Annotated in this window: 45 protein-coding genes and 1 other RNA gene (1 of these 46 running past the window's edge); 16 read left to right on the plus strand and 30 right to left on the minus strand. The window is 63.3% G+C overall.

The annotated features are described in order from the left end of the window. The 3 genes from AC1AUD_RS10575 to AC1AUD_RS10585 form a co-directional block, all read left to right on the plus strand. Positions 1–266: DUF433 domain-containing protein (locus tag AC1AUD_RS10575; protein ID WP_476574349.1), on the plus strand; the 266-nt coding region annotated here is incomplete at its 5' end. Then, positions 263–697 (plus strand): PIN-like domain-containing protein, encoded by a 435-nt coding sequence (locus AC1AUD_RS10580; RefSeq protein ID WP_476574350.1) that lies wholly within the window; start codon positions 263–265, stop codon positions 695–697. The genes AC1AUD_RS10575 and AC1AUD_RS10580, both read left to right, overlap by 4 nt. Positions 698–877: 180 nt before the next feature. Continuing rightward, positions 878–1,927, plus strand: a complete 1,050-nt coding sequence (locus tag AC1AUD_RS10585; RefSeq protein ID WP_476574351.1) for a GNAT family N-acetyltransferase — start codon at positions 878–880, stop codon at positions 1,925–1,927. A 360-nt stretch (positions 1,928–2,287) separates the two neighbouring features. On the opposite strand, the gene AC1AUD_RS10590 is transcribed toward AC1AUD_RS10585, so the two are convergent. Next, positions 2,288–3,901 (minus strand): amidase, encoded by a 1,614-nt coding sequence (locus AC1AUD_RS10590; protein ID WP_476574352.1) that lies wholly within the window; start codon positions 3,899–3,901, stop codon positions 2,288–2,290. Between the two features lie 250 nt (positions 3,902–4,151). Between AC1AUD_RS10590 and AC1AUD_RS10595 the strand changes: the two genes are divergently transcribed. Further along, positions 4,152–4,949 carry a MazG nucleotide pyrophosphohydrolase domain-containing protein gene (locus AC1AUD_RS10595; protein ID WP_476574353.1) on the plus strand — a complete coding sequence of 266 codons (798 nt, stop codon included), beginning with the start codon at positions 4,152–4,154 and terminating at the stop codon, positions 4,947–4,949. Next, positions 4,946–5,140: a hypothetical protein gene (locus AC1AUD_RS10600; protein WP_476574354.1), complete on the plus strand. Its 195-nt coding sequence runs from the start codon at positions 4,946–4,948 to the stop codon at positions 5,138–5,140. Before AC1AUD_RS10595 ends, AC1AUD_RS10600 begins: the two co-directional genes overlap by 4 nt. Before the next feature lie 138 nt (positions 5,141–5,278). Here AC1AUD_RS10600 and AC1AUD_RS10605 read toward each other — a convergent pair whose 3' ends face one another. Beyond that, on the minus strand, positions 5,279–5,929 hold the full coding sequence (locus AC1AUD_RS10605) for a hypothetical protein (protein WP_476574355.1): 651 nt from the start codon (positions 5,927–5,929) through the stop codon (positions 5,279–5,281). 30 nt (positions 5,930–5,959) lie between these two features. Here AC1AUD_RS10605 and AC1AUD_RS10610 point away from each other — a divergent pair, with 30 nt between their 5' ends. Together AC1AUD_RS10610 and AC1AUD_RS10615 are read left to right on the plus strand one after the other, a co-directional pair. Further along, complete coding sequence (locus AC1AUD_RS10610) at positions 5,960–6,352, plus strand: hypothetical protein (RefSeq protein ID WP_476574356.1); 393 nt, start codon at positions 5,960–5,962, stop codon at positions 6,350–6,352. 410 nt (positions 6,353–6,762) lie between these two features. Beyond that, positions 6,763–7,131 (plus strand): metallopeptidase family protein, encoded by a 369-nt coding sequence (locus AC1AUD_RS10615; protein ID WP_476574357.1) that lies wholly within the window; start codon positions 6,763–6,765, stop codon positions 7,129–7,131. Between the two features lie 96 nt (positions 7,132–7,227). On the opposite strand, the gene AC1AUD_RS10620 is transcribed toward AC1AUD_RS10615, so the two are convergent. After that, positions 7,228–8,043 carry a TM2 domain-containing protein gene (locus AC1AUD_RS10620; protein WP_476574358.1) on the minus strand — a complete coding sequence of 272 codons (816 nt, stop codon included), beginning with the start codon at positions 8,041–8,043 and terminating at the stop codon, positions 7,228–7,230. A 211-nt stretch (positions 8,044–8,254) separates the two neighbouring features. On the opposite strand from AC1AUD_RS10620, the gene AC1AUD_RS10625 reads away from it, so the two are divergent. Continuing rightward, on the plus strand, positions 8,255–8,788 hold the full coding sequence (locus AC1AUD_RS10625) for a peroxiredoxin (protein ID WP_476574359.1): 534 nt from the start codon (positions 8,255–8,257) through the stop codon (positions 8,786–8,788). An 85-nt stretch (positions 8,789–8,873) separates the two neighbouring features. On the opposite strand, the gene AC1AUD_RS10630 is transcribed toward AC1AUD_RS10625, so the two are convergent. The 5 genes from AC1AUD_RS10630 to fruE form a co-directional block, all read right to left on the minus strand. Further along, on the minus strand, positions 8,874–10,346 hold the full coding sequence (locus tag AC1AUD_RS10630) for an MFS transporter (RefSeq protein ID WP_476574360.1): 1,473 nt from the start codon (positions 10,344–10,346) through the stop codon (positions 8,874–8,876). A 665-nt stretch (positions 10,347–11,011) separates the two neighbouring features. After that, on the minus strand, positions 11,012–12,037 hold the full coding sequence (locus AC1AUD_RS10635; protein WP_476574361.1) for an ABC transporter permease: 1,026 nt from the start codon (positions 12,035–12,037) through the stop codon (positions 11,012–11,014). Next, on the minus strand, positions 12,034–13,107 hold the full coding sequence (gene fruF / locus AC1AUD_RS10640; protein WP_476574362.1) for a fructose ABC transporter permease FruF: 1,074 nt from the start codon (positions 13,105–13,107) through the stop codon (positions 12,034–12,036). The genes AC1AUD_RS10635 and fruF overlap by 4 nt, the downstream gene beginning before the upstream one ends. Further along, positions 13,104–14,648 (minus strand): fructose ABC transporter ATP-binding protein FruK, encoded by a 1,545-nt coding sequence (gene fruK, locus AC1AUD_RS10645; protein ID WP_476574363.1) that lies wholly within the window; start codon positions 14,646–14,648, stop codon positions 13,104–13,106. Before fruK ends, fruF begins: the two co-directional genes overlap by 4 nt. 131 nt (positions 14,649–14,779) lie before the next feature. Beyond that, complete coding sequence (gene fruE / locus AC1AUD_RS10650; RefSeq protein ID WP_476574364.1) at positions 14,780–15,778, minus strand: fructose ABC transporter ATP-binding protein FruE; 999 nt, start codon at positions 15,776–15,778, stop codon at positions 14,780–14,782. Positions 15,779–16,077: 299 nt separating this feature from the next. Between fruE and AC1AUD_RS10655 the strand changes: the two genes are divergently transcribed. Continuing rightward, positions 16,078–16,347 (plus strand): hypothetical protein, encoded by a 270-nt coding sequence (locus tag AC1AUD_RS10655; protein ID WP_476574365.1) that lies wholly within the window; start codon positions 16,078–16,080, stop codon positions 16,345–16,347. A 99-nt stretch (positions 16,348–16,446) separates the two neighbouring features. Here AC1AUD_RS10655 and AC1AUD_RS10660 read toward each other — a convergent pair whose 3' ends face one another. The 4 genes from AC1AUD_RS10660 to AC1AUD_RS10675 all read right to left on the minus strand — a co-directional run bounded on the left by AC1AUD_RS10660 (position 16,447) and on the right by AC1AUD_RS10675 (position 22,143). Beyond that, the gene (locus AC1AUD_RS10660) at positions 16,447–18,129 is read right to left on the minus strand and encodes an LpqB family beta-propeller domain-containing protein (protein ID WP_476574366.1); all 1,683 of its coding nucleotides are present in this window, start codon (positions 18,127–18,129) and stop codon (positions 16,447–16,449) included. Positions 18,130–18,221: 92 nt separating this feature from the next. Continuing rightward, positions 18,222–19,895 (minus strand): MtrAB system histidine kinase MtrB, encoded by a 1,674-nt coding sequence (gene mtrB / locus AC1AUD_RS10665; protein WP_476574367.1) that lies wholly within the window; start codon positions 19,893–19,895, stop codon positions 18,222–18,224. 10 nt (positions 19,896–19,905) lie between these two features. After that, positions 19,906–20,646 carry an MtrAB system response regulator MtrA gene (gene mtrA / locus AC1AUD_RS10670; protein ID WP_476574368.1) on the minus strand — a complete coding sequence of 247 codons (741 nt, stop codon included), beginning with the start codon at positions 20,644–20,646 and terminating at the stop codon, positions 19,906–19,908. Positions 20,647–20,778: 132 nt separating this feature from the next. Then, positions 20,779–22,143, minus strand: a complete 1,365-nt coding sequence (locus AC1AUD_RS10675; RefSeq protein ID WP_476574369.1) for a replication-associated recombination protein A — start codon at positions 22,141–22,143, stop codon at positions 20,779–20,781. Between the two features lie 138 nt (positions 22,144–22,281). On the opposite strand from AC1AUD_RS10675, the gene AC1AUD_RS10680 reads away from it, so the two are divergent. Further along, positions 22,282–23,739, plus strand: coding sequence for an ATP-binding protein (locus AC1AUD_RS10680; RefSeq protein WP_476574370.1), 1,458 nt, complete (start codon positions 22,282–22,284; stop codon positions 23,737–23,739). On the opposite strand, the gene AC1AUD_RS10685 is transcribed toward AC1AUD_RS10680, so the two are convergent. The 5 genes from AC1AUD_RS10685 to AC1AUD_RS10705 form a co-directional block, all read right to left on the minus strand. Continuing rightward, on the minus strand, positions 23,721–26,285 hold the full coding sequence (locus AC1AUD_RS10685) for a DEAD/DEAH box helicase (protein WP_476574371.1): 2,565 nt from the start codon (positions 26,283–26,285) through the stop codon (positions 23,721–23,723). The genes AC1AUD_RS10680 and AC1AUD_RS10685 overlap by 19 nt on opposite strands. 22 nt (positions 26,286–26,307) lie before the next feature. Then, on the minus strand, positions 26,308–27,369 hold the full coding sequence (locus tag AC1AUD_RS10690) for a PPK2 family polyphosphate kinase (RefSeq protein WP_476574372.1): 1,062 nt from the start codon (positions 27,367–27,369) through the stop codon (positions 26,308–26,310). A 206-nt stretch (positions 27,370–27,575) separates the two neighbouring features. After that, entirely contained in the window at positions 27,576–28,298 is a 723-nt protein-coding gene (locus AC1AUD_RS10695) for an amino acid ABC transporter ATP-binding protein (protein WP_476574430.1), read from the minus strand. A gap of 143 nt (positions 28,299–28,441) precedes the next feature. Next, the gene (locus tag AC1AUD_RS10700; RefSeq protein ID WP_476574373.1) at positions 28,442–30,736 is read right to left on the minus strand and encodes an ABC transporter substrate-binding protein/permease; all 2,295 of its coding nucleotides are present in this window, start codon (positions 30,734–30,736) and stop codon (positions 28,442–28,444) included. Positions 30,737–30,899: 163 nt separating this feature from the next. Then, entirely contained in the window at positions 30,900–31,043 is a 144-nt protein-coding gene (locus AC1AUD_RS10705) for a hypothetical protein (RefSeq protein ID WP_476574374.1), read from the minus strand. 261 nt (positions 31,044–31,304) lie between these two features. Between AC1AUD_RS10705 and AC1AUD_RS10710 the strand changes: the two genes are divergently transcribed. Beyond that, positions 31,305–32,234 carry an endonuclease domain-containing protein gene (locus tag AC1AUD_RS10710; RefSeq protein ID WP_476574375.1) on the plus strand — a complete coding sequence of 310 codons (930 nt, stop codon included), beginning with the start codon at positions 31,305–31,307 and terminating at the stop codon, positions 32,232–32,234. 360 nt (positions 32,235–32,594) lie between these two features. Here the strand turns inward: AC1AUD_RS10710 and aspS are convergent, their stop codons facing one another. Next, the gene (aspS, locus tag AC1AUD_RS10715) at positions 32,595–34,397 is read right to left on the minus strand and encodes an aspartate--tRNA ligase (RefSeq protein ID WP_476574376.1); all 1,803 of its coding nucleotides are present in this window, start codon (positions 34,395–34,397) and stop codon (positions 32,595–32,597) included. A gap of 41 nt (positions 34,398–34,438) precedes the next feature. After that, positions 34,439–35,761 carry a histidine--tRNA ligase gene (gene hisS, locus AC1AUD_RS10720; protein WP_476574431.1) on the minus strand — a complete coding sequence of 441 codons (1,323 nt, stop codon included), beginning with the start codon at positions 35,759–35,761 and terminating at the stop codon, positions 34,439–34,441. 153 nt (positions 35,762–35,914) lie between these two features. Here hisS and AC1AUD_RS10725 point away from each other — a divergent pair, with 153 nt between their 5' ends. Further along, the gene (locus AC1AUD_RS10725) at positions 35,915–37,369 is read left to right on the plus strand and encodes a DUF349 domain-containing protein (protein WP_476574377.1); all 1,455 of its coding nucleotides are present in this window, start codon (positions 35,915–35,917) and stop codon (positions 37,367–37,369) included. 191 nt (positions 37,370–37,560) lie between these two features. On the opposite strand, the gene codA is transcribed toward AC1AUD_RS10725, so the two are convergent. From codA to AC1AUD_RS10740, 3 genes are all read right to left on the minus strand, one after another. Continuing rightward, entirely contained in the window at positions 37,561–38,799 is a 1,239-nt protein-coding gene (gene codA / locus AC1AUD_RS10730; protein WP_476574378.1) for a cytosine deaminase, read from the minus strand. A gap of 134 nt (positions 38,800–38,933) precedes the next feature. Further along, positions 38,934–40,409 carry a purine-cytosine permease family protein gene (locus tag AC1AUD_RS10735; RefSeq protein WP_476574379.1) on the minus strand — a complete coding sequence of 492 codons (1,476 nt, stop codon included), beginning with the start codon at positions 40,407–40,409 and terminating at the stop codon, positions 38,934–38,936. Between the two features lie 155 nt (positions 40,410–40,564). Then, on the minus strand, positions 40,565–42,118 hold the full coding sequence (locus AC1AUD_RS10740) for a PucR family transcriptional regulator ligand-binding domain-containing protein (protein ID WP_476574380.1): 1,554 nt from the start codon (positions 42,116–42,118) through the stop codon (positions 40,565–40,567). Positions 42,119–42,235: 117 nt separating this feature from the next. Here AC1AUD_RS10740 and AC1AUD_RS10745 point away from each other — a divergent pair, with 117 nt between their 5' ends. Continuing rightward, positions 42,236–43,558, plus strand: coding sequence for an amidohydrolase family protein (locus AC1AUD_RS10745; protein WP_476574381.1), 1,323 nt, complete (start codon positions 42,236–42,238; stop codon positions 43,556–43,558). A 126-nt stretch (positions 43,559–43,684) separates the two neighbouring features. Here AC1AUD_RS10745 and AC1AUD_RS10750 read toward each other — a convergent pair whose 3' ends face one another. Then, positions 43,685–46,300 (minus strand): ATP-dependent Clp protease ATP-binding subunit, encoded by a 2,616-nt coding sequence (locus tag AC1AUD_RS10750; RefSeq protein WP_476574382.1) that lies wholly within the window; start codon positions 46,298–46,300, stop codon positions 43,685–43,687. A 142-nt stretch (positions 46,301–46,442) separates the two neighbouring features. On the opposite strand from AC1AUD_RS10750, the gene AC1AUD_RS10755 reads away from it, so the two are divergent. Continuing rightward, positions 46,443–47,411: a universal stress protein gene (locus AC1AUD_RS10755; RefSeq protein ID WP_476574383.1), complete on the plus strand. Its 969-nt coding sequence runs from the start codon at positions 46,443–46,445 to the stop codon at positions 47,409–47,411. Between the two features lie 85 nt (positions 47,412–47,496). On the opposite strand, the gene AC1AUD_RS10760 is transcribed toward AC1AUD_RS10755, so the two are convergent. The 5 genes from AC1AUD_RS10760 to AC1AUD_RS10780 all read right to left on the minus strand — a co-directional run bounded on the left by AC1AUD_RS10760 (position 47,497) and on the right by AC1AUD_RS10780 (position 52,716). Continuing rightward, a complete protein-coding gene (locus AC1AUD_RS10760; RefSeq protein ID WP_476574384.1) occupies positions 47,497–48,594 on the minus strand; it encodes a DUF3027 domain-containing protein in 1,098 nt (365 codons plus the stop codon). A gap of 22 nt (positions 48,595–48,616) precedes the next feature. After that, entirely contained in the window at positions 48,617–49,006 is a 390-nt protein-coding gene (locus tag AC1AUD_RS10765; protein ID WP_476574385.1) for a cold-shock protein, read from the minus strand. An 84-nt stretch (positions 49,007–49,090) separates the two neighbouring features. After that, on the minus strand, positions 49,091–50,818 hold the full coding sequence (locus AC1AUD_RS10770; protein ID WP_476574432.1) for a sensor histidine kinase: 1,728 nt from the start codon (positions 50,816–50,818) through the stop codon (positions 49,091–49,093). Between the two features lie 232 nt (positions 50,819–51,050). Continuing rightward, the gene (locus AC1AUD_RS10775) at positions 51,051–51,782 is read right to left on the minus strand and encodes a response regulator transcription factor (RefSeq protein WP_476574386.1); all 732 of its coding nucleotides are present in this window, start codon (positions 51,780–51,782) and stop codon (positions 51,051–51,053) included. A 4-nt stretch (positions 51,783–51,786) separates the two neighbouring features. Further along, positions 51,787–52,716 (minus strand): TPM domain-containing protein, encoded by a 930-nt coding sequence (locus AC1AUD_RS10780; protein ID WP_476574387.1) that lies wholly within the window; start codon positions 52,714–52,716, stop codon positions 51,787–51,789. Positions 52,717–52,789: 73 nt separating this feature from the next. On the opposite strand from AC1AUD_RS10780, the gene AC1AUD_RS10785 reads away from it, so the two are divergent. Beyond that, complete coding sequence (locus tag AC1AUD_RS10785; RefSeq protein ID WP_476574388.1) at positions 52,790–53,083, plus strand: WXG100 family type VII secretion target; 294 nt, start codon at positions 52,790–52,792, stop codon at positions 53,081–53,083. Between the two features lie 182 nt (positions 53,084–53,265). Here the strand turns inward: AC1AUD_RS10785 and AC1AUD_RS10790 are convergent, their stop codons facing one another. Further along, positions 53,266–56,427: a hypothetical protein gene (locus tag AC1AUD_RS10790; RefSeq protein ID WP_476574389.1), complete on the minus strand. Its 3,162-nt coding sequence runs from the start codon at positions 56,425–56,427 to the stop codon at positions 53,266–53,268. A gap of 231 nt (positions 56,428–56,658) precedes the next feature. On the opposite strand from AC1AUD_RS10790, the gene rnpB reads away from it, so the two are divergent. Continuing rightward, positions 56,659–57,043, plus strand: an RNA gene (rnpB, locus tag AC1AUD_RS10795) — RNase P RNA component class A. Positions 57,044–57,061: 18 nt separating this feature from the next. On the opposite strand, the gene AC1AUD_RS10800 is transcribed toward rnpB, so the two are convergent. Further along, on the minus strand, positions 57,062–57,671 hold the 3' portion of the coding sequence (locus AC1AUD_RS10800; protein WP_476574390.1) for a regulatory protein RecX. Its footprint extends 29 nt past the window's final position; the window shows 610 of its 639 coding nt (coding positions 30–639); its start codon lies beyond the right edge, outside the window — the gene reads right to left on this strand; its stop codon occupies positions 57,062–57,064.

The raw sequence follows: 57,671 nt of genomic DNA on the forward strand, positions 1-57,671 counted from the left end.
ACGTTTCCTTCGATCCTCTCGCATACGAAAGAACCACACCTCCAATCATCGAATCTGAATTTCTTCAGTCCAACAATCGGGGTGCGGTTCAAGGCGGCTGGCCCACATTATCTGGCACGCGAATTCCATTCGATACCATCGCCGCATTGGCCCGTGACGAAGATATGACCGCCGAGGACATCCGCTACTACTATCCGACAGCCAGCGAAAGCGCCATCAACGATGCCGTTGACTTCGACCGGGCAGTTCGAAGGATTGCCGCATGAGCAATGGGACAAAGCCTAAGTTCTATGTGGACGAAAACCTTCCACAGCCGGTTGCAGGTTGTTTGCAAACGCTATTACGCGGAGCTGAATTCCATAATTCCCATGATGTCACTGGCGGCGACGGCACCAAGGACGTTGATTTGATGAAGCGGCTCAGGGAAGAGCATTATGACTTCTTCATCACCCAGGATCTCAAGCAAATGACGATTCCGCAAGAGCGCGATGCCGTGCGAGAAGCAGGACTTTCATGGATCGGAGTCCCCCATATGGAACGTCGCGTGAAGGGGAGAGAGTTGGCTGCCGCTCAGATCGCAGTATTATCGCCAGTTGCAGCCCATTTGCTTCAGCAACCTCCAGAACATCCAATGGCATATTTCCTAACCGAAGCGCGAAGCTTCGAAGATGTCATCCGGCATTCCGAAGGAATCTGAGATGTTCCTCCTATAGAACGCATTCCCCGGAGAGTGCGGATAATATGTGGCGAATTGCGGCGACATCACTCGTCCTGCCATTGCTTTCTCTCGTTCTTGCGTTACCTTCGCTGTATCACAAACAAAACATTCGGAAATGTAGATCGCACACTAGAACGTTGCTGCAATACAATGGCCGGTATGCTGATTCGTCCCATTGCCGCCGCGGATGATGCGTCGATGGCGGCCATTGTGCGCGAAAGTTTGACTGCGCATGGTCTTGATATTCCCGGTACCGCGTATTTTGATCCGGAGCTTGATCATTTGAGTTCCTTTTACAACATCGGAGACGGCTTTGACGAGGCTATCAACGGCACCGGCACGGACACGGACAATGCCCGCGCTTACTTCGTCGCCGTCAACGATGACGGCACATTGGTCGGCGGCGCGGGGTTCGCCGCGTTTCCGGACCATCCCGGCGTCGCCGAGCTGCAGAAGCTGTATGTCTCCCCTGCCGCGCAACGCCAAGGATTGGGTCATCGGCTCGCTGCGCTCGTGGAACAGCGCGCCGCCGAAGCTGGCTACGCCACGCTGTATCTAGAGACCCACCATAACCTCGCTGACGCGATACGGCTTTACCGGCGGCTCGGCTACACACAACTTGATGCACCGTTGCCCGGCACGGCGCACACCACTATGGACCGGTTCTTCGCCAAACGGCTGCCAAACGCAACCGCCGACAAGACACCATCCGAATGCCAGAGACCAAGCACGGATCAAGACGAACAACTTCTCGTCCTCGCCGAGCGACTGGCGCGCGAACGGCATGCCGGTCAGGTCGACAAGGGCGGCGAGGACTACTGGCGTCACCCGCAGCGCGTATCCGCCGGCTGCGCCACTGTTCAAGGCAAGATCGCCGGCTGGCTGCACGACCTGTTGGAGGACACCGACACCACCGCCGACGAACTCCTCGCCCTCGGCTTCCCTCCGACGATTGTGCGCGCCGTGGAACTGGACACACGTCGCAGCGGCGAACCGTATATGGATTACATCCGCCGCATCCGCTCCGCCTGCGACTCAGCCGACCCGGCGACGTCCGAGGCCGGACGCATCGCGCGCGAAGTCAAACTCAGCGACCTCGCCGACAATATGAACCTCGACCGCCTGCCCACCGTCACCGACCGGGACCTGCGCCGCGTGGAGAAATACCGCGAAGCGCAACGCATACTCGAGGACGACGAGGACGAGTAGCCGGGCTACCATACCAAGCCAAATTCCAGATCGCCGTCCAAGCAATGCCGGCCACGTTCAAAACCACGTCAAAATTCCACTTAAGCCCTGCTCTGCAATACAGCCGTCGATAATAAGCTCAGAGCAACCGAAACATTGTTCCGCAGGGGCAAAACCGTCGATAAGGGAATGATCGAATACAGGGAATCCAGAGGCTTAGTCCAGCTGCCGAATCCAGCGATCAAGCCCAAGAACAACCGAGAACGCCAAGAACAACAACAGAACACAGACCAGCTATGGCACTCTCGCCCTGGACAATGGTCGCAACGGACAAAACAGCCGGAAGGACATACCGCGAGCCGTCATTCCGGCCATCCCATGTCACTCGAGTTTCAACCCCTCGCCGTTCCTATACGGACTGATCCGCTCATACGCGGCGCCAAGGTCCAGCAACGTGGATTCCTGGTTTTTGCCGGCCACAAAACTCAGGCCGAGAGGCATGTTCTGCATGTCACGTCCCATGGGAACGGTGAGCTCCGGCAGGTGAGCCGCACTGGCAAGGTAGCTTGCGGCATAGGTGTCGGCTGCCTCGCACTGGTACGTGGGGTCTTTGGCATCGTATCGGACGCTGGCAGGGCAGCTCAGGGTCGGGTAGATGAGCGCGGACACGGCGTTGTCCGCCATGGTCCGTTCCACGGACGCGGTGAGCTGGGGCATCTTCTCGTTCAGGATCGACTGGACCGCGTCGCCGTGGAGTTTGTCCGCGGCCTTGAGATTTGTTTCGTAGCCTTCGATGCGCGCAGGATTCACTTCGTGGTCCGTGCCCTTGAGTTCCTTGCTTTTATCGACGAGCTGTCGCACGGTCTTCGCGTTGCTTCGCGCACCGTGATGACGCATGTACCATTCGTAGTCACGGACAAATTCCGCGTCACCAACCGGCCCCATAACATCGGACCAGAGATTGAGATAGGACTCGTCGAGATCGATGGTGACCAGTTTCGCGCCCGCCCGCTCAAGCTGTTTCTGCGCCTGTCTGAACGCTTCGTCTACCTCCTCGTTGCCACCGTTGAACAGGTTCACCACCCCCAGGGTCGCACCATTCAAGCCACTTTGGTGAAGCCTCTCGAAATACTGCGGATTCCGCTCCGCGTGTTCGGTGACCGGATCTTCCTCATCGGGACCGACGATCGCATCCAATACGATGGCTTGGTCCTCGACGGTATTGGTGATGGCGCCGGTCACATCGAAGTCACTGCTCAGCGGCACCACACTGGTACGGCTCGTGTTGCCGAATGTCGGGCGCATGCCCACCAATCCCGTCACGGAGGCCGGACCGCGCACGCTGCCGGAGGTATCCGAGCCAAGACCAAACGGGGCGAAGCCCGCGGCCACCGCCGCGGCGGTGCCGGAACTGGAGCCCGACGGATCCCGCCTCAGGTTATAGGGGTTCTTCGTCTGTCCTCCCTGCGAGGAATATCCGAGCCGTCCGAACGAGGCCGCCAGTTCGCTCATGTTGGTCTTCGCCAGCACGAAGGCACCCTCGTCAATGAGATCCTGCACCACGGGAGCGTTCACACGGGACACATTGTCCTTGAGAACCTCGCTTCCCGCGGTGGTGGCCATCCATTCCACATCGTAGTTCTCCTTGACCACGAATGGCAGGCCGTAGAGCGGGGAATGCTGGGGATGATCCTTACGATACCGGTCGGCCAGCCTGGCCTGACGTATCGCATGTGGATTGATCTCGGTAATCGCATGGATCCTCGCGCCCTTGTCATCATTGCGCTCGATCGCTTGCAGATAGTATTCGACGAGTTCCACGCTCGTGGTGGCGCCAGAATCCAGATCGGCGGCAAGTTGCAGAATGCTCTTGCCCGTCGGATCATATGTCCCCGTGTATTCGATGCTGGCCGTCGCCGAGCCGCAGCCGGATAACAGCATGGTTGCGGCGAGAGCGCCAGCAGCCGCTTTGAATGGAATATGCCGATTCCTCATTTGAAACCACCTTTGAAAGCGCAAGATCCTACGAGAAGAGACTCCGTCCGGCAGGTAACGGTCGCATCACGAAAAACGCGACAGCGTCATTCCTTGTGACAAATATGGCGGTTTCGTTTTACGAACATACGGTATCGGGCGCATGCGTCGTCATCGTCACCACAGCGAGATATCTCAAAAACGAAAGGTCTGCTGGTTGGATTATCGGGCCCGTTGCAGCATCGATCGCCGATTCCCCGCCCCAGCTAGGATGGGGCGCATGGTTGATGACGAGAACATGCGTATGGATGCGGACTACCGTCTGCCCGAGGGCTTCGAGAATTGCTCGAAGCTGAAGCCGGTGTCCGAGGCACCGACGGCGTTGGAGCGGGTGCGGGCGCTGGTCACCATCCTCGTCTCGCCGGGCGGGTGCGCATGGGATGCGGCGCAAACGAACCGCTCATTGCTCAAGAACCTGCTCGAGGAGACCTACGAATACGTCGACACTGTCGAGGAGGGCGACCGCACTGGCATGCGCGAGGAACTGGGCGACATGCTCATGCAGTCGATCTACCAGGCGGCGGTGTGCGAGCGCGACCCGGAGGACCCGTTCACGCTCGACGAAGTGTGCGACAGGCTCGTCGACAAGCTCATCACACGCCACCCGCATGTGTTCCGCCCCGATGGCGAGGCTGCCGCGGAGCCCGAGGCGCAGGAGGACAGTCCGGAACAGGTGCTCGCGCTGTGGAACAAGATGAAGCAGAAGGAGAAGCACCGCAAGTCCGTCATCGAGGGCATCTCGCACGCGCAGGGCGCCTTCCCCCGCGCCGCGAAGATCATCCACCGCGCCGCCAAGGCCTCGGATCCGACGCTGCTCGAACGAGCGTTGGGATCGTCTGGCGAGGCGAACACGATGCAAGAGGCTGAGCCAAAGGCTGATGCGAACGCATACGCCGATCAAGTCCTCGCCGTCATCCGCCGGGCCGACGCCGCCGGCATCGATATGGAATCCGCGCTGCGCAACCGCCTGCGCGAAGTGGAAAACCGCATCACGGAGCTAGAATCATGACACAGCGCAATCAGACCGGCATCCCGAACCGACTTGGCAACGCGTTCCCAGTCAAAACCGCCAAATCCTCATCATGGCAACGCCTTGAATCAAACAATCGCACGGCCAAGGGATTCACCGGCTCCGCCAAACCGTTCAAGGCCACCGGCCACAAGGGCGGCGTCAGCCGCCAAGGCTCCAAGCGCGGCTAGACGGCGCGCAACAGAAGCGTGACGTTCACCGCCATCATTGCCGAGGAACAAAGAAACGCCCGTCCATCAAAAAGACAGAACCGCCTTAACCCTCCGCAGCGCAAGCCGCGCGCACGCACTGCCAGCCCAATCCGCGGCTCAACGCGTATCACGCGAAAGCACATTCCATGCATTCATAAATATGGATGTCGCCTCCCGCATATCCGCGAAGTCCTCGAAACCGCCATCATGCTCCTCATCGAGGCTGAAGGCACGCGTAAGCGCGTCCACCACTCCGCCATCACGGGCAAGCTCGCGGCGGATCCCCGCGCATATACCCTCCCATGCAGGCAGCCCCTTGCAGCGCACGGCAAGCGCACGATAGCGCGTTTCCAAATCTCCAAGCACCTCGGCACGTTCCGCGACGTCCATGCCCGAAAGATCGATGGGCATCTCAAACTCGGAATCATCCATGCCATCGTCCGGATTTTCCCCGGAGAACGTATCCAAATCGAATTCCATGGCCACCAGCTGCGTGAAATCGATTCCGGACGGCCCAAAAGCCTCGGCGAGCATCCGCTTGAACCGCTCCGTGGGTTTGACCGGACGGTAGAAGGTCACCGAACCCGGCACCCGCCACTGTCCATCCAACCGGGCGATGCGAAGCCCAAAGAGTCCGGCGTCTCCCCGCTGCAAGCCGTCTGCCAAATGGCGCAATACCTGAGTCTTGAAGACCTGGTCGTGGTCATGGACTGGATGACCTGCGCCAACGAAACCCTGCGGATCTGCACCCATGAGGAACTCGAGCATTACATTCAGTCCGCCGGTAGATTCATCGGCGTGTCCAGATGTCGCAACGCGCTCAGCCGCAGCAAACCAGGCACCGATTCGCCACAGGAGACGCTGCTACGCTTGGCTGGCGAGGATTACGGGCTGCCTCCCGCCGAACCGAACTATCGAATCTTCGACCACATCTCCGGCACAGGCGAACTCACCGTGGACATCGCCTATCCGAATGACCGCGTCGTGGTCGAGTATGACGGCCGTTACCACTACACGATGGATCGATGGGAGCATGACCTCGCCAAACGCAATAGGCTCAGAGCACTGGGATACGAGCCATTCGTGGCGACCCACGCCACGTTGGCCAGCGAAGCGAATCTCGCCGACTTCCTGCGCATGGTTGCCTCGGCCATCATGGAACATCGCCTGCACGGCGATTTCCAGCACTGAAGGAGTGGATTTTGCTCATCCCTGCCAAACTGTTGGTTGTTTTGGGCTTCTGTTGGTAATCAGCCGCGGAACCCTCGTTCCGGCGCAAGCAGAAAATGGCTTAAAACAGCCTTTTCTCTTTCAGTCAATCTGTCGAAGCCCCAGAACAATTACCAACAGAAGCCCAAAACAACCAACAGTTTGGTCGAATGCCATCGCAACCGGCTCGTTTGGTCCCATGCATGGCCAAGAATCAGCGGCCCGCGACCGCCGACCAAGCGATCAAGCGCGATTCGTGGAATAACCATATAGACAACGTTCCAACCGCGACATGTGTCGCACTCCATATGGCCCCCGGTCCGCCCCAAACCCGATTCGGGCTTAACCAACGCAAATCAAGAAGCCCCATCCGCCCGCTACACTTGGACCACATGAGGATGACGGACGACGAGTTCGCGACGACGATCGAGGAAGCCCTCGCGGGCATACCCGAGCGGTTCCGCCGCGTGCTCGACAACGTGGGGCTGGCGATGGCCGACGAGCCGACCGAACGCGAGCGCGCCACGATGGAGGACCAATGCGACGAGCTGCTGGGCCTCTACGAGGGAGTGCCGCTCCCCCAGCGCACGACCGGATACGCGGGCGCCATGCCGGACGTCATCACCGTGTTCAAGGGCCCGCACGAGCGCATCTGCGCCACACATGCCGAGATGGTCGAGCAGATCCGCATCACGGTCATTCACGAGATCGGCCATTACTTCGGCTTCGACGACGACTATCTGCATGCGCACGGATACTGAGCTCCATCGCGCCTGCCGATTCCTGGAGCTGGAATGGGGCGGACGACTGCCCGCATGCGCGCGATTACCGAACGCACTCCCGCAGCGGACTCGGGTTCAGTCGTTGAGCTCCACGCCCCGCCCGTCGCGATGCCACGGAGAGCCGTAATGGCTGGCGAGGATGAGGATGCCCTCGATCAGCCCCCACAGACCGGCGATGATGGGCCCCAGTCCGAGCAGGATCCAGCCGACGAGAGTGAGCAACAGCTGGGCGACGGCCTTGCCGGTGTACCCCAGATAGAAGTTATGCACGCCGAAGGTGCCGAGGAAGATGCCGAGCAGCCCGGCCGCGATCTTCGACTTGGCATTGGACACATAGGCGTTCTGCGGATACGCGTAGGCCGGCTGCTCGTATTGTGGCGCGCCATAGCCGCCCTGGGCGTAGCCCGCGCCCTGCTGCGCGTAGGACTGGCCGTAGGTCTGCCCGTAGGGTTGGCCGTAAGCCGGCGGAACCTGGCCGTCCGCCGTCTGCTGCGGGGCTCCATAAACCGGCTGACCGCCGGCCGGGGCAGCGTATCCGGCCTGTCCGTAGGACGGCTGAGTCCCATATGCCGCCTGTCCGGAGGCCTGCCCATTCGGCATCGGCTGACCATAGGCCGTCGCGCCCGGCGTCTGCTGCCCATAGGTGGCGTCGCCCGAAGACTGCTGCCCGTAGGACGGCTGCGCCCCATACACCGGCTGATCGTAGGCCGTTCCGTCCGATGCGAATTGCGCGCCCTGCTGTCCGTAAATCGGCTGGGTCGGCATTCCCTGCGGTCCCTGGGCGGCGCCCGGATCCTGAATCGGCTCCGTTGGCTGGGATTGGGACTGGATATCGGCCGCCCAGTCGTTCTGTCCTTGTTCTTGTCCGTGGTTCTCGTTCCGGCCGTCCATGACGTTCCCTTCCGATATGCGTGTGTTCTGGTCCCATCATCGCACGAGCCGAGTCCAAGCCCTCAGTTGGCTCCGTGGATATTCGATTCAATCCCATGGGCGGTCGTCGCATGACATGCCTTCGCGGATGGAATGGGCCCATGGCGCCGCACGTCCGTCTCGGCTACAGTGGGGCCGTGGAAAGCTCGATGACGCCATGGAGGACAAGGATATGAGCGATACCAAGGGAACCCCTGTCGAAGACAAAGCGACCGAGGCGATGCCGGCCCGTCTCGAGGCCGGCGAGCCGGCTCCCGGCTTCACGCTGTCGGCCGACGACGGACGCGAGGTTTCGCTGTCGGATTACGCGGGACGCAGGGTCATCGTCTATTTCTATCCGGCCGCGATGACTCCGGGCTGCACGAAGGAGGCCTGCGACTTCCGTGACAACCTCAATCGCCTGACTGCGGCTGGATACGAGGTCGTGGGCATCAGCCGCGACGCGCCGGAGAGGCTGGCGAAGTTCCGCGAACGGGACCACCTGACGTTCCCGTTGCTGAGCGACCCGGAGCTCGCCGCGCACAAGGCCTGGGCGGCCTGGGGCGAACGAAAGCTGTATGGCAGGACGGTTGTGGGGCCGATCCGTTCGACGTTCGTGGTCGATGTGGATGCGGAGGGCGTTGGGACGCTGCTGTTGGCGCGATACAACGTGCGCGCCACGGGGCATGTGGAGTCGTTGTTGAGGCAGTTGGGAAAGTTGGAGTGAAATGCCGGAGCGGAGGGCGACGCTCTCTCCCTCCGCCAGCCGTTGGCTGACACCTCCCTCATCAGAGGGAGGATTAAAACCATGTTTAGGCGCGGCGGGCGCGCAGGCGGAAGGCGGTGAACAGGGACAGCCAGCTGACCACGCAGATCACGACCATCACGCCGAACACCCAACGGCCGCCCACGGCGGTCGCGTGCATGAACGCGGCCGAACCCTCGACGCCATGGCCGGCCTGGGCGACGGCGAGCAGCGTGGAGAACAGCGCGGTTCCGGCGGCGCCGCCGAACTGCAGCGAAGTATTGAAGATCGCATTGCCGTCGGGGGCGAATTCGCGCGGGATCTCGGACAGGGCGCTGGTCATGACATTGGCGTTGCCCATCGCGAAGAAGAAGCCGAAGACGAAGTAGAACGCGGCCAGCATCGCCGGATTGAGGTCCAGTGCGAAGAGGAACAGCAGCACCGGTCCCAGCGTGGCGACGCCGAAGACGGTCAGGATCGGACCGGTCGCGCCGAAGCGATCATAGAGCCAACCGCCGATCGGAGCGCATACGGCGCCGATCAGCGAACCGGGCAGCACGAGCGCGCCGGCAAGGAAAGCGTCGGCGCCGAGGGCCAGCTGGGCGACATTGGTGATCACATATCCGAAGCCGATCGACACCAACGGCATGATGAGATACGGCAGCAGATGCAGCAGCACCACCGGATTGCGCAGGATGCCGAGGCGCAGCAGCGGCGAGAACGCGCGCCGCGACAGCAGGCCGAAGGCGACCAGCGAGCCGAGGCCCACGACCACCGCAACCACGGCGACCACGCCGGAGACCAGCCACGAGCCGCCGGAAACCGCCGCGGAGACAGCCACGCCGGCCTGGTTGAGGCCGAGCACCATGCCGACCAAGGCCAGCACAATCGTGATGACCTGCAGCGGGTCGAGGAAGGCCGCCTCGGTGGGCACCTTCTGTTCGATGCATTTGAGACCGACGACCATGGCCAGCAGAATCAGCGGAATCGCAGCCACGTAGATCGCGCGCCACGGCAGCACGCTGGTCACGGCGCCGCCGACGGTCGGGCCGATGGCCGGCGCCACGGTGATGACCAGCGAGCCGAAGCCCATGAGACGTCCGATCTTGGAACGCGGCGACTGTTCGAGGATGATATTCATCATCAGCGGCGTGGCGATGCCCGAACCGATGCCTTGGATCACTCGCGCGATGATGAGCACCGGGAACGCGGTGGCGAAGATCATGATGAGCGAGCCAACGACGGCCAAGGCCACGGCCATCAGGAAGTTCGCCTTGAGTGTGAACCGGCGCTTGAGGAACGACGACATCGGCATCGTCGCGGCCACGGCCAGCAGGTAGATCGTCGTGATCCACTGCACGGTGGCGGTGTCAACCGAGAACTCACGCATGAGCTCGGGGAAGAGCACGGTCATCACCGTCTCGGTGAGGATGCCGATGAAGGCAAGCGCGCCGACGGAGATGATCGCGCCAAGCAGTTTGCCGGGAATGCGTTCGTCGACGGCTTTCGCCGCAGCCGTCTGGTTCTGTTCGTGGGTCATAATCGTTTCTCCTCCTCATGCGACCAATGTCATGCAACCGGCGCCATCCGTCCGGTGCCACCCGCGCGCGTCCGGACCCTCCGGCGCCGCTTATCCGCCCATATGGGCATTTAGATATATGGAATATTCAAGGTTTGCCAACCGGGCCGAGCTGCCGTTATCACCGCCGAGGGCACGCATGGGACGCGTGAGGGGCGTGGTTCCCACTCAAAGCCATCCGTCACCTTAACCCATACAACTGGACAATCGCAACGTCACGCGCACCCGATGCTCCGCCGCGTCGTCGAGCATCGGCAAGAACACGGCACACGCCGTTGGTTCGGAACCCCATGCTTGCGCACAACTGCCACATGTTTGTACGGAACTCCGCCAGGTTCGTATGCAACTGCCACATATCCGTACGGATCTCTGCCGGGTTTGTGATATCTGGTGTGACAAATCCGGCAGAGATCCGCACGAATATGACGGAGTTCCGCACGAATCCGACAGAGATCTCCAATACACAGAAACCGTTGGCGGGTGTGGCCCGGGGAACCGGTCCACACCCGCCAACGGCAGAGAGGAAGGAAAGGAAGAAAGTATGAAGTTGGTGGTTTTCTTGCCGGGCTAGGCGATTCGAAGGCCGCCGTCGCCCGGCAGAAAACCGTTGGTTTTCAGCTATTCAGTTATTTCTGTTTGTCGCTCACCGCGGTGACCGCGCGCTGCAGCACCACGAAGATGAGGATCATGGCGCCGACCACGATGGTCGTCCACTCAGCCGGGACTCCGAAGTCGGAGGTCAGCGGGTCGATGATGGAGCGGACCAGAGCGCCGATGACGGAGCCGAGCACGTAGCCGAAGCCGCCGGTGATCAGGGTGCCGCCGATGACGACGGAGGAGATCGCGTCGAGCTCCCAGCCCACGCCCACGGTGTTCTTGGCGGAACCGACGTTCGCGGTGTAGACCACGGAGGCGAGGGCGGCCAAGGTGCCGGAGGTCATGTAGATGATGTAGTTGGTGCGCTTGGCTGCCAGGCCCATGAGCTCCGCGGAGGAGCGGGAGCCGCCGATCGCGTAGATGGTGCGGCCGGTGCGGGTCTTGTGCAGGAAGATGTAGCCGGCGATGACGACGAGGACGGCGATGATGACGCCCACGTTGATCGTCAGATCGTGGCTGATCTTCGGCTGGTCGATGATCTTGATGTTGGCCGAGATGAAGTCGAAGTTGTTGTTCTCCGGCAGGGTCAGCGAGTCAGTGGAGATCATCGAGGCGATGCCACGGGCCAGGAACATCGTCGACAGCGTGGCGATGAACGGCTGCATGTTGAATTCCTCGATGAGCACGCCGGCCAGGGTGCCAAAGGCCAGACCGAGCACCAGCATCACGATGATCGCGACGATCGCCGGGATGCCAGCCATGGTCATCTTCACGCCGATGACCGAAGTGATAGCCACCACGGCGCCGACCGACAGATCGATGCCGCCGGTCAGGATCGGCAGGGTCATGGCCACGGCCAGGATGATCAGATAGGCGTGATCCATGAACAGCGAGGAGAAGAAGCCCATGCGCAGATAGGTGCCGAACAGCGCCTCGCCCATCACGAGCATCAGGACGAAGATGACGACGGCCGTGATGGTCGGGATCATCTGGGGATTGAACTTGAAGCCCTTCTTGGCGACCTTCGCCTTGGGGGTTGCCGTAGCCGTTGTCATGCTGCCACCGCCTTCGCTTGTGCCTTGAGCGCGCGCTTGCGTTTCATTTCCGCGCCGAGGTTATGGATCTTGGGAGCCTGCATCACGCAGATCACGATCACGACGATGGCGAAGAAGGCCGGAGTGGCAGCCGAATCGACGCCGAGGGTGATGATGGTCTTGCGGATCATGGCGATGATGATGGCGCCGAGCGCGGAGCCGGCGAGTGAGAACTTGCCGCCCAGCAGCGAGGTGCCGCCGATGACGACCGCGAGGATCGCGTACATCTCGAGGTCCTGGCCGGTCTTGGCCACGTCGACGCGCATCACGGATGCGGTGGCGAACAGGCCAGCGACCGCGGCCAGCAGGCCGGAGATCGCGTAGACCAGGAAGAGGATCTTCTTGGGCTTGATGCCGGTCATGCGGGAGGCTTCGGCGTTGATGCCGACGGACTCGATCATCATGCCCATGGCGGTCTTGCGGCACACCACAGCCACGATTGCGACGATGACCAAGGCGATGACCAGGTTGGCGGGCACGCCGAGGATGAAGCCATTGGCCATCCAGCGCAGCGGTTCGTTGCCTGCCACGGAGCCGGCGTCGGTGTTCTCACCGGAGGTGATGACCTTCGCCAAGCCACGGCCGGCAAGCATCATGATCAGTGTCGTGATGAAGGGCTGCAGGCCGAGGATGGAGACGAGCATGCCGTTGAAGCAGCCGACTGCAAGGCCGATGAGCAGCGACAGGAGGATGGCCATCCACACGTTCATGCCGGAGACAAGCAGCTGCATGGCCGCGGCGCCGGAGACCGCCATCACCGAGCCGACCGACAGATCAATGCCGGCGGTGGAGATGACCAGCGTCATGCCGGTGGCGATCATAAGGTATCGCGCGGATTCCTGGAGCATCGTGATGAGCGGGCCGGCCAGACCACCGGTGTTCTCATTCCAACGCAGTGACAGGAAGTCGGGCTGCTTGATGGTGCAGATGATGATGAGGACGATCAGGGCAACGACCGACCACGTCAGGTTCGAGCCCATGAGCTTCTTGAGAACCGGGTTGCCGGCCTTCTTCTTGGTGTCCGCCATCATGCCTCCTTTCCGGTGGAGATGGTCGTGTTGGAGATCGTGTCGACGATGGTCTGCTGGGAGACATTGTCGCCGTTTTCGATCTCAGCGATCTTGTGACGGTCCTTGAGGACCTCGATGTCGTCGGAGAGGCGCACGACCTCTTCGAGCTCGGAGGAGATGAACACGACGCCCATGCCCTGTGCGGCAAGGTCAAGCACGACCTGCTGGATCTCGGCCTTGGCGCCGATATCAATGCCTCGGGTCGGCTCGTCGAGGATCAGCAGATCCGGGTGCGTGGCCAGCCAACGGCCGATAAGGACCTTCTGCTGGTTGCCGCCGGAGAGGTTCTTGATCGGGCGGTCGGGATCCGGCGGCTGGACGTTGAGTTCCTTCATGTACTTCTCAACGATCTCGTCGGCTTCCTTCTTGGGGATCGGCTTGAACATGCCGCGGGTCGCCTGCAGGGCGATGAGCATGTTCTGGCGGACCGTCAGGTCGCCGATGATGCCTTCGTCGCGGCGGTTCTCGGTGGAGTAGGCGATCTTGTTCTTCAGGGCGGTATAGGGGTCGTTGATGGCGACCTTCTTGCCCTTGAGCTCATAGGAGCCACCGGCATCCGGCTTGTCGGCGCCGTAGAGCAGGCGGCCCAGCTCGGTGCGGCCGGAGCCCAGCAGGCCCGCGAAGCCGACGACCTCGCCGCCGTAGATATCCACGTCGACCGGATTGATGGTGCCCTTCTTGCCCAGTCCCTTCACCGAGACGATCGGCTTCTCGCCGGGCTCGATCACGCGGCGGGCCTTCTTGGCGCCGATCTGGGAGAGCTCGTCCGCGCTCTTGCCGATCATCATGCCGATAAGCTCGTTGCGCGGGGTGTCGGCGACCATGACCTCCTTGATGAAGTGGCCGTTGCGCAGGATGGTCATGCGGTCGCAGATCTCGTAGATCTGGTCGAGGAAGTGGGAGACGAACAGGATGGCCACGCCCGAGTCACGGACCTTGCGCATAATCTTGTAGAGGTCCTGCACCTCGTTGGCGTCAAGGGAGGAGGTCGGCTCATCGAGGATCAGCACCTTGGCGTTGATGACCATGGCGCGCGCGATGGCGACCAGCTGCTGCATGGCGATGGAGATGGAGTTCAGCGGCGCCTTCGGATCGATGGCCTCCAAGCCCATCTGGGCGAGGAACTTCTTGGCCTCCTCATGCGTCTTCTTCCAGTTGATGCCCAGCGGACCACGCACCTCGTGGCCGAGCATCACGTTCTCGCCGACGGTCAGGTTGGTGCACAGGTTGACTTCCTGATACACGGTGGCGATGCCTGCGTTCTGCGCGTCGAGGGTGCCGTTGAACTGCTGGATCTTGCCGTCGACCATGATGGAGCCGGCGTTGATCTTGTACACACCGGTCAGAGCCTTGATCATCGTCGACTTGCCGGCGCCGTTCTCGCCCATCAGGGCATGGACCTCGCCCGGGAAGAGACGCAGATCGACACCGTCCAGGGCCTTGACGCCCGGGAACTCGATCGTGATGCCCTTCATCACGACGATTGGTTTGTTGTCTGTCATGTCTGTTGCCTTCGATATGGGGTTTATCGTTTCGTTATAATTCGCCCCGATATGAACGATGGTGTGCGGCCATCGCCGCACACCATCGTCTATCGGTATTGAATTATCGGGTCTTCCCTAGGGAAGGTGACTCAGTACTGACGCTCGCCGGAGTCGAGGGCAGCCTGGGCCTCGTCCTTGGTGAAGGTCTTGGACTCGATCTCGATGTTGGACTCGACATCCTTGCCATCCAGGTAATCCTTGACGGCCTGAGCGGTCTCCTTGCCGAAGATCGGGTTGTACTCGATGTCGAAGGCCAGCGTGCCATCGGCCACGGCCTTGGGGGCAGCCTCGGTGCCGTCGTTGCCGATGATGGTCACCTTGCCCTTGAGGCCGGCGTCCTCAACGGCCTGGGCGGCGCCCAAAGCCATCTCATCGTTCTGGGCCCAGATCCACTTGACGCCATCGGCCTTGTACTTGTCGAGCAGGCCGGCGGTGACGGTCTTGGCCTCATCGGTGGACCAGTTGGCGGACTGGGACTCGAGCACCTTCTGGTTCTTGGCGATCTTCTCGTCGAAACCGGTCTGGCGATCCTTGACGACGGACAGGCCGGCGATGCCTTCGAGGATCAGGCCGTTGGCGCCATCCGGATACTGCTCGTTGATGAACTCGGCAGCCTGCTGGCCGCACCATTCGTTGGACGGTCCGACGTGGGCGACGATGGCCTTCTTGGCCTCGGCATCCTTGACATCCACGTTGCGGTCGACGGTGAAGACCGGGATCTCAGCCTCGGCGGCCTTCTTCAGGGAGTCATCCCAGCCGGAGTCCTCGGTGGAGGACAGGATGATCGCATCGACCTCGTCGTTGACGAACTTGTTGAACGCCTGAATCTGCTTGGACTGATCGGACTGGGTGGTCGGCGAGTAGATCAGATCGAAGCCGGCATCCTTGAACGCATTCTGGATGTCCTTCTCGTTGGCGGTGCGGAAACCACCCTCGGGGCCGACGGCCACGAAGCCGACGGTCTTCTTGCCGCCATCGGCAGCGCCGTCAGCGCTGTCACCGTCGCCGGAGCCGGAGCCGCAGGCCGCCAGCGACACCAAGGCCGCAGTGGAGGCAACAAGAGCGATGGCCTTCTTCCAATTCTTCATGAGTACTCCTCCTCGAGTGTACTTTCCGGCCGGGGTTCTTTCCCTCGGCCTTGATGACCCGTTGTCATCGATAGCTCTAGTATCGAACGAACATGCGCTGTGTTCAATCCGACATGGCAACGAAACGATAACAGCTCTATAACAGTTTGATAACAGTGTGTATCAGAGTGACTATATCCGTTGCAATCATTGGTTTTCCGGCAGCATAATGGTATTGCATCACGCAGGGCAGCGACGCCCGTCAGGACGCCGACGCCCTGTGCCGCAGCAATCACGAAGTCCTATAGGAAAGGCAAACCATGGACACCGTCATCCTCATCATCAAGCAGGTCAATGGCATCAAGCATCTGGCGGGCGTGGCCAAGACCATTGGCGGCGCAGCCGAGCTGCTCGCCAAGTGGGAACCGGAGTGCCCGGATAATTTCAACTTCCTAGGCACCCACGAGGAACATGGCGTGACCCGTCACCTGTTCAACATCCCATTCAACATGGACTACCTCATCTACGAAGTGCCGCTGGATTCCGAGGTTCCCGCGGAGCTCTTCGCCGAGGAGCACGGCGGCATCTGATGGGCTCGCAGGCCCATCGACCCCGGACGTCTGGAATGTCCAGATGCCCGGGGTCTTCTTATTGCCGACGCCCTCGGATGGCGCGACCGCCATGGTCGCTCACTGCGCGCCCAAAGCCGTCACCTGGCTGTCCGCTATGGACCATGCGCCGTCCAAGGAACCGGATACGGAGCGCACGATGCCCAGATCGTCAAGCACCGCGAGACGGCGATAGAGCGCGATCTGCCCGCTGGCGATGGCCGTGACGGCGCTGTCGGGCAGGCGTTGCGCTTGGTCGGGACCGGGCACGATCTGCCTATAGGCATGTTGCCCATCCTCACGGGCGTTTTCCGGGTCCCCGACCACATAGACCAGCATCAGATCGTTATAGAACGTCAGCATACGCACATCGTCGTGCGCCGAAACCTGCGCGACCTCGGTCCCCACGCCGGAGGGCATGCCCTTCCCGCCGCGGGCCACCGACAGCAGCGCCACTCCCCCATGCGCGCCTCCTTCGATGGCCAACGCCAGGCGCGTCCCCTCGGGGGAGACGGCCAACGCGCGCACGGCGCCGCTGCCGAGCCATGGCAAGGTGAAACGCATGGATTGCCCCGCATGCGACACCACAAGCGCCTTGCCATCCGCACTCACGCCCCAGATCTCTCCATCCAGACCGGCCCCGACGCTCGACAGGCGTTCCCCATCGAACATCGCGCCACAGGAGGCGCCGTCGCCGTCGAGGCATTCGGCCACGCCATCGGCGCGCAGCACGGCGCCACCGCCATTGGTCCAGACGAATCCCCTCGCATCCGCGAAGCCGGCGGTCTGCGCCACGCGCAGCGGGCTGGACGACCGCAGGGACACCACGCGACCACCGGTCAGCGTGAACACACCATCGTCGGGCAGGCTGACCGCCAGGGAGACCTCCCTGTCCGCGTCGGAATAATCCTCGCCGCTCGAAGTGACATGCACCCCGTAGTCGACGTTGCCGTCGCCCAGCGTCAGACGGATGCACCGCACCAGCAGCGCGCGATGCCCGGCGTCAAGGTCGGCAAGGGAACCGTCGAGACGCACCTGCGCCAGATTGTCCTCGACTGTCACCGATTCGATGTCGAGCCGGGTTCCCCCGTCATTGAGGTCCATGACCGCGTTGTCCAGCCAAGCCGGCGCGTCATCCAATGCCTCGCGCACCGCCTGCGTGCGCCAGTTGCGCCACGACAGCCACCGCACGTCGGGCACCAGCCGTTCGCCGGCCGCGTCCACGCGATAGACCGAGACCTGGCGGAACACCTGGTCGAAGTCCGCCGACGCAACCGCCACGCCATCGGGCAGATCGTCGATGCGCCACTGTCCGGAGGATCTGGCCAGCACGAAGGTCATCGTCGCGGTCTGCCCCGAGGGGTTCGGCGTGTAGGAGCCATGCTTGTCCAGCGTGCCGACGGACTGCAGGGTCATCTCGACGACGATCGAACCGTCGTCGTCCATCGTGTTGGCCCGGCGCCGGAAATCCGGCGTGCCGCCGTAGACCGTGACGCCTTCGTCGGCGTACCACTCCTGCGCGGCTTTCTTGGTGAGGAATTGACGCGCCACGCGGAACCCATCGGACTGCACGCCCGAGGGAATGGCATCGATGAACCCGGCGACGATGCCCTCGGGCTGCGCGTCGCGGGACGGCCCCTCGGGGCTGGTGTATACGCGGTGATCCTGTCGCTCGACCGGAGCCATCGTCTGCACCAGGCCATGGGAGGGCAGACCCAGCGGGCTCGAGCATGCCGTGGCGGCGAAGGCCAATGCCAAGGCCATCGCGCCCGCCGCGGCGGCCCGAACTCGGCCAGCGGCCCGGCGACGCTTCGGACACCGGCCGCGACCGGGCGTCCCCATGTCCGACAACCAGCTCATGCGGCTCCCCCTCCCTGCCTGGAATCCAGATAGTCGACGGCACCGTTGTCGGCCACGCCGAAGCCTCCCACAATGCGCATCGCATCCGTGCCCGGCTCGAAGGCCACGGGCATGTCAGACGCCGGCACTTCGCCGGTCTCGGGATTGCGCGGCAGCGACACCAGGAACCACGCGCCCTCGTCGGGTTCGCTGCGCACCTCGATCGTGCCGTTGTGCAGCCGCGCATCGGTGATTGCAATCGATAGCCCCAAACCGGTGCCGCCGCTGGTGCGGGCGCGCGAGGGATCGCCGCGCCAGAAGCGATCGAAGACATGCGGCACCTGATCCGGGTCCATGCCGACGCCATGGTCGCGCACGCTGATCACCACGGCGCGGCGGTTGGCGGCCAGACGCACCTCGATCGGCCAGTCCTCGGCGAAGTCGACGGCATTGGCCACCAAGTTGCGCACGATGCGCACGATGCGGCGCGGATCGATGCGGGCGAGCACCTGCACATTCGGCAGATACACATGCACCGGCACTCTGCGGGAGTCGGCGAGCGCGGCGGTCTGGTCCACGGCCTCGCGGATCGAATCGCGTACATCGGCCTCGACCAGGTCGAGCGCGGCATAGCCGGCGTCATACCGGGAGATCTCCAGCAGATCGGCGAGCATATCCTGGAAGCGCCCGATCTGCCCGCCCAGCAGCTCCACCGTGCGCCGGGTCGAGGGGTCGAAACCGTCCTTGCGCATGTCGAGCAGGTCGGAGGCCATGCGCATCGTCGTCACCGGGGTCCTGAGCTCGTGGCTCACATCGGAGACGAAACGGCGCTGCATCGCGCCGGCCTCCTCGAGTTCGCCGATCTTCTGGTTGAGGGAATCGGCCATCGAGTTGAAGGAGCGCTGCAGGGTGCCCAGCTCGTCGTTGCGGTCCACTTGCACGCGCGCATCGAGATCGCCGTCGGCCAGCGTCTCGGCGGCCTCGGCCACGCGTTCGACCGGGCGCACGATGCCGCGCAGCACCACCCACATCAGCACGCCCATGGCCGCGCTCAGCGCCAGGCACACGCTGAGCAGGTTGAGCTGGATGCGCGTCAACGCCTGCTGCTGGCTGTCATATGAATATAGTGCGAACAGTTCTAAGTCACCGGCCGCGCCGAAGTCGAGCGCCGTGCCGAGCACCGCCCCGGGCCGTTCGCCGTCCGAGGAGCCGAGATCGACCGACTGTATGAACACGCTGCCCTCGGTGTCGGAGGCGACGGACGAGCGCATGGCATCCGTGACCAGCCCGGCATAGGTCGGTTCGGTGGAAACGGGCACGATGGCATCATTCGAGGCACCCTTGCCCCACAGATACACGCCCGCCAGATTCGATGCGCCATCGCCTTGCAGCTGCGAGGCGAGATCGTTGACCAAGCGCTGGTATTGCACCTGTCCGCTCACGTCGGCCGAGTCAAGGTTCGACTGCGCCTGCTGGGCCATCTGCGAGAAATCGTTGCGGGATTGCTCGGTGACCTGGTCGAGCTGCGAGGAGCGCACGAAGACCATCGCGACCAAGGAGAACACCACGGCCACGACCAGCGTGACCAGCACCACCAGCACGATGGTGCGCGCCTGCAGCGAACGCCGCACCTCGGTGCGTCCATGACGCAGCAGGCGGGCGAAGCTGAAGGTGCGGCGAGGCGACATCATCGCGGTTCTCTCAGCGCTCCGGGGTCACGAATTTGTATCCGATGCCGCGCACGGTGGTGATGATCGTCGGATTCTCCGGATCGTCCTCGACCTTGGCGCGCAGACGCTGCACATGCACGTTGACCAGGCGCGTGTCCCCGGAGTTCTCATATCCCCAGACGCGTTTCAGCAGGCTGGAACGGGAGATGGCCTCGCCGGCGGAGACGGCGAGCACATAGAGCAGTTCGAATTCCATCGGCGTCAGGCCGAGGTCGGCGCCGTTCTTGGTGGCGGTGTGCTCCAGCCGGTCGACGACGATGGGACCGCGCTCGATATGGTCGGGGGAATTCGCGCCGGATTCGTCCTGGCCGCCGGTGCGGCCGGTGGCGTCGGCGATGCGGAAGCGGGCGCGGATGCGCGCCAGCAGTTCGACCACCTTGAAGGGCTTGGACACATAGTCGTCGGCGCCGGCCTCAAGACCGGCCACGACGTCGGTGGTGTCGGATTTGGCGGTGAGCATGATGATCGGCACGCCGGAGGTCTGACGGATGCGGCGCGCCACCTCGGTGCCCTCCAGACCGGGCAGCATCACGTCGAGCAGCACCAGATCCGGGGCGACGGTGGGGAACATCTCGACGGCGCGCAGTCCGTCCGTGCAGGTGACGGTGGCGAAGCCCTCGTTCTCCAACACCAACCCCAGCATCTCGCCGATGGCCTGGTCATCATCCACGATGAAAATCGTCCTGGCGCGCGTTCCCCCGCCCTGCGTCATCGCAACCTCACTTCTTCCCTATGCAACCGCTTGCGGCATACCGCACACCAGTATATCCGCACCCGGCGGCGCGGCACGGCTTTGCGGCGCGGCTTACGGCGCGGCCCATGGCACGCCCGCACGCCGTCCAGGTCACTGCCCGTGCAGAATCGCGCGGATGCGTTCGAGCCGCGGACCGACCTCGTGCTCGTAGCCGCGGTCGTTGGGATGGTAGTACTCTCGCCCCGCCAGTTCGTCGGGCAAATATTGCTGTGGGGCGACGGCGCCGGGCCAGTCGTGGGCGTAGCGGTAGCCCTCGTGGTTGCCCCATTCCTTCATCAGCTTGGTGGGGGCGTTGCGCAGGTGCAGCGGCACGGCGCCGATATGACCGGCGTCCACATCGGCCAATGCCTCGTTGATGGCCATATAGCTGGCATTGGATTTCGGCGCGGTGGCCACGGCGAGCGCCGCCTCCGAGAGGATGATGCGCGCCTCGGGCATGCCGACCAAGGCGACGGCCTGCGCGGCGGCGACCGTGACCTGCAGGATCTGCGGGGCGGCCATGCCGACCTCCTCTGCGGCGGCGATCATGATGCGGCGGGCGATGAAGCGCGGGTCCTCCCCCGCGCGGATCATGCGGGCCAGATAGTGCACGGTGGCGTCGGGATCGGAGCCGCGCATCGATTTGATGAACGCGGAGATCACGTCGTAGTGATCGTCGCCGTCCTTGTCATATCGGACTGTGGCGGCGTCCATGACGGTGCCGACGACCTCGGGCGTGATAATCGGGCGGCGTGCGCCCTTCTTGCGCGCCTCGTCATGGGTGACGGCGCCGGCCGCCGCCTCCAGAATCGTCAGGCTTTTGCGCGCGTCTCCGCCGGCCATGCGCACGATCTCGGCGATGGCCTCGTCGCTGGCCTTCACCTCGCCTTTGAGTCCTCTCGGGCTTTCGAGGGCGCGGGCGACCAATTCGGCGAGCTGTTCGGGTTCGAGCGATTCCAATTTGACGACGACCGAACGGCTCAGCAACGGCTTGATGACCGAGAAACTCGGGTTCTCGGTGGTCGCGCCGATGAAGGTGACGTCGCGGTTCTCGACGGCGGGCAGCAGCGCGTCCTGCTGCGATTTGGAGAAGCGGTGCACCTCGTCGATGAAGAGCACGGTCTCCTCGCCCTTGGCCACGAGCCGCTCGTGGGCGCGGTCAAGCACCTCGCGCACATCCTTGACTCCGGAGGTGACGGCCGACAGCTCCTCGAACACGCGCCCGGACTGATTGGCGACGATCGTGGCGAGCGTGGTCTTGCCGACCCCGGGAGGGCCGAAGAGGATGATCGAACTCGGCGCGGTGAGGCTGCCCTTGCTGGCCGGATTCGCAAGGCGCCGCAATGGCGAGCCCTCCCCCAGCACCTGACGCTGGCCGACCACCTCGTCGATGGTGCGCGGCCGCATACGCACCGCCAGCGGCCGCGTCACGTCCTGGGGCGCCTCGGACGCCGCAAACAAATCCGTTCCGCTCATGCCACCCATCCTACCCCATCGTCGAACACTTGTTCGACATCGGTGCCACGCGCCGCGAGAGGCCCTTATACTTAGTAATAAAATTGTAATTACGATTATAATAATCCTGATTACAAAAAATTCCACGAAAGGTATGTCATGTTCATCGGACGGCAGAGGGAACTCGACGCACTGGAACGGCAGTGGAATGACAATCGTTTCACGATGATCGTGCTCTACGGACGTCGCCGTGTGGGCAAAACCGCGTTGGCGCAACGCTTCTGTGCAAACAAACGCACGCTTTGGTTCACCGCGCAGGAACAATCCGACACCAATAATCTCATGCGATTCAGCGCCGAAATCTATCGTTTCTTCGGCTTTCCCACATCCATGCCAGCGATGACAAGCTGGGAGGCGGCCTTCGACTTCATCCTCGAACAGACGCGCACACGCGGCGCGGGCGACCCCTACGTCCTGGTCTTCGACGAGTTCCCCTACGCGGCGGCCGCGCAACCCGCGTTGCCATCGATGATGCAGATCGCCATCGATCACGGTTTTCTCAATACGAACGTCACCATGATTCTTTCCGGCAGCAACGAAGGCTTTATGGAAAGCAAGGTGCTCGGATACCGCAGTCCGCTTTATGGCAGACGCACCGCGCAGATACGGCTTAAGCCATTCGATATCTTCGATGCCTCGCTGATGTTGCCTGGCGTGTCCCCCGAAACAGTCATGGAGTATTACGCCGCGCTGGGAGGCACACCGTATTATCTGCAGCAGATCGACACTTCACTCGGTTTTGCGGAGAACCTCGCCAAACTCTGCTTTTCCACCTCCGGACTGCTCTACGACGAACCGATGATGCTGCTGCGACAGGAATTGCGCGAACCCATGCTCTATAACTCGCTATTGGGAGCCATCGGAACCGGAGCGACCAAACGCGCCGACATCGCGGCCAAGGCAGGAATTCCCGTTGACGCGACCAGCGCATATCTGCAACGGCTCACCGATCTGGGACTCATCGAACGCGAGGTGCCGTTCGGCACCAACCCCGCGCGATCGAAAAAGGGATTGTGGCGGTTCAGCGATCCATTCTTCGCCTACTGGCACCGCTTCATCGGTCCGGCGACCACAGCGATTGAAAACGGCCAAGGGGAGGGAGCTTCCCATCACGCGACCTCGGGACCCGCGTTCGACACCTATGTCGGACAGCAGTTCGAGGATGTGTGCAAGCAATGGATGTGGCGGCATGCACAGGATGTCTTCTCCATGCTGCCCAAGGAAATCGGGCGCTGGTGGGGAGGAGATCCGAAGACTCGTCAACAAACCGACATCGACATCGTCGCCGGAGATATCGACGGCGCCCTGGCGACACTTGGCGAATGCAAGTGGCGCAATGACTTCAACGAAAGCGATACCATTGCCACACTCAAGGACAGGGTCCGGCTTATCGAGGGATACCGGCAATACCGATTCGCTCTGTTCACCAAACGACCTTGCTCGCAAGCCACCCGACGCAAGGTCGCGGACGACCCGACCCTCGAACTGATTGACATGCCGACGATGTTGGAACAAGCGAAGCCAGCTTTGCAGACGGTTCAGTCACCGACCGCGTAGTCGTGGAAGATGACTTCGCCGGACTCCTGGGTGGCGTCGAGGTCGATGGTGCCGGTGATGGCCCAGTCGTGGTCGCCGTCGGAGTCGTCGATGATCTGACGGACGCGCCAGATATGCTCGTCGGACTCATGCGATTCGTCGAGCATGAACAGCTCGGCCGAACGCGCCTCGGCGCCGGTCTCCACATATTCGTGGCTCTCGTAGTAGTCGTCGAGCGCATCCTCCCATTCGTGCACGCCGTATCCCCAGTCCTTGTCGAGCGCGCCAAGCTCCTCGGGCCGGTCGAGGTCCATCAACTGCACGCGGCGGAACATGGCGTTGCGCACCAGCACCGTGAGCCCGCGGCGGTCCTCGACCACCGCGTCGCGCTTGCCGGGGGCGGCGAGCGCCGCGGCCGCCTCGGAGGCGTCCAGCGAATCGGTGCCGGCGTTCTCCCATTCGTCGACCAGCGAGGAGTCAATCGAGCGCACGAGCACGCGCAGCCAGGCGATCACATCCTCCAACTGCTCGTCGCGCATCTCGGGCGGCACGGTGCGTGCCAAGGCGCGGTAGGCATCCGACAGATAGCGCAACAGCGTTCCCTCGGAGCGGGCGATGTTGTATCGGGAGATGTATCCGGTGAAGTCGGAGGCGGTTTCGACCATGTCGCGCACCACGGATTTAGGCGAAAGCCAGTAGTCGTTGGCCCACGGCACGTCGTGACGGTAGTGGTCGAAGGCGGCGGACAGCATCTCCTCCAACGGCTTGGGATAGGTGATTTCGGCCAAGCGCTCCATGCGTTCGTCGTATTCGATCCCATCGGCCTTCATATCGGCCATCGCCCGGTCGCGGGCAGCGCGTTCCTGCGCGCGCAGCACCTGCTTGGGGTCCTCGAGCGTCGCCTCGACCATCGAGATCACGTCAAGCGCATAGGTGTCCGACTCGGGGTCGAGCAGTTCGAGCGCGGCCAGCAGGAACGGCGAGAGCGGCTGGTCGAGCGCGAAGTCGTCAGGCATGTCGAGGGTCATGACATAGTCCTTGCCGCCGTCGCGGCCCTCAAGCACCTCGATGACCTCGGTGTCGAACAGCGTGGCGAAGATCTCGTCGGCGCGCTGGTGCAGACGCTCCTTCTGCTCGGGCGTCTGCGCAGAGTCGTCGATGAGATCATCGACGCGGGCGCGCGCGTCGCCGCCCTGCTCCACCTCGTTGAGCACCATGGAATGCGTGATCTTCAAGTGCGGCACCAAAGTCTCCGGCTCGGCGTCGATGAGCTTGTCGAAGGCGTTCTCGTTCCACGTCACGAAACCCTCGGGCGCCTTCTTGCGCTTGACCTTCTTGAGTTTCTTCGGGTCTCCTCCGGCCTTGGCGACGGCCTTGGCGTTCTCGATCTCGAATTCCGGTGCCTCGGCGATGACCAGTCCCTCGGTGTCGAAGCCCATGCGCCCGGCGCGCCCGGCAATCTGATGGAATTCGCGGGCCTTGAGGCGGCGCATCTTGCTGCCGTCGAACTTCGTCAGCGCGGTCAGCACCACCGAATGGATCGGCACGTTGATGCCCACGCCAAGCGTGTCGGTGCCGCAGATGACCGGCAGCAGGCCCTGCTGGGCGAGCTGTTCGACCAAGCGGCGGTATCGCGGCAGCATGCCGGCATGGTGGATGCCGACGCCGGTTCGCAACAGCCGCTGCAGAATCTTGCCGAAGGCGGTGGTGAATTTGACGCCCTTGATGGCCTCGGCGATCGCGGCGCGCTGCTCCTTGCTGGACACGCCGGTGGAGGCGAGCGCGTTGGCGGTTTCCAGCGCCGCGTCCTGCGAGAAATGGACGACGTAGATCGGCGTGGAGCCTTCGCGGAACGCCAGTTCGACGGTTTTCTCCAACGGGTCGAGCGTGTATTCGTAGCTCAGCGGCACCGGTCGGGGCGCGTCGGCGATCACATCCACATCGGGCGTGTCGCTCAGGTCGGCGAGTTTGTCCGCGATGGCATCGACGTTGCCGAGCGTCGCGCTCATCAGCAGGAACTGGGTGTGCGGCAGCGTCAGCAACGGCACCTGCCAAGCCCAGCCGCGCTCGGGATCACCGTAGTAATGGAATTCGTCCATCGCGACCATGCCCACGTCAGCGCGCGCGCCCTCGCGCAACGCTTGGTTGGCCAATATCTCGGCGGTGCAGCAGATGATCGGCGCGTCGGCGTTGATATGGGTGTCGCCGGTGATCATGCCCACATTGTCGCGGCCGAACACCTCGACCAGATCGAAGAACTTTTCGGATACGAGGGCCTTGATCGGCGCGGTGTAATACGAGCGCCGCCCCGTGCACAGCGCCGCGAAATGGAGCCCCAACGCCACCAGCGATTTGCCGGAGCCGGTGGGCGTGTTGAGGATCACATGGTCCCCGGCCAGCAGGTCCATGATGGCTTCCTCCTGGTGGGGCCAGGGTTCGATGCCCTTGGCGTCGATCACCCACCCGAAGAAGCGCTCGTAGATGTCGTCGGCCGTCAGATTGCGTTCGCCGCCGTCCCAATCCGGCGCCAGCCGCCCCAGCGACCCATAGTTCGTCTCGTCTGCCATGGGGCCCAGTCTAGCCGCACGCCTACGCCTCGGCGAGGCGGCGGCGGATATCGTCTGGATCGACGTCGGGCGCCAGCGGCGGCCATTGCATATTGAAGCCAGCGAGCGTGGTACGCAGCAGTTCGCTGACGACGGCGCGCGAATACCAACGGTTGTCGGCCGGCACCAGATGCCATGGCGCGGCCGGCGTGGAGGTGAGCGCGAACACCCGCGACCATGCGGCCATATAGTCGTCCCATCGTTCGCGGGCGCCCATATCGCTGGGGTCGAATTTCCATCGTTTGGTGGGGTCGTCGAGGCGGGCGAGGAAATGCTCGCGCTGCCGCTCGCGGCTGCCGACCAGGAAGATCTTGATGATCGCGCATCCATCGGCGGCAAGCTCCGACTCGAAATCGTTGATCCGCTCGCATCGTTCGCGCCACAACCCCTCCGGCGCGGCATCCCACACCTGTGGCATCACCACATCCTCGTAGTGCGAACGGTCGAAGACGCCGATCCATCCGGGTCCGGGCAATGCACGCCGCACGCGCCACAGGAAATCATGCGCCGCCTCCTCGGGCATGGGGCGGCCGAAACCGTGATATCGGATGCCCATCGGATCGCCTTGGCGGAACACATGCCTGACGATGCCGCCCTTGCCCGAGGCATCCATGCCCTGCAGCACGATCAGCAGCCGACGTCGGTCGCCGCGCGTGCCGTTGGCATATAGCAGTTGCTGGTATCGGGCTATTTCCGTGGAGCTGATGGCGACGAACCGTTTGCCGGCATCCTTGTCGCCATGGAAGCCCGGCGTTTCGTCGCCTTGGATATCGGCGAGGGTCCAGCGGCGGTCGGCGAGCGCAGGCGCGCACCCCGCCACGCTTCCATCGCGATACAGAAGCCGTTCCGCCGGCGGCACGCTCCACACGGAACTGAGCAGCGCGCTGGATTCGGCCGCCTGAGCCAAACGCTCATGCCCAGTCGCCGTCGAACCGATCTCATGCAGCCGATCAAGCCGATCCAGCCCACGCTGCGCACGGTCAAGCGCACGCTCGATGGCCTTGCGCCCCACCTTGCCGTTTCCATTCCCCTCATCGCGAGCCATGGCACCAGTCTACCGACCATGCCCGTCCACGAATCGCAACCATCACAGCACAAAACCCGGTTTTCCGCACCATACCAGTGAGGGCCGCCGGCATTGCGTTCCCGACCGTAGGCTCGGCCGAGCGGCCTGGAGCGTGTCGGGAATGCGATGCCGGCGGCCCTCACGGCCCCGCAGCGAAACGCAACCGTTTCAGCAGAACGCAAGCGTTACAGCACCTTCGACAGGAAGGTCTGCAAGCGTTCGCTCTTCGGATGGTTGAAGATCTGATCGGGGGTGCCCTCCTCTTCGATCACGCCGCCATCGGTGAAGATCACACGGGAGGCAACCTCGCGGGCGAAGCCCATCTCATGCGTGACGAGGATCATCGTCATGCCGGCCTCGGCCAGCGAACGGATCACCTCGAGCACGTCGCCGACCATCTCAGGGTCAAGCGCCGAGGTGGCCTCGTCGAAAAGCATGACCTTGGGGCGCATCGCGAGGGCGCGGGCGATGGCGACGCGCTGCTGCTGCCCGCCGGAGAGGGACCGGGGCATCATATCGGCCTTCTCGGCCAATCCGACGCGCTCAAGCAGCGTCATGCCATGCTTGCGCGCCTCCTCGTCGCTTTCGTTGTGGACGAGCTTGGGCGCCAGCGTGATGTTCTCGAGCACGGTCATGTTCGGGAACAGGTTGAAATGCTGGAACACCATGCCCACCTGTTCGCGCACCTTGTCCACGTCGGTGTCCTTGGCGCCGAGCATATGCCCACACACCTCGATGGAGCCGGAGGTGGGCGTCTCGAGCGCGTTGAGGCAGCGCAGGAAGGTCGATTTGCCGGCGCCCGAGGGTCCGATGATGCAGATCACCTCGCCACGGCGCACGGTCATGTCGATGCCTTTGAGTACCTCCGTCTCGCCGTAGCTTTTGCGCAGGCCCTTGACCTCGACCATGATCCGGTCGGTGTTCTCGCCGTCGGCGACCTCGGAGGCGACGACGTCCTTCAAGGCGTCGGCCTGCACGTCGGTATGCGGCTTGAACGGCACGAAAGCCTGACTTTCCATGGTTTCCTTGGTTTCGGCAGTGTTCTCGCTCATCAGCGGTTCACCTTCCTATCGACGATGTTGGCAAGCCAGGTCAGCAGCGTGATGGCCACGAAGTAGATCACGCCGACCATAAGCAGGGTTTCGGTGACGCGGAAGTTGGCCGCGTAGATCTGCTGCGCCTGATAGAGCAGTTCGCCGAAGCCGATGGCCAGCAGCAGCGAGGAGTCCTTGAGCATGATGACCAGCTGGTTGATCACCGAAGGCATGGCGATCTTGGTGGCCTGCGGCAGGATCACCTTGCTCATGGCCCGTCCATAGCTCAGGCCGAGCGAACGGGCGCCTTCCATCTGTCCCTTGGGCACGGATTGGATGGCGCCGCGCACGATCTCGACGAGGTAGGCGCCGGAGTTCAGCGACAGCGTGAGCGCACCGGCGATCCAGATGTTGACCGAATGACCGATGAGCTGGGGCACGCCGAAGTAGAAGAAGAACGCCCACACGAGGATCGGTGTGCCGCGGAACACGGCGACATAGGCGCGCGCGATCCAAGCGAGAGCCTTGTTCGGGCTCACCCGCAGCAGGCCGAATGCCACGCCGAGCACCAATGCGATGACGAAGGAGATCGCGGTGATGAGCAGCGTGTTCTTGAGGCCCTTCATCAACGCGGGGAAGGACTGCTTGGCCAGGTCCATGAAGCTGGATTGCTTCACAGTCTGAGTGGTGCCGTTGGATGCGTTGACGTCGGTTTTCTTGCCGGAGATCGAGGCGATCTGCTCCTCGGCGGCTTCGTCACCAAGATACTTGGTGAGGATCTTCTGATATTCGCCGTTGTTCACAATGGCTTCGAAGCCTTCGTTGATCGCGGCGAGCAGATCGGCGTTCTGGCCCTTGTTGACCGCGATGCCGTATTCGCCGTTGGGAACCTTCGGGGTCACGATCTTCAGGCCGTTGTTCTGGGAGACGCCGTAGGCCAGCACCGGATAGTCGTCGAACACGGCGACCGCGTTGCCGGACTTGACCATCTCATACATGGTGGCGGATTGGTCGACGGAGGTCACCGTGTATCCGTATTTCTCCGCGTTCTTCTTCGCGTAGGCCTCGCCCTCGGCGCCGGTCTTGGCCACGACGGTCTTGCCCTTCAGATTCTCGTATCCCTTGATATCATCGTCATCCTTGGCCACGGCCATCTGGATGCCCGACTGAAAATACGGATCGGAGAAGTCATAGGCGGCCTTGCGCTCGTCCGTGATGGACATGCCAGCCAGCACCACGTCGACCTGATTGGAGCTCAGCGCCTGGAGGGCCGCGTTGAAGCCGAGCGACTGGATCTCGACATCGAAGCCCTCCTGCTTGGCGATGGCGCGGATCAGATCCATATCGATGCCGACCATCTCGCCGTTCTCACGATATTCGAACGGCGCGAAGGTGGTGTCGGTGCCGACCTTGAAGGTCTTGCCCTTGACGGCCTCCCCGGCCTTGCCGTTGGAGGACGTCTCGTCGGAGGCCTCTTCGACGCCCGAGACCTGTTCCTTGGCGGCGTCCGCGCCGAGATACTTGGCGAGGATCTTCTCATACTCGCCGTTCGCCTTGAGGTTCTTGAGGCCCGCGTTGACGGCCTTGAGCAACGCCGGGTTCTTGCCCTTGGCGAGGATGATGCCATACTCGCCGTTCGGCACCTTCGGGGTCACGATCTTCAAGCCGTTGTTCTGGGAGACGCCATAGGCCAGCACCGGATAATCATCAAAGACGGCAACCGCGTTACCGGACTTGACCATCTCATACATCGTCGCCGACTGATCGACCGACGTGACCGTATAGCCATACTTGGAGGCGTTCTCCTTGGCATAGGCCTCGCCCTCGGCGCCGGTCTTGGCGACGACCGTCTTTCCCTTCAGATCCTCGTATCCCTTGATGCTGTCGTCGTCCTTGGCCACGGCCATCTGGATGCCCGACTGAAAATACGGGTCGGAGAAATCATACGAGGCCTTGCGCTCGTCGGTGATCGACGCGCCGGCGATGGCGATGTCGGCCTGGCCGGAGCTGACGGCCTGCAACGCGGCATTGAAGCCAAGGGACTGGATCTTCACGTCGAAGCCTTGGTCCTTGCCGATCGCACGGATCAGATCCATATCGATGCCGACCATTTCGCCGCCCTCGCGATATTCGAAGGGGGCAAAAGTCGTGTCGGTGGCGACAGTGAAGGTCTTGCCCTTCACTTCGTCGTCGGCCGCACGGGCGGTGCCGGACAGCGATCCCAGGCCCATCACGGCCAATATCACCGCCAGCATCATCGCGCCGAAACGGCGCAGCCACAGGGCATGGCTGGTGTTGGTGCTCGCAACCATAGCGGGGAGCCTTTCCACTCATGGCGGCGCGAGACACTGACGATGCCATATCGCGCACGCCGTTGTCTCATCAAACCCTGCCAGTTTACGGGAACGGTGTTACTACTGCGTATACCGGTCCCACTTCGCGCTCGGCCCAACCGCACGCCATCCCAGCTGTAGATCAGCCCAACGCCACCATGCGCGCGACGCCAAGCGCCACGACGCTCAACGCCAGCACCGCCGCCAACGTGTCGAAAGCCACACGATCGGGCACACGGCGGACGAATCCGCGGCGCATCACCTGCCATAATCCTCTGTTTCTCATACATCCAACGCTAGGCACGCCACATTGCGTCCCATGTCATCGCAGGCAAACGGCAGGTGAACACTCCCCCAATTCGCGCGGCATTGCTCTTGCCCCTTACGGATGGCCCACTCCATGCCGTCCGCGCAGATATCGTGACGTCCACTCTCCGCATAACGACACCCCATCTCGCCGACGAACATCATTGTGGATAACATGGCCTCCGACCACAATGCTCCGCACGACTGGACATAGGCGCGCGCATATCGTTCCAATGGACATATGAACGCATACGACACCGCGCCACATAACGGAGAAATCCGCAATTATCTGGCCAAAGACCTTGCCACACACGCCAAAACCACACTGGACGCATGCCAGGAAAAACTGATGCATTGCAGAACCAACCGCTCCTTGGTGTTCTCCCTCACCACGGCACTGGAATTATTCGAAATCGAACCGCCCCGCCGCAGCTCGTTGCCTGATCGGATCTTCCACGTCACCGTTCGCGAGCGCCGTTTCCGATCACACATCAAGGATGTCGAGTTCCATATGTGGAACAGACCGTTCACCGCCTACACCTTCCCAAACGGCGTCGTCGCCATGACACCGCTGGATACATGGCTGCAATTCGCCCGATACCTCGATGTGGCGGAGCTCGTGATTCTTGCGGAATCGATCATCCGTCGTTGGAATTACACGATTGCGCAATTCACGGCGCGGTTGGACGAGATGGGCGGCATCACCGGTGGCAAACGTTGTCAGGCCGCCTTGACGCTGATACGTCCCGCCGACTCAGTGCAGGAATCCCGCACACGCCTTGCGCTCCTATCCTTTGGGCTGCCGATGCCGGTTATGCAGCATCGCATCATCGATACGGAACAAGGCGCCACTTACATCGTGGATTTGGCATATCCGGAGCACAAGGTCGCGGTGGAATATGACGGCGACCATCATCGTCGGTTCCGAAAACAATATGTGCGCGATCAGCAGAAACGCCGCCGTCTGCGGCAGATGGGGTGGACGGTAATCGAAACACTCGCCGACGATCTGCGCACCAAGGCGGCCAAGGCAGCGTTTGTCCAAGAAGTGTCAAAGGCAATGGGCATACGTCCTACGGGATTTCCCATGCGCGAATACCGTGCGCTCTGTGATTCCCGGCTGGCCGTCGGTTCACGCGCCGCCAAACCTGCCGCACGGAGCGCGGCGTGAGTATGGATTTCCACGGTGACTATGTACTTGGTTATTGGTTCCTGGCTACCTAACAATGCAACACCCCTTACACAGTGCGACAAACCGTGCGCAGTGCTACATGACGTAGTGCAACAATAGCCATTTTCCGCCATTTCTGATTGTTGCACTATGCATGGTTTGTTACACCGCGCACCGTTTGCCGCACTACGTACGGTTTGTGGCACTACGGGATTATTGGGGTATCGCCAATACGGGGCACATGGCACGAGCGAAACGCGGATCATGCTTGGCATGCAGTGCCTATGCATATACGAGTAAGGCTCCGTCCCAAGCGGAACGGAGCCTCACGAAATCAGGGGTTACCGGCGCGAGTGAGAATCACTCTTCCTCGTCCGGGTCGTAGTCGACGCCAGTCTCGGCGCGCTGCTCGGCGCTGATCGGGGCCGGGGCACCGGTCAGCGGATCGCGGCCGCCGCCGGCCTTCGGGAAGGCGATGACGTCGCGGATGGAATCGGCGCCGGCGAGGATCGACACGGTGCGATCCCAGCCAAGGGCGATGCCCGCGTGAGGCGGTGCGCCGTACTTGAAGGCCTCGAGCAGGAAGCCGAACTTGTCGGCGGCCTCCTCGGCGGAGATGCCGAGCACGCCCAGCACGCGGTCCTGGATGTCGTCGCGGTGGATACGCACCGAGCCGCCGCCCATCTCCTCGCCGTTGCAGACGATGTCGTAGGAATCGGACATCGCATGCTCGGGATCCTGGTCGAACTTGTCGATCCAGTCCTTGCTCGGCATGGTGAACGGGTGATGCATCGAGGTCCACTTGGAGTGGGAGATCGAGTAATCGTCGTCGTCCGGATCGTCGGTGGGCTTGAACAGCGGGAAGTCCACGACCCAGGTGAAGGCGAACTTCTTCGGGTCGAGCAGACCGGCGCGGCGGGCGAGCTCCACGCGCACGGCGCCCAGCAGCATCTGGGCGGACTCGCGGCGGCCGGCGCCGAAGAACACGGCGTCGCCGGGCTCGGCGCCCACGGCCTCCATCAGGCCCTCGCGCTCGGAGTCGGAGAGGTTCTTGGCGACGGGGCCCTTGAGGGTGCCGTCGGCCTCGAACTGCACATAGGCAAGGCCCTTGGCGCCGCGCTGCTTGGCCCATTCCTGCCAGGCGTCGAACTGACGGCGCGGGGTGTCGGCGCCGCCCTTGAACAGCACCGCGCCCACATACGGGGCCTGGAACACGCGGAACGGCGTGTCCTTGAAGTATTCGGTCAACTCCACGAGCGGGTTGCCGAAGCGCAGGTCGGGCTTATCGGAGCCATACTTGTCCATGGCCTCCTGCCAGGTGATGCGCGGCAGCGGCAGCGTGACCTGATCGCCGAAGCCGGCTGCGTCCCAGATGGCCTTGATGACCTTCTCGGCCATGGCCATGACATCCTCCTGGTCGACGTAGGCCATCTCCATGTCGAGCTGGGTGAACTCGGGCTGGCGGTCGGCGCGGAAGTCCTCGTCGCGGTAGCAGCGGGCAAGCTGGTAGTAGCGCTCGACGCCGGAGACCATGAGCAGCTGCTTCAGCAGCTGCGGGGACTGCGGCAGCGCATACCACGAGCCGGGCACGAGACGGGCCGGCACCACGAAGTCGCGGGCGCCTTCCGGCGTGGACTTGATGAAGGTCGGGGTCTCGACCTCGGTGAAGTCCATTTCCTCGAGGGCATGGCGGGCGGCGCGGGACACGTCGGAGCGCAGCTTCAGATTGCGGGCCATGGAGGGGCGGCGCAGATCGAGGTAGCGATACTTCAAACGAACGTCCTCGCCGGGCAGCTTGTTCTCGGACTCGTTCTCCAACGCGGTGGAGACCTGGAACGGCAGCGCGTCGGACTTGGCGAGGATCTCGATCTCCTCGGCCACGACCTCGATCTTGCCGGTGGCCAGATGCGTGTTCTCGTTGCCGTCCGGGCGCAGGCGCACCTCGCCGGTCACCTTGATCACGAATTCGCTGCGCAGCGGGCGGGCCATCTCCTCGTCGTAGATGACGACCTGCACCAGGCCGCTGCTGTCGCGCAGGTCGATGAAGGCCACGCCGCCGTGGTCGCGGCGACGGTCCACCCATCCGGACAGGGTGACCTTCTGGCCGACCAAGGCTTCGGTCACCTCGGTGGCGTGATGGGTTCTGTAAGCCGTCTGGCTCATGCTATTGACTCCCTATTTATCTGGATATTTCCGTTGGAAAATCAGTCCAATGCAACGGTTTGCCGGGCATTGATGGTATCCGGCTCCCACGACGAGACATCGGCCGCCCCCTGCGCGCCCGTGACGATGTCCTTGACCTCGTCGCCGGCCCCTTCCTGCCCGGGGAACCACACGTAGGGGATGCCGAGTTTGTCGGCGTATTTGATCTGCTTGCCGATCTTGGCGGCGGTGGGCGCCACGTCGGCCGCGATGCCGCGCGCACGCAGCTGGCCGGCGATGCGGTTGGAGGCGGCGCGTTCGTCCTCGTTCCACACGGCGACGAGCACGGCGGCCGGGGACACGCGGTTGGCGTGCGCGCCGGCGGTGTGCAGCATATAGGACACGAGGCGGGACAGACCGATGGACAGGCCGACGCCGGGATACTTGCGCGAGCCGGCGGAGGCGAGGTTGTCATATCGTCCGCCGGAGCAGATGGAGCCGAGCGATGCGGCGCCGTCGAGGAAGGTCTCGTATACGGAGCCGGTGTAGTAGTCGAGTCCGCGGGCGATCTTGAGGTCGGCGATGACGGAGCCGGGGCGGATGGCGGCGGCTTCGTCGACGATCATCGCGAGCGTGTCGAGTCCCTGACGGGCGAGGTCGTGCGCCTCGGAGCCGGGCTCGATGCCGTGCTTGGCGCACAGCTCCTCGAATTTTCGGGACAGCTCCGCGCCGTCGGCGGCGGTCAGATCGGCCAGCTCGAGGCAGGCGCGGGCCTGATCCTCGGTCGCGCCGCAGGCCTCGACGAGCAGACGGGCCACTTCGTCGGCGCCGATCTTGTCGAGTTTGTCGATCTCACGCAGCACGCCCTCGATGTCGGTCAGGCCAAGACCACGGTAGAAGCCTTCGGACAGCTTGCGGTTGTTGGCGTGCACGGTGGCCTTGGGAAGGCCGAAGGCGCGCAGCTCCTCGAGCGCGGCGACCATGACCAGCGGCAGCTCGACCTCATAATGGTCGGGCAGATCGCCCTGGCCGATCACATCGATGTCGGCCTGCACGAACTCGCGGAAGCGGCCCTCCTGCGGGCGCTCGCCGCGCCAGACCTTCTGGATCTGCCAGCGCTTGAACGGGAAGGCGAGGTCATTGGCGTTCTCGACCACATACCGGCTCAGCGGCACGGTCAGGTCGAAATGGAGTCCAAGCCGCTCCTCAAGAGGCGTGTCGGACTCATGGCCGACCTCCTGCAGACGGCTCAGCAGGTAGATCTCCTTGCTGGTCTCGCCTTTCTTGAGCAGACTGGCCCCGGTCTCCACGGCACGCGTCTCGATGCCGAGGAAGCCATTGAGCTCGAAAACCTTGCGAAGCGTGTCGATGACACGCTGCTCCACCACGCGTTCGGAGGGGAGCCATTCCGGAAATCCTGATAATGATGCACCTTTAGCCACGGAATCAATATAATAGGTGACGGTTGCGTCAAAGCACCGGGGCATTCCCCGATGCGGAACGCACCCCTCCACCACATGAAGCTTAAGGAGCTGAGCATGGCCGACGAGACCACCACCATCGAGAACACCGCCGAGCAGAACGCCGAGGCGACGACGCCCACGGCAGAGCAGAACGGTGGCACGCCCGCCGCTATGCCGGCCGCCCCCTCCCCCGCCGCGATGCCGAAGCCGCACGCGCCGTCTCCCGCTGCCTTCGCGAAGAAGACCCCCGCCGCGCATGTCGCCACGCCGACGACCGCCGCCTATTCCGATGCGGATGTCAAGGCCGCCGAGGCCTTCGGCCGCGTGGACGACAACGGCACGGTCTATGTCAAGGACGGCGAGGCCGAGCGTGAGGTCGGCCAATTCCCCGACACCTCCAAGGAGGAGGCGCTGGCGCTCTATGCCCGCCGTTTCCTTGACCTCAAGGCCAAGCTGGATCTGTTCGCTTCGCGTCTGAACGCGCAGAACATCAAGCCGCGTGAGATCGATGAGTCGGTCAAGTCGCTGAGCGAAGAGACCGCCGAGCCGGCCGTCGTGGGCGATATCGCCGCGCTCAAGGCGCAGTTCGAGACCCTGAAGGCCACCGCCGAGACGAAGAAGGCCGAGATCGCCGAGGCCCGCAAGGCCGCCGTGGCCAAGGCCGTCGAGGAGCGCACGAAGATCGTGGAGAAGGCCGAGGCGCTGGCCGCCTCGCTGGGAGACAACACGAATTGGCGTTCGACCGCCGACAAGTTCCGCTCGCTGTTCGACGAGTGGCAGCAGCACCAGCGCACCACCGTGCGCATCGACAAGACCGATGCCGATCAGCTGTGGAAGCGTTTCTCCTCGGCACGCACGACCTTCAACCAGGCCCGCCGCAAGTGGGCCCAGGCACGTGACAACGAGCGCAACCACGCCAAGGAGGTCAAGGAGGCGATCATCGCCGAGGCGAACGAGCTCAAGGACTCGACCGCCTGGGGCGAGACCTCCCGCAAGTTCAACGACCTCATGGATCGTTGGAAGAAGGCCGGCCGCGCCGGGCGCAATGACGACGACGCGCTGTGGGCCCGTTTCCGCGAGGCCGCCGACACCTTCTTCAACGCCCGCCAGGCCGACCGCGAGCAGATCTCCAGCAACGAGAAGGAGAACCTGGCCGCCAAGGAGGCGCTGCTGGTCAAGGCCGAGGCTCTGGTGCCCGTCGCCGACGAGAAGGCCGCCAAGGCCGCCCGTCAGGCCCTCGCCGCCATCCAGGAGGAGTGGGATCAGATTGGCTACGTGCCGCGCGACGACATGCGCCGCATCGAGGGCCGCCTTGACGCGGTCGACAAGCAGATCAAGGCCGTCGAGGATGCTGCTTGGAAGCAGTCCGATCCGGAGGCCGACGCCCGCAAGTCGAGCTTCGAGCTGCAGCTCAACGCCCAGCTCGAGGAGCTTGCCGCGAAGATCGCCGCCGAGACCGATCCGTCCAAGAAGGCCAAGCTCGAGGCCGAGAAGGCCACCAAGGAGCAGTGGCTGAACGCAGTGCGCTGACCCGCGGTGACCCGCTCAGCAGGTCACCGCGCGAGCCGGCCGTAGAGGGAGCCCAGTGGGCTCCCGTGCCGGCGGAGCCATCCTTATAGCAAAACTACAAAAACCAAGAGCCGGACCTTACAAGGCCCGGCTCTTTGCATAAGAGACTCTTCTCGTCTTATCTCCCTATGACCGGCCGCTATGCCGGTTTGCTATTCGCGAAATACCCGCGTCTCGCGCGGCTTGGTGGCCGCAATCACCCGCCCGCGACGGATGTTGAACAGCACCTCGGCATGTTCGTTGAGCGCCTCATAGAAATCAGGCGCGTCAAGCACGATGCAGTTGGCCGGCACACCGACCTTGATACCGTACCGGTCGCCCAGATTGAGCGTGCGCGCGCCGTTGTAGGTCACATATCGATAGGATTCGCGGATCTGCGTGTATCCCATCAGCTGCGCCGCGTAGACGCCCATGCGCACGACATCCAGCATATTGCCGGCACCCAGCGGGCTCCACGGGTCCCGGATATCGTCCTCGCCGAACGACACGTTGATGCCGGCCTCGTCGAGTTCCTTGACGCGCGTCAGACCACGGCGCTTGGGATAGGTGTCGAACCGGCCGCCCAGATGCATATTGACCAGCGGATTGCTCACGAAATTCATGCCCGACATGCCGAGCAAACGGAACAGCTTGTAGGTATAGGCGTCGTCATACGATCCCATGGCCGTGGTGTGGCTTGCCGTGAAGCGTTCCCCCACCCCGGATTCGTATGCCAGCGTGGCCAGGACCTCGAGGTTGCGGGAGGCGGGGTCGTCGATCTCGTCGCAATGCACGTCGACGAGCAGATCGCGGCGCATGGCGAGGTCGGAGAGGAAGCGCAGCGATTCGACGCCATAGTCGCGGTTGAATTCGAAGTGCGGGATGCCGCCCACGACATCCGCGCCCTCGTCGACGGCCCGTTCCATCAGACGTCTGCCGTCGGGGAACGAGAGGATGCCCTCCTGCGGGAAGGCGACGATCTGCAGGTCGACCAGATCACGGACTTCCTCGCGCAACGCGACCATCGCATGCAGCGCGGTCAGCCTGGGATCGGTCACGTCCACATGCGTGCGCACATATTGGATGCCATGCGAGACCATCATCTCGATGGTGCGTCGCGCGCGGCTCCGCACATCTTCCTCGGTGAGCGTCTTCTTACGCTCCGACCAGATGCGGATGCCATCGAACAATGTGCCGGTCTCGTTCCATTCTGGTTCGCCGGCTGTGAGCGTGGCATCCAGATGCACATGGGAATCAACGAACGGCGGAATCAGCAGACCGCCGCGCCCATCGACGATTTCCTCGCCGGGGTGCGCCTGCAATTCGGCCTCGATGGCCGAGAACATACCATTCTCGACGCGTATGTCCTTGGTTTCGCTCCCGTTCTCAACATGCACATTGCGAATCAACATGGCTAGCTCCTTCACTCGCCTTCCATAGTCGGCTTTCGTAAGACATCCCACAACCGCATTGGCGCGGTTTCCATCCAGCATAGGACCCGTGTCATGGGGAAGAACCCATGACACGGGTGCTCGTTCAATCAAATTCACTCATTTAACGACATGCAACGCCCGATGCCAGTCGCCTTCGCCAGAATGAGATAGACCAAGGCCGAGGTGGCCATGCCGCCCAACCAGCTTAAATCGATGCCACCCATGGCCGTGGCAATCGGCCCATGGAACAGCGCGCCATAGCTCATTGCCCAGCACATGCCCAACCCCGCGAAGAAAGAGACCAAGGATTGCCAGCGCACCAACGGCACACCGTCCTTTCCCCTGCCGCTGAACACCTTGGAGAAATCGCCACGGTTGCGCTCGATAATCAGGAAATGCACCAACATGATGCCTCCCCACACCGATGTCCATCCGGCCACGGATGACAGCCATCCGTCCAGCGCGTCACCGATATCGGACATTCCGAGGAAGAGCAGCACTCCAAACCAGGCAAACACGCCCACGGCCACGTTGAGCACCCGTCGGTTGATCTTCACGTCCAAGCACAGCACGGACTGAGTGCAGCTGTAGATATTGAGGATATTCGTGGCAATCGGCCCGTGGAGCACAAGCAGCAGCACCGGGATGGCAAGTGCGCCGAAATTATCGACGATGAGCTGGCCCGGGTCGATGGTGCCGGATTTGGTGGCCAAAGTCGCGCCGAGCAGACCAAGCCAGCATACAGGAATGAACTGTCCCAATGCACTGGCACCGAACAGCTTTCTGCGCGGCACCTCACGACTCACAAAACGAGAATAATCGCAGGCATAGGTCAGCCAGGTGAACCCCCAACCGATGCCAATGGCAGTCATCACCGAGGAGATCGCAGCAACGTGGCTCACACCGCTAGACGGCAGGTTGCCGGCATAGTTCCAATCGATGCCCATGAAGCCCCAAGCCGCGATGGTCATGGCCACGAGGATGACCACGGTCGGAGGCACCGTCCATTTCTCAAAAGTAGAGATTGCTTTGTATCCGAACAAAGAGACGATGACCTGAACCAGCATCACCACTCCGCCGATGGCTGCTTTAAGTGCGAAATGACCGTCTATGGAGTCGACCAAACCGATCTTCATCAACAACGCGGTAACCAGGTCGAGCACGACCCAAGTGTTCACGGCACACCAGCCGATAACGACAATGGATTGGATAAGCGACGGAAGATAGTTGCCAAAACGACCAAATACCCGACGTCCCAGCAGCATGCCGGTCAATCCCGTGCGTTGGCCGATGAGCACCATGACGCCGAAAACCGACATGCCGATGAGATTGCCTGCCAGAATGACCGCGAAGGTCTCCCACAATCCAAGTCCCATCTGCACACCGAGCGCGCCAAGCAGCCAATTGATGGGAGCGACATTCGCTCCGAACCACACCCAGAACTGTCCCCATAGGCTCTTGGTCTTGGCCCGTTCAGGCACAATCTGCAGTTCATCTTCGACGTTGTCTCTTGTTGTCCGCGCGTTGCCAGAGAAATCCTTGGTCCCGTGAATGGGAAGGAAAGATATGCTTCCTGTACTTGCCGTCATCTCAACCGCCTTTCTGGATGGGTCACGTTTCTACGCGACGCCGGTGTGGATGATGATGTCAACCATCCCCCGGCCGATTTACCTCGTTATGAACCGGCGATTAACTGGCGGCGGGGACGATTTGGACACTATGCCAAGCGTTCCGCCAGACCTGTTCAAAGGTGCCGGAGGGCACGTGCCTGTGCGAATTTGGCGGCGCACAGGGCCGTTGCCCAGGCCCGGCGGTCCTCATGAGAGACGCCGATCGTCTGTTCCGCTTTGTCCAATCGGTTGTACAGGGTCTGACGTTGCACGCCAAGCTTCGCGCAGGCATCGCTTTTGTTGTCGAGCGCATCGAAGCAGGCGCACATCGCGTCAATCAGATGCGGGGATTCCAATATTTCCGGGCCAAGCACCCTCCGCACAAAGGTTTCGATGACCCCTTCGGCACCCGGTGACGAGGTCATAAGCGCAAACATCGCATCCGACGCGGCCGCCACAGTGCCATATGACGGCGGCTCCATATCCAACGCATCATGCAAGGCGCCGAAATCATCGACCAGCATCGCCGCATCCGTGCAGACCTTGCCGTGCACGGCCTGCACATCATCACGTCCACGGACGGCATCCAGAGCGTCATGGCACCGCCGTGAGAATGCCCGCACACCCTGACCTGCGTCTTCCCCCGCCAGGCATCCCACGAAGGTGTCGCCATGCAGCAAACAGATGACTTCGCATCCCTCGCCGGATTCAAATCCCTCGATCACCGTGGACACCGTCTTCGCCGCCGAGGACAGCGAACTGCACCGCAGGGCGAACGGCATGGCCACGCATGACGGCGCGCATCCCAAGGCCAGCAACGTTTCATGCGCCTGCTTCGCCTCGGCGACCGAGCACCGAGTGCCATCACTAGGCCCGCGCACCAGATGGGCGATCATACCCATGCGTGTGCCGCCATCCATGCTCAGAGCCGCCATCGGCGAAACAGCCTCCGCCACGATATGTCGGGCTTGCACAGACAGAGGCATGGCGCGTTGCGTGATCTCCATCGCGCCCAGCGGTCGGCTATCGCTTCCGAGCGCGATAATCGCCGTCTGCTCCCCCGGCTCGAACGGACGGCCGGCCCGGCCCACAGGCAATCCGTCGGCGTCGAACAGCACGACCTCCTCCGACAGCTGACTCGACAAGGCCATCGCGATGTCCTGCGCATCATGTGTCTGCGCCAACGCATCACGCAAACGAGTGGACATCATGTCCATATCCGTCTGCATCTTCATCTGATCATGCACTATGGTCGTATTAACCGCCTGGCAGATGTCGACGAACGGCACCCTCATATGCAATCCAATGACGATGAGCCCGCGCCTTGCCGCCGCCTCCACAGCAGCCGGCGGCACTTTCCCATTCCCCTCCGATAACTCCACCGCCACCGCGGCGACACCAGCATCAGCCAGACTTTCCATATATTTCGCGGCCCCCAGGTGCTGGCCGGCATCCGCCAACCGCCGTCCGTCGACAAGCACCAGCTCCCCTCCGGACAAGAACGAGGCGACATCCCTCCTCTCGCTGGCAAAGGCCCACCTCACGGGCCGGTCCAGCAGATCCTCCCCCACTTCCACCTCGGGTTCCGCCTTGCGGAACGTCGCTTCCGAAAGGACCGATCGCATCGTCACAACCATACAGAATGTCCAATCTCCCGTAACACTTGCCCTGACGCGCAACACATCCACGCAATCGTTGGAGCTGACAATAAGCGCCGAAGGTTACGCCGTTCCGATGCCCCGTAACCAGACAGACACATACCGGCCGCGCGCGGAGCTTGCGCCGACGTCAGAGGGAGGACGAACATGACCGCCACATTGTTCACCAACGCACACATTGCCACCGGGGAGCCCGGCAGCACGTCGGCGCAGACCACGCCGCTGACGGATATCCTCGTCGAGAACGGCCTGTTCACGGCCTTTGGGCCCGATTTGTCCCGCACACTCACCGCGCAAGGTCGTGATATGAGCAATATCGAAACCGTGGATCTAGGCGGCAAACTGGCATGCCCGCCGTTCTGCGACACGCATCTGCATCTCGACTATGTATTCACCGCCCGCAAGCCCGGCGCCGTGAACGAATCCGGCACCCTGTTCGAGGGCATCCAGCGGTGGAGCGAGACCAAGTCCGATCTCACGGTGGACGAAGTCAAGGAACGCGCGAAGCTCGGAATCAAAAAAGAGATGCTGCACGGCGTGCAGTTCATCCGTTCCCATGCCGATGTGACCGATCCCAACCTCACTTCGCTCAAGGCCTTGCTTGAGCTCAAGGAAGAGCTCGAGGACACGGTCACGCTGCAGATCGTCTCATTCCCACAGGAGGGGATGTACTCCTATGAGGGGCCGCACGGCGAGAATGGCGCGGATCTGGTCGAGGAAGGGCTGCGCATGGGCGCCGACTGCGTGGGAGGCATCCCCCACTACGAGCAATGCCGTGAATTCGGCGAGCGCTCGATGCACACGGTCGTCGAATTGGCCGCGAAATACGGCAAGCTCATCGATGTGCACTGCGATGAGACCGATGATCCGCAATCGCGCTATGTGGAGTTGCTTGCGGCGCTGGCATACCGCGCCGGCATCGGCCCGATGACCACCGCCAGCCACACCTGCTCGCTTGGTTCGGCCGACAACGCCTACTTCTTCCATCTGACCAAGCTGCTCAAGGCCGCGCATATGAATTTCGCGTGCGCACCGACCGAAAATCTCTATTTGCAGGGCCGTCAGGACACCTTCCCCAAGCGCCGCGGCATCACGCGCGTCAAGGAGCTCACGGAGGCCGGCGTGAACGTTTCGCTGGGGCAGGATTCCATGCAGGACCCTTGGTATCCGTTGGGCAATGGCAATATGATGCTCATCCTCGACTATGTGCTGCATCTGGCGCAGATGATGAGCTTCGAGGAGATCGACGATGCCTTGAAATTCCTCACCGTCAACGGCGCGACCACGCTGGGCATGCGCGATGAATACGGACTGGAGGAGGGCAGGCCCGCGAACTTCATCGTGCTCGACGCTTCCTCGGTGTTCGACGCCGTGTATGAGCGTGCGAACGTGCTGCGCTCGGTACGCGCCGGCCGCACGCTGTTCACCCGCGCCGAGACCATCGACACGGATGAGGACCTGCTGCAATAAGCCGCTCAGCAGGACAGATTGGATAGACTACAGGCCGTATAGCGAGGCGCCCGTCCGGAACCCCTTGGTTCGGACGGGCGCCTTCACATGCGGGTCCTATTCAGGACCGTGGCCGTTGTCCCGGAATCAATCGGCGGATTGGTCCGTGCCCGTATGTTCCGGGGATTCCAGCGGAGTCCCGGCGTTGCCGTCGACCGCGGCATCCGGCGCATCGGTCTCGGCGGCTGTCCCATCAGCAGCCGCATCCGCCGCATCCGCCGCCTTCGGCTGCTCGAAGGTCTCGCCCTTGAAGGTGAACTCCCCGAGCAAGCCCTCGCCCTCGGCGTCGACGACGACCTTCTGGCCGTCGACCAGATCGCCCATGAGGATCTTCTCGGAGATGGCGTCCTCGATGTCGCGCTGGATGACGCGGCGCAGCGGGCGGGCGCCGAGCAGCGGGTCGAAGCCCTTCTGCGCAAGCAGATCCTTGGCGGCCGTGGTCAGTTCGAGCGACATATGGCGCTCGAAGAGACGGTCGTTGAGCTGCTTGACGTCGAGGTCGACGATCTGGCGCACCTGGGGCTCGGTCAGCTGGCGGAACACGATGATGTCGTCCAGGCGGTTGAGGAACTCCGGGCGGAACTGCTGCTTCAGCTCGGAGGAGACCTGGTCCTTCATGCGCTGGTAGCTCGACTCGGTGTTCGCGCCGAGGTTGAAGCCGGTGTTGGCGGCCTTGGCGATGTCCCTCGTGCCGAGGTTGGTCGTCAGGATGATGATGGTGTTCTTGAAGTCGACCTTGCGGCCCTGGCCGTCGGTCAGATGGCCGTCGTCCAGCACCTGCAGCAGCGTGTTGAAGATGTCCGGATGGGCCTTCTCGATCTCGTCGAAGAGCACCACGGAGAACGGCTTGCGGCGCACCTTCTCGGTGAGCTCGCCGCCCTCCTCATAGCCCACGTATCCCGGGGGCGCGCCGAAGAGGCGCGAGGCGGCGTACTTCTCGGAGAACTCCGACATATCGACGCGGATCAGCGCGTCCTCGTCGTCGAAGAGGAATTCGGCGAGTGTCTTGGCCAGCTCGGTCTTGCCCACGCCGGTCGGACCGGCGAAGATGAACGAACCGGAGGGGCGCTTCGGATCCTTGAGGCCCACGCGGGTACGGCGGATCGAGCGGGACAGCGCCGAAACGGCCTCGTCCTGCCCGATGACGCGCTTGTGCAGCTCCGCCTCCATGCCGAGCAGTTTCTTGGACTCGGCCTGGGTGAGCTTGAACACGGGGATGCCGGTGGTCGAGGAGATCACCTCGGCGATCACATCCTCGTCCACGACCATCTTGACGTCGGACTCGCCCTCGCGCCAGGCCTTCTCCTTCTCCTTGCGCTCGGCCTCGAGCTTCTCCTGGCTGTCGCGCAGCTCAGCGGCCTTCTCGAAGTCCTGGCTCTTGATGGCCTCGTCCTTCTCGGCCGTGAGCTTGGCGATCTTGCCGTCGAGTTCCTTGAGCTCGGGCGGGGCGGTCAGACGCTTGATCCGCAGGCGCGCGCCGGCCTCGTCGATCAGGTCGATGGCCTTGTCCGGCAGATGACGGTCCTGGATGTAACGCGCCGACAGCTCGGCCGCGGACTGCAGCGCGGCGTCGGTGATCGTGACGTGGTGATGGTTCTCATACCGCGAACGCAGGCCCTTCAAAATCTCGATCGTGTCGGCGATCGACGGCTCCTGGACCTGGATCGGCTGGAAACGGCGTTCCAGCGCCGCGTCCTTCTCGATGTACTTGCGGTATTCGTCCGTCGTGGTCGCGCCGATGGTCTGCAGTTCGCCGCGCGCGAGCATCGGCTTCAACATATCGGAGGCGCCGAGGGCTCCGTCCGCGGAGCCGGCGCCGACGATGGTGTGGATCTCGTCGATGAACAGCACGATGTCGCCGCGGGTCTTGATCTCCTTCAAGACTTTCTTGAGGCGTTCCTCGAAGTCGCCGCGATAGCGCGAGCCGGCCACCATGGAGCCCAGGTCGAGCGAATAGACCTGCTTGCCCTTCAAGGTCTCGGGCACGTCGCCGACCTGGATCTTCTGCGCCAGTCCCTCGACGACGGCCGTCTTGCCGACGCCGGGCTCGCCGATCAGCACCGGGTTGTTCTTGGTGCGCCGGGAGAGCACGACCATGACGCGTTCGATCTCATTGGTGCGCCCGATGACCGGATCGAGCTTGCCTTCGGCCGCCTCGGCCGTGAGATTGCGCCCGAACTGGTCGAGGATCGCGGAGCCGGACTTGTTCTGCTTGTCGGCCACGCCACCGGCGTTCGCCAGCTCGCCCTTGCCGTCGCCGGAGCCGGAGTTGCCGCGGATCATATCGATGGTCGCGCTGCGCAGCTCGCCCAGATCGACGTCCATCTTGATGAGCACCTGCGTGCCCACGCCCTCGCCCTCGCGGATCAGACCCAGGAGGATATGCTCGGTGCCGATATAGCTGTGTCCCAGCTGCAGCGCCTCGCGCAGCGACAGCTCCAGCACCTGCTTGGCGTGCGGGGTGAAGGGGATGTGGCCGTTCGGCGCGGCGTTGCCCTTGCCGATCATCTCCTCGACCTGCTTGCGGGTCGCGTCAAGCTCCACGCCCTTCGAGGCGAGCGCCTTGGCGGCCACGCCCTCCCCCTCGCGGATCAGACCCAGCAGCAGGTGTTCGGTGCCGATGTAGTTGTGCTGGAGGGCCCTCGCCTCTTCCTGAGCCAACACGATCACGCGCCGTGCACGGTCGGTGAACCGTTCGAACATGCTTGTCCTTCCTTGCTTAAGACATTCTGTATCACTCTAGCGGCGCTCGATGACGTTTCGGGCCTCCAGCACGCCGAATTGCGCTCACAGACGCAAGGAAACGATATGCTTGTGAGTGACACCACAACCTAGGGGAGGCATCATGAACGACGCCATGGGAACCAAGGCCGATATCGTCGTCGGCGTCGACGGCTCCGACGAGTCCTTCGCGGCTCTCAAATGGGCCATGCGCGAGGCGGGGCTTACCGGGCAGAAGGTCAACGCGGTCTTCGGATGGACGCATTCGTGGGACACGGGCCCGGAACCCGACAGCGACGAGGCATGGAACACGATGCGCCACGAAATCGCCGCCGAGTTGCGCGAATGGGTCGACAAGGCCAGCGAGGGCATCGATTTCGATCCGGAGGATCTGAAGCTCACCAGCGTGAAGGCGTCCGGAACCTCGGCGCTGCTGCAGATCGGCGCCGACGCCCAGCAGATCGTCGTGGGCCGCCGGTCGCTGGGCCGTGTGCTGCGCTGGTTCATGGGTTCGCTGTCCGCGTCGCTGGCCGAGGAGGCCGAGGTGCCGGTCACGGTGGTGCGCATCATGGACGGCGAGGACGAGTCGGTGCAGGACGAGATCGCCAATGCGCTGACGCCCTCCGATGTGAGGGTCCGCTTCGCACAGCCCGTGCAGCCGCTCGACCAAGAGCGCCGCCCCGTGGTCGTGGGCGTCGATGGCTCGGAGACCTCCCGCCACGCGTTGGACTTCGCGATCGACCAGGCCCGGGTCCATGGCCGCCCGCTGCATGTGATGTTCTGCTGGCAGTTGAAGGACCTGGGATCGGTGCCCGGATACGAGAACGCCGTGCCACCCGTGGAGGCCGGCCAGAAGCGCGCCCAGGAGATCCTCGATGCCATGGTCGACGGCGCCGCCATTCCCGCCGATATGACGGTCGAGCGGCATGCCTTCCACATCCCCGCGTCCAAAGGCCTGATCTCCGCCTCGCGCTACGCGAGCCATCTGGTCGTCGGCTCGCGCGGCCTGAGCGGTCTCGACGCGCATTTCCTCGGCTCGGTTTCCAAGCAGATCGTGAACTTCGCCGAGTGCACGGTCACCGTCGTCCACTGACGGAGGCCTGTTCCGTAGCGTTCCGTATGCGTAGGGCCCGCCGGTTCCACACCGACGGGCCTTACGCTGTATTCGTTATTCGCCGTTATTCCTCGGCGGCATCCGGTTCATCCGATTCGGATTCGCCCGGCTCGGCCGGAGCGTCCGCGGACTGCTCTGCCGATCCTTCCGATTCCGTCCCATCCGAATCGTCATCGTCGCCTTCGGATGATCCCTCCCCCAGCTCCACCGTGGCCTCAACCTCCGGCTCGGCGGGCTCGGGCACCGCTTCGGCCGCGATCTCCTCGTCGCTGGCATCGGGGGCGGAATGCGCCTCGATGTCCGCCTCGGTCGCCTCGTCGGCGTCATCCGCATCCCCGGCGTCGGTGACGATCTCCTCCAGCAGCTCGACCTGTCCGCGCTCCTCGCGCGGAGTCTGCGCCACGACGTCGATGTGCAGGTCGTCGTAGGCCGGCTTGGACTGCACCCACAGGCGCGTCGGTTCGGGCGGATCGATCTCGGAATGCTCGCCGCAGCCATGGTCGAGCGAGACCACGCGGCCGTCGTCGGGACTCCACTTGTTGGCGCACACGCCGAACATGCGGTCGAGTTCGCCCGCAAGCGGCACGAAGAAGCCGCAGGTCGAGCAGGGATTGCCGGAGGCCGTCTTCGTGGACAGCGCCTTGGGGCCCCGGGGGCCCTCGTACCAGCGTTTGGCGGTCTGCGCGCGGCCGAGCGGCGAAAGCACGCGCCGGCGGGACAGGTCGAAGGTCTCGCGCGCCTCCTCGACGTCCGGCAGCGAGGATTCGGCGAGTTCTCCCTCCTCGAGCCTGGGATCGTCGGGCTCGGTGCCGATCGAATCGGTCGGCGACAGGTCGGTGGGCTCCAGCCGGTCCTTCCACGGCACCCATTGGGGAGGCCGCAGCGCGGCGTCGGTGGGAGTCAGCGAGGATTCGTTCACCGTCCAAGCGCCGGCCTCGATGTCGTGGTAGAGGGTCACGGACCACTGCCAGCCCTCGTATCCGCGGATGCGTGCCTCGAAGCGGAAGTCGGTGACCCCGTCGCCCATATCGATGGCCTCGGCGAAGTCCCCCACCTGCTCGGGCTCGTCCGCCGTCTCCAGCGCGACGGCGCGCGCGATGGCATTCGGGTCGAGGTCGCGCACGGCGGCGATCTCGTCGTTGTCGGCGTTCCTCTCGTCCATATCGCTCCTGTCAGCGCCCATATCAGTCCTGCACATCGAAGTTGTCCGCGACGGCGCGCAGCAGCGTCGCCAGCTTGCGGCTTTCGGAGGACGACGGATAGCGGTGGCGGCGCAGCGTGTTGCCCGCCGCGTCAAGCATCTTGATAAGGTCCTCGCAGATGGCGGCCATGTCGTCGGGCCTGGGGCGCGTGGCCTTGACCAGCGAGGGGGCGGAGGCCACGAGACTCACGTCCATGGCCTGGGGTCCCTTGCGTCCCTCGACGACGGAGAACTCCACCTTGGCGCCCTTGCGCAGCGTCGTGACGCCGGCGGGCAGCGCGGCGGAGGGCAGGAACACGTCGGAGCCCTCGTCACTGGTGATGAAGCCATATCCCTTGGCGGCGTCGAACCAACGAACTCGACCGGTGGGCATCGTTAACCTCTTCTTAGCATCGTATCGAAAAACATAAGCCAACCATCCATGCTACCGCATCCGCGGCATGACGGACGGCAAACCTCACTTCGAGCCGAACCATGACTTCCCGAGGGCACGGACCTTGCCCTGGCGCGCCGGAGCGTCGGCGGAGGGAACATCCTCGCCGGCCGGAGGCTCGACCGGGCCGATCGGCAGCACGATGGTGAAGGTCAGTCCGCCGCCATCGGTGGCGGTGGCGCAGATCAGGCCGTGGTGCGCCTTGACCACGGACTGCGCGATCGCCAGCCCCAGGCCGGTGCCGCCCTTTTCGCGGGCACGCGAGGGATCGGCGGTGTAGAAGCGTTCGAAGAGCTGCGGCCGAGATTCGTCGGGCACGCCCGGGCCATGGTCGACGAAGCGCAGGACCGCGTAGTTGGTGCCGACGCGCATCGCCTGGCCGACCTCCGCCGCCTCGAGGAAGCGCCGCATCGAGGCGTCGGTGGATGGCAGCGCGGCGAGCTGCTCCGGCGCCATCGAGGCGGGCATCACGCCGAGTGCGGCCTGCGCGGGCGAATCCGAGGGAGTGTAGCGGTGGATGTTGCCGACGATGTTCGTGACCACCTGGCGCAGGCGCGAGCCGTCGCCGGTGAGTGTGACGGCGGGCGGCGCCCCATCGGTCATCCTCAGCGAGGCGGGGCGGTCCATGCCGTCCGCGGGCGCGAGGACGACCGTGCCGCAGGTCACCTCGCGCTGCGGGTCAAGGGCATGCAGGTCGTCGGTGGCGTCCTGGACAAGCGTGTTGAGCGAGACGCTCTGCGTCATGTCGATGCCGCGGCCCTCGTCGAGCCGGGCCAGCGAAAGCAGATCCTCGACGAGCACGGTCATGCGCGCGCTCGATCGCTCGATATGCGATATCGATTCGTCGGCCCTCTCAAGGGCGCCCGGCATGTCGCGCTGCATTTTGTAGAGCTCGGCGTATCCGTGGATGGCCGCCAGCGGAGTCCTCAGCTCATGGCTGGCGTCGGAGACGAAGCGCTTCATCTTCGCGGTGGTCTCCTGCTGTTCGCGGAAGCTCGATTCGATGCGCGCGAGCATGGCGTTGAGGGAGGCGGACAGGGAGCCCACCTCGGTGTTCTCGGGCACGGTGGGCACGCGCTGGCTCAGGTCGCCGGCGGCGATTTTGGCGGCTGTTTTCTCGATGCGTTTGAGCGGCGTCAGCGTGCGCTGGATCACGATGGCCGCCAGCGAGCCGCCGAGCAGCACGATGGCGATGCTGACCATCACGCAGTATCTGGTGAGCGTGTTGGTCGTGTCGATCTGGTCGTTGAGGGACAGTCCGATGTAGGCGACGTTCTTGACGTATTGACGCCCGGAATCGTCCTTGTCGACGACGAGTTTGGCGACGACGCGCCACGGCGCGCGGGCCGCCTGAAGCGTGGCATGGTCGGGCGCGACAGCCCCGAGGCGCACGACCGCGTCGGTGGTGAACGGCTCGCCGGGGGTGACGCCGGTCATCGTGCCGACCACGGGCAGCAGCGGCACGGAGGTCACGCCGTTGCGCAGCACCGGCTGCAGTCTGGTGACCGGATTGCGGTTCGAGGCGTCGCGGATCTGCAGATAGTAGTCGGTCAGGCCGGCCGAGGTCTGCTCGCCGCCGTCGTCCTGGCTGAGCAGGTCGATGTTCTCATAGACCAGCTGCGCCTGCTTGCTCAGCTGGGTGTCGATTTTGTCGATCAGATAGTTGCCGACGAGCTGGCGGATCGAGAAGGAGATGCCCGCCGTGCCGATGATAAGCACGACCAGCGTGCAGGAGACGAGCTTGGCGCTCATGGACACGCGGTCGAGACGGTCGATGAAGAAGCGCAGGAAACGGCGCACGGCCGAGGGGCGCGCGGGAGCGGGCGATCCGTCGGCGCCGTTGGAACCCGCGGCGCCGGCGACCGGAATCGGCTGCGTGGGCACGTTCTGGGATGCGGTCATATGCTTTCTCGACCTCCCGTGATGCGCGGCGCGGCCGGCGGGGCATACGGGCCCCGGCCGGCCGCTTCCGTGGGAATATGGGTCAGTTCTTCGGCGCGCGGATCATGTATCCGATGCCGCGCTTGGTTTCGATCAGCGGGGTCACCTTGTGCTTCTCGCCGGTCTCGTCCTCGACTTCGAGGCCGTCGACTTTCTTCCTCAGATAGGAGATGTAGGACTCGACGATCGCGGCGTCCCCGCCCCAGTCGTATTGCCACACATGGTCGAGGATCTGCGCCTTGGAAAGCACGCGCCCCTCGTTGTCCATGAGATAACGCAGCAGCTTGTATTCGGTGGGGCTCAGGTCGATGGCCTGGCCCGCGCGGTAGACGTCGTGCGAGTCCTCGTTGATCTCGAGGTCCCCAACCCGGATGATCGGGTCGTCCTCCACCTGTTCGCGCGTGCGCCGCAGGATCGCACGGATGCGGGCCACTACCTCCTCGAGGCTGAAGGGCTTGGTCACGTAGTCGTCGCCGCCGACGGTCAATCCCATGACCTTGTCCTGCGTGTCGTCGCGCGCGGTCAGGAACAGCACGGGCGCGTCGATTCCCTCCTGGCGGATGCGGCGGGTGACGGTGAAGCCATCGATGTCAGGGAGCATCACATCCAGCACGATCAGATCAGGCTGGACCTTCTCGATGACTTCGATGGCCTGGGAACCGGAGGCCGCGGTGTTCACTTCGAAACCGGCGAAATGCAGTGAGGTTACCAGCAGTTCCCTGATGGACGGTTCGTCGTCGACGACGACGATCGATGCTTCGATGGGTTTGCTCATGCCTTTAAGCATGGCTCGGGTCGCTGGAGGTTTCCTGAACGTCTTCTGCGAGTTCGGTCGCGTTCACATGAGTATCGGCGTCGGCGGCAGCCTCGGCACCGGCGGCAGCCTCGGTATCGGTGCCCGCATCGGTCTCGCCCTTGGCGCCGCTTTCCCCGGCCGACCCCTTCGAGGCTTTCCTGCCATGCTTCTTTCCGGTCCGTCCATCCGCCTCACGACGGCGGCGCATCACCACAACGACCACGGCGCCGACGATCAGCAGCACAAGCACGCCGCCCATGACGCCGACACCCATCCATGTGGTGCCCGAACCGGTGGAGGTGGCCTTGAGCGTCTTGATCTCGTCCATCATGGCGGTGGCCGAACCGGCCCAGTCGGGGGTGCCGTCCTTCTTGTCGAGGATCGGGTCGAGCGCCTTCTGGGACAGACGGTCCACGGTCTGCTGGCTGCGCAGCCATTCGTCGGAGTTCGAGGATACGGCCACCACAAGGTTGCCGTCGTTCGAGGCGACGGCCAGCAGCACGGTGTTCGGCTCGGGCTGCAGGGACTCGAGCACCTGGCCGGCCCAATCCGCCGGTTTGGTGTCGCCGTTGTTGAAGCTCGCCAGATACAACAGATGCACGGTCACGCCGGTCTCGTCCTTGGTCGAGGTGATCGCATCGGTGACCTCGCCGACCTTCGAGCCGAGCAGATTCTCGGTGTCGGTGATGTTCTGGGTGATGGTGATGCCGGAACCGTTCTGCCCGGCCGTTTCCTCCTGGTCATCCGCCAGCGCGCCGGGAGTTGTCCACAATGCCACGCTCAGAGCGACCAATATGGCCGCGACCACTGCCACGACTCGCATCCGGAGGGGTGCCCGCCCTCGTGACACGCCGGAGAACAAACCTCCGACCACATAACCCGTTGATTCGTGCGCGACGCTCTTCGATGCCATATCTTCCACCATAGCGACCGGTTGCGCCAAGCTCCGGACGCCTTCATCCAACGACTACCGAAAGAAGGCAACGATGCCCCAATACCAAGTTGATTCCGAACGGATCCAATCCTCCTCGGCGGCCGTCTCGGCCTCGGTCTCCTCGATCAGGCAGGCCGTGGCCGGCATGACCACCAATCTGACCGCGCTGCAGGACGCATGGAAAGGCACGGCCGCCACGCAGTTCGCCTCCGTCTACACGCAGTGGCGGGCCGCGCAGCAGCAGATGGAGGCCTCGCTCGAGTCCATCCAAACCGCCCTCGTCCAAGCCTCCACCGTCTACGCCGACGCCGAGATGCAGGCCTCCCGCCTCTTCGCCGCCGGCTGATCCGCAGGGCCGGTTCCCCATACACAGGGAATCGGCCCTCTTGCCATGCTGAGACCACTCAGAGACCAAGAGACCTTTGCTCGGCTTTCGTCCAATAAACGAGCTGCCACGCCGAGAGCATAAACGGCGAGAAACAGCCATTCATGTCTTCGGCGTGGCAGCTCGCTTATCGGCCCCGCAAGTCAGACCCGACGACGGCGCACACACAGGACGACGCCGACGGATGCCAACGCAAGCGCCGCGACCGCGGCCGCGGCGACCGGCGCGCCGGTGCGGGACAAGACAGCCGGCCTGCCGGCCGAACCCGACGCGCCGGCACCGGAACCAGACTGGCCAGCCTGACCCGGACGGCCGGTCTGGCCGCCCTGGTTGCCGTCCTGACCGGGCCTATCGCCTTGGTTGCCATCCTGACCGGGATTGTCGTCCTCGCCGGGCTTGCCCTCGCCGGATCCATCGTCGCCGGTCACCACAGCCGTGTACGTCACGACAATGGTGCCACCGGAAGGCATCACATAGGACACGTCGAACCCATGGGTGCCGGACTCGTCGCCTTGGTAATGCACCGACGACAGCCACACACGACCCTTCGACGGATAACGCGTGATCTCACGCGAACGATAACCCCACGTCGCAAGAGGCTCCGTGAAATCAATCCGCCCACCGACCTTGGCCTGCCTCTTAAGGAAACCAAACCCATCCAAACCCGCGTGCAAACGCAAGGTCTCGCCCTTGGCAGGCGGAGTCACGACCGGACCGGCATCCAAGGTCGGAGGCGTCACTGTGCCGTCCGGGTTCACCACCGAGCCACCAGGAACCACGACGGTGCCGCCGCCAGGCAACGTGACCTCGACCCGATCACCCGCCCCACCGGGAACAGTGACCGACCCATCCGGGTTGACCGTCGAACCACCCGGAACCGTCATCGTGCCGCCACCGCCCGGAAGCGTGACCTCGCCCTTGTCAGAAGGCTTGCCGGGAATCGTGACCGAACCATCCGGGTTCACCGTGGAACCGTCGGGGACCGTGGTGCCGCCGGGACCCGGCTTGGACTCGGGCTCCGGCCCGGGCGCCGGACCGGGGTCAGGAGACGGGCCAGGCTCGGGATCGGGATCCGGATCGGTCTTCGCCGTAATCGTCACATTGCCGGTGACCCTGTCCAGAGCCGGCGAGGCATACCACCCGGCGTCCGCGCCCGAGACCGTGAGCTTCGAGGCTTTGAACGCATGCGTGCCGGCCTTGGACGAGTCCACAACGCCATCAGCGCTCAACAACACCTCGTCGCCGGACAGCACCTCGCCGGAAGCCGGCAATAGCCTCACGCCAGTGAACGCCGTCGTGCCATCCTCCGTCCTTGACGCAGACGCATCCGACTCATCCACCGACGCGCCGGTCAGCTGACGCGCGGACAGCTTCACTGAAACGGTGCCTTCGGAAACACTGAGATTGTCATCCCCACCGAACTTGACCAGCAGATCATGCTCGCCAATGGCCAAATTCTTCTTGGACGTGTCATACGTCAGCATGTACTTGCCGTCCGTCGCCTTGACCGGACCGGCCAGCTTTGTCTGATTATCAGCCGCATACAACGACGCCTCGCCCATTCCCGGACCCTCTGTCGCACGGGTTGTTGTCTTGATCTTCGACGTCACCTCCACCGTGATCGTGTCGCCATACGTGAAATCGTTCGATTCCTTGTCACCATTCTTCACCGTCGTTTCCAGCGACGACGACGCCTTCGACACCACGAACTCGGACGAATACACCGAATCGGCACCGGACTTCGAGAACTTCAACCGATACGAGCCGACGGCCTTCACCTCGGAGACCGACTTCCACCTCTCTCCATCCTTGAACTCCAACGACGGAGAAGAATCCGACAACCAGCCATCCGCGAAACTCGTGATGAATCGCTTTCCGCCACGCACCACCTGCGCCGGCGTCTTGGCGGCTTCCAACAGCTTCTGAGCCACATCCTCGCCATTCCATGTCAGGTCCTCGGGAATCGCAATCGACGTCTTGTCCGGCCCCTGCCATTTATATGCGCCATCTCCTGAGAAGGTTCCTCCGCCATCAGCGATCGAGCCACCCTGCTCAACACTGACCGTGGAGCCCTCCGAGTTCGTGATCACTGCACCTTGCTTGAGATTCAGCGTCGAACCATCAGGAACCACCAATGTCTTGCCTGACGGAATCTCGAACGAATCAGGCGACGGCGAACCATAGACCTTGCCATTGCCATTGCCGATCTTGCCGTCGAAGAACACACCGGACCAGTTGGTCTGATTCGAAGTGTCCCCAATGCTCGGAGAATCACCCCGCACATTTATGACAATCACCGCATTGCCCGGCCTGCCATCGCTGCTGACAGTGGAAAACGAGCCATGCGAGGAATCTCCGCCAAATCCCGAGCCAATTCCCGAGCCCTCGAAATTATTATTAAACGGATCACCCTCCCTATGCGAAGCCACGGAGACGAGACCTCCCAAGATAGTGACCGCGCCTCCGCTGGCCAAAAGACCGCTGCCGATGCCCGCCGCACCTTCGTTGCCCACAGCATTGACAATCCCGCCGGTAATCAGCACCGTCGCTCCATCGCCATAGGCCGATGCGCCAATGCCCGCGGAACCGTCTTCTCCGCCAATCGCATTCACCACACCGCCATTGATGACGACGGTTCCTCCATTGGGACCCGTGTCATCGTCTTGCGATTGCGACCAAGTGGAGCAACCGATGCCCGCCGCCGTGTAGCCGCCAGTGGCCGTGACCGTACCACCATTGAATGTCATGGTGCCGGCGTTCAAATCGCTGTCGGGAATTCCGTCATCCGCCGTGGACGAACCGATTCCCGCGCCCTGCCATCCACCATAGGCGGTGAGACTTCCATCGCCATCGACATTAAGCGCGCGGCCCTCATTCACTTGAATTCCAGCATGCGTTCTACTCTGCGAAGCATCCATCACGTTGGTTCCGTCGATGCGCAAATTCAAGGTTCCTTCGTTCACCTCGATCGGCGAGCCTTGGCTCGAGGTGATGCTCGCACCATTCAGCGTGAGGTTCGTGGTGCCTTTGGTGACGATGCGGGCGGTGGCGGTCGTGCCGCTCACCGTTGCGGTGGCGTCTTCGAAGGTAAGGACCGCGGTCGCGGCATCATAGGCGCAGTTGCCGGCGGAGACTGCGACCGTCAGTCCGCCTGCGCTTTCGCAACTTGTGCCGTCTGCGCCCGGGGCGGTTGGCTCTGGATCCGCCATCGCCGTGACGGAGCCCGCCGCCAGCGACATCAACGTCGCCGCTGCGGCCAATGCGCCCACAATCTTTCGCGTCAATCCCCATCGATCCATAGCCACGGCAACTCCTTCGCTCAAGCCGTCAAATGCTTTTCACCCTAGGCCCATTTGCCCCCCCCCCCCGCAACTTTTGGGCGCCGAAATCGCCGTTCCGGGCACGAATGGTCTGCCAAGTTCCCCGGATCGCAGCAGGTGTCAGCGCGACGCCCGAGCTGACCGATCGACGCCAGAACATCGGGATCGAGCCAAGTCGGAGCCTCTCATCCGGCGCATCGGGTATGCTCGGTGGGTTGAGACCCCCAGATGACCGCGGACGCGCTGGCTTCGGCCGGCGCGGATGAGGAACTTCCGGGCTCCGCAGAGCACGATGGCGGATAACGTCCGCCCAGGGCGACCTGAGAGATAGCGCAGCAGAGAACAGACCGCCCGCCCCTTCCTACGAAGGGATACGGGTAAGGGTGAAACGGCGGTGTAAGAGACCACCGGGCCGCTGGCAACAGTCGGCCGCATGGCAAGCCTCATCGGGAGCAAAGCCAAGCAGAAGGCGTTCGAGGACTGCTCGTCCGATGCCTTCGGGTAGGCCGCTTGAGCCTGGCGGCAACGCCAGGCCTAGATGGATGGTCATCCGTGGCGCTTCGCGCCACGACAGAACCCGGGGTACCGGGGGTCTCGCTTTACTTATTCCCTATCTTCTTCACACAAGAAGTTCTTGTGCGACACGTCGAAGAGCATCCGGACTGTGGCCCTTGCGACCACCGGCTGACCATAGGCGGCGCCTGCGCATCTCACGGTCCAGCCCCCGGGTTTTGCGCGCGACCTGACGGCCAAGCTCCCACGCGGCATCCTCGAAGACTCCCCGTTCCTCGGCTTCGGCGGCGACCTGCTCGGCCAAGGCGCGCTCAACGCCTTTGCGTGTCAGTTCAACAACGGCGGCGCGACGGCCCATCAATCGCTCGGCGCAATGGCGCACTGCCGATTCGGCATAGGCCCGGTCATCCAGCAACTGCACGCGCGTCAGTCGTTCGACGACGTCCTCGACGACGCTCTCGGCGTATCCTTTGTCCAGCAACCGGTCGCGCAACGCTCCCGAGGCGCGGGGCGCGGCATCCAGCAACCGCAACGCCGCCTCGCGGCATGCATCGAGGTCGCCGGGATCTTCCACGGGCTGCGCGGGACGCCTGCCGCCAAAGCCTCCTCGCCTGCGGCCCCAACCGCGGCGTTCGGGCTCCGCCGCCCGGCTTTCGCCATCCTCGTCCCCTGCATCCGGGACGTCCGGGACATCACGGGTTGGCGCGATGCCCCGG

The sequence above is a fragment of the Bifidobacterium sp. LH_730 genome, assembly GCF_056355835.1.

Bases quoted from the DNA above. Each gene is read 5' to 3' on its own strand.
- AC1AUD_RS10750 (WP_476574382.1), bottom strand. From the start codon at position 46,300: ATGTTCGAACGGTTCACCGACCGTGCACGGCGCGTGATCGTGTTGGCT.
- AC1AUD_RS10780 (WP_476574387.1), bottom strand. From the start codon at position 52,716: ATGGCATCGAAGAGCGTCGCGCACGAATCAACGGGTTATGTGGTCGGA.
- AC1AUD_RS10760 (WP_476574384.1), bottom strand. From the start codon at position 48,594: ATGGACGAGAGGAACGCCGACAACGACGAGATCGCCGCCGTGCGCGAC.
- fruF (WP_476574362.1), bottom strand. From the start codon at position 13,107: ATGATGGCGGACACCAAGAAGAAGGCCGGCAACCCGGTTCTCAAGAAG.
- AC1AUD_RS10775 (WP_476574386.1), bottom strand. From the start codon at position 51,782: ATGAGCAAACCCATCGAAGCATCGATCGTCGTCGTCGACGACGAACCG.
- AC1AUD_RS10605 (WP_476574355.1), bottom strand. From the start codon at position 5,929: ATGCTCGAGTTCCTCATGGGTGCAGATCCGCAGGGTTTCGTTGGCGCA.
- AC1AUD_RS10735 (WP_476574379.1), bottom strand. From the start codon at position 40,409: ATGACGGCAAGTACAGGAAGCATATCTTTCCTTCCCATTCACGGGACC.
- AC1AUD_RS10695 (WP_476574430.1), bottom strand. From the start codon at position 28,298: ATGGTCGAGGTCAAGGGCCTGCGCAAAAGCTACGGCGAGACGGAGGTA.
- AC1AUD_RS10635 (WP_476574361.1), bottom strand. From the start codon at position 12,037: ATGACAACGGCTACGGCAACCCCCAAGGCGAAGGTCGCCAAGAAGGGC.
- AC1AUD_RS10585 (WP_476574351.1), top strand. From the start codon at position 878: ATGCTGATTCGTCCCATTGCCGCCGCGGATGATGCGTCGATGGCGGCC.
- AC1AUD_RS10600 (WP_476574354.1), top strand. From the start codon at position 4,946: ATGACACAGCGCAATCAGACCGGCATCCCGAACCGACTTGGCAACGCG.
- AC1AUD_RS10630 (WP_476574360.1), bottom strand. From the start codon at position 10,346: ATGACCCACGAACAGAACCAGACGGCTGCGGCGAAAGCCGTCGACGAA.
- AC1AUD_RS10625 (WP_476574359.1), top strand. From the start codon at position 8,255: ATGAGCGATACCAAGGGAACCCCTGTCGAAGACAAAGCGACCGAGGCG.
- AC1AUD_RS10620 (WP_476574358.1), bottom strand. From the start codon at position 8,043: ATGGACGGCCGGAACGAGAACCACGGACAAGAACAAGGACAGAACGAC.
- AC1AUD_RS10580 (WP_476574350.1), top strand. From the start codon at position 263: ATGAGCAATGGGACAAAGCCTAAGTTCTATGTGGACGAAAACCTTCCA.
- AC1AUD_RS10615 (WP_476574357.1), top strand. From the start codon at position 6,763: ATGAGGATGACGGACGACGAGTTCGCGACGACGATCGAGGAAGCCCTC.
- AC1AUD_RS10755 (WP_476574383.1), top strand. From the start codon at position 46,443: ATGAACGACGCCATGGGAACCAAGGCCGATATCGTCGTCGGCGTCGAC.
- AC1AUD_RS10685 (WP_476574371.1), bottom strand. From the start codon at position 26,285: ATGGCAGACGAGACGAACTATGGGTCGCTGGGGCGGCTGGCGCCGGAT.
- AC1AUD_RS10745 (WP_476574381.1), top strand. From the start codon at position 42,236: ATGACCGCCACATTGTTCACCAACGCACACATTGCCACCGGGGAGCCC.
- AC1AUD_RS10765 (WP_476574385.1), bottom strand. From the start codon at position 49,006: ATGCCCACCGGTCGAGTTCGTTGGTTCGACGCCGCCAAGGGATATGGC.
- AC1AUD_RS10710 (WP_476574375.1), top strand. From the start codon at position 31,305: ATGAACGCATACGACACCGCGCCACATAACGGAGAAATCCGCAATTAT.
- AC1AUD_RS10700 (WP_476574373.1), bottom strand. From the start codon at position 30,736: ATGGTTGCGAGCACCAACACCAGCCATGCCCTGTGGCTGCGCCGTTTC.
- AC1AUD_RS10770 (WP_476574432.1), bottom strand. From the start codon at position 50,818: ATGAGCGCCAAGCTCGTCTCCTGCACGCTGGTCGTGCTTATCATCGGC.
- fruK (WP_476574363.1), bottom strand. From the start codon at position 14,648: ATGACAGACAACAAACCAATCGTCGTGATGAAGGGCATCACGATCGAG.
- AC1AUD_RS10680 (WP_476574370.1), top strand. From the start codon at position 22,282: ATGTTCATCGGACGGCAGAGGGAACTCGACGCACTGGAACGGCAGTGG.
- AC1AUD_RS10590 (WP_476574352.1), bottom strand. From the start codon at position 3,901: ATGAGGAATCGGCATATTCCATTCAAAGCGGCTGCTGGCGCTCTCGCC.
- mtrB (WP_476574367.1), bottom strand. From the start codon at position 19,895: ATGATGTCGCCTCGCCGCACCTTCAGCTTCGCCCGCCTGCTGCGTCAT.
- codA (WP_476574378.1), bottom strand. From the start codon at position 38,799: ATGTTGATTCGCAATGTGCATGTTGAGAACGGGAGCGAAACCAAGGAC.
- aspS (WP_476574376.1), bottom strand. From the start codon at position 34,397: ATGAGCCAGACGGCTTACAGAACCCATCACGCCACCGAGGTGACCGAA.
- AC1AUD_RS10785 (WP_476574388.1), top strand. From the start codon at position 52,790: ATGCCCCAATACCAAGTTGATTCCGAACGGATCCAATCCTCCTCGGCG.
- AC1AUD_RS10660 (WP_476574366.1), bottom strand. From the start codon at position 18,129: ATGGCCTTGGCATTGGCCTTCGCCGCCACGGCATGCTCGAGCCCGCTG.
- mtrA (WP_476574368.1), bottom strand. From the start codon at position 20,646: ATGACGCAGGGCGGGGGAACGCGCGCCAGGACGATTTTCATCGTGGAT.
- AC1AUD_RS10690 (WP_476574372.1), bottom strand. From the start codon at position 27,369: ATGGCTCGCGATGAGGGGAATGGAAACGGCAAGGTGGGGCGCAAGGCC.
- AC1AUD_RS10725 (WP_476574377.1), top strand. From the start codon at position 35,915: ATGGCCGACGAGACCACCACCATCGAGAACACCGCCGAGCAGAACGCC.
- fruE (WP_476574364.1), bottom strand. From the start codon at position 15,778: ATGAAGAATTGGAAGAAGGCCATCGCTCTTGTTGCCTCCACTGCGGCC.
- AC1AUD_RS10595 (WP_476574353.1), top strand. From the start codon at position 4,152: ATGGGGCGCATGGTTGATGACGAGAACATGCGTATGGATGCGGACTAC.
- AC1AUD_RS10675 (WP_476574369.1), bottom strand. From the start codon at position 22,143: ATGAGCGGAACGGATTTGTTTGCGGCGTCCGAGGCGCCCCAGGACGTG.
- AC1AUD_RS10655 (WP_476574365.1), top strand. From the start codon at position 16,078: ATGGACACCGTCATCCTCATCATCAAGCAGGTCAATGGCATCAAGCAT.
- AC1AUD_RS10705 (WP_476574374.1), bottom strand. From the start codon at position 31,043: ATGAGAAACAGAGGATTATGGCAGGTGATGCGCCGCGGATTCGTCCGC.